44 protein-coding genes (1 of these 44 running past the window's edge) are annotated in these 57551 nt (G+C 70.8%); 20 read left to right on the top strand and 24 right to left on the bottom strand.

What is annotated here, in order from left to right; genetic code table 11:
• The 4 genes in view from D7V80_RS06240 to D7V80_RS43600 are tightly spaced (each overlapping or abutting the next) and all read left to right on the top strand, a layout consistent with a single transcriptional unit that may run on beyond the window.
• On the top strand, nucleotides 1–1053 hold the 3' portion of the coding sequence (locus tag D7V80_RS06240) for an AAA family ATPase (RefSeq protein WP_233585176.1). It extends 63 nt beyond the left edge of the window; only the last 1053 of its 1116 coding nucleotides appear in the window; its start codon lies off the left edge, out of view; its stop codon occupies nucleotides 1051–1053.
• A complete protein-coding gene (locus D7V80_RS06235; protein WP_120587280.1) occupies nucleotides 1053–3365 on the top strand; it encodes a DUF5682 family protein in 2313 nt (770 codons plus the stop codon). Before D7V80_RS06240 ends, D7V80_RS06235 begins: the two co-directional genes overlap by 1 nt.
• Nucleotides 3362–4579 (top strand): VWA domain-containing protein, encoded by a 1218-nt coding sequence (locus D7V80_RS06230; RefSeq protein WP_120587279.1) that lies wholly within the window; start codon nucleotides 3362–3364, stop codon nucleotides 4577–4579. The genes D7V80_RS06235 and D7V80_RS06230 overlap by 4 nt, the downstream gene beginning before the upstream one ends.
• Nucleotides 4572–7448, top strand: coding sequence for a HEAT repeat domain-containing protein (locus D7V80_RS43600; RefSeq protein WP_120587278.1), 2877 nt, complete (start codon nucleotides 4572–4574; stop codon nucleotides 7446–7448). Before D7V80_RS06230 ends, D7V80_RS43600 begins: the two co-directional genes overlap by 8 nt.
• 4 nt (nucleotides 7449–7452) lie before the next feature.
• Here D7V80_RS43600 and D7V80_RS06220 read toward each other — a convergent pair whose 3' ends face one another.
• Nucleotides 7453–8487, bottom strand: a complete 1035-nt coding sequence (locus tag D7V80_RS06220; RefSeq protein ID WP_120587277.1) for a linear amide C-N hydrolase — start codon at nucleotides 8485–8487, stop codon at nucleotides 7453–7455.
• A gap of 247 nt (nucleotides 8488–8734) precedes the next feature.
• Here D7V80_RS06220 and D7V80_RS06215 point away from each other — a divergent pair, with 247 nt between their 5' ends.
• Both D7V80_RS06215 and D7V80_RS06210 read left to right on the top strand, forming a co-directional pair.
• A complete protein-coding gene (locus D7V80_RS06215; protein ID WP_233585175.1) occupies nucleotides 8735–9490 on the top strand; it encodes a class I SAM-dependent methyltransferase in 756 nt (251 codons plus the stop codon).
• A 128-nt stretch (nucleotides 9491–9618) separates the two neighbouring features.
• The gene (locus D7V80_RS06210; RefSeq protein WP_233585174.1) at nucleotides 9619–10152 is read left to right on the top strand and encodes a TetR/AcrR family transcriptional regulator; all 534 of its coding nucleotides are present in this window, start codon (nucleotides 9619–9621) and stop codon (nucleotides 10150–10152) included.
• A 48-nt stretch (nucleotides 10153–10200) separates the two neighbouring features.
• Here D7V80_RS06210 and D7V80_RS06205 read toward each other — a convergent pair whose 3' ends face one another.
• Nucleotides 10201–11595 (bottom strand): M20/M25/M40 family metallo-hydrolase, encoded by a 1395-nt coding sequence (locus D7V80_RS06205; RefSeq protein ID WP_120587275.1) that lies wholly within the window; start codon nucleotides 11593–11595, stop codon nucleotides 10201–10203.
• 96 nt (nucleotides 11596–11691) lie between these two features.
• On the opposite strand from D7V80_RS06205, the gene D7V80_RS06200 reads away from it, so the two are divergent.
• The 4 genes from D7V80_RS06200 (at nucleotide 11692) to D7V80_RS06185 (ending at nucleotide 16319) form a co-directional block, all read left to right on the top strand.
• Complete coding sequence (locus D7V80_RS06200) at nucleotides 11692–12711, top strand: dipeptide epimerase (RefSeq protein WP_120587274.1); 1020 nt, start codon at nucleotides 11692–11694, stop codon at nucleotides 12709–12711.
• Nucleotides 12708–13910 (top strand): DUF819 domain-containing protein, encoded by a 1203-nt coding sequence (locus D7V80_RS06195; protein ID WP_233585173.1) that lies wholly within the window; start codon nucleotides 12708–12710, stop codon nucleotides 13908–13910. The genes D7V80_RS06200 and D7V80_RS06195 overlap by 4 nt, the downstream gene beginning before the upstream one ends.
• Before the next feature lie 12 nt (nucleotides 13911–13922).
• The gene (locus tag D7V80_RS06190) at nucleotides 13923–14867 is read left to right on the top strand and encodes a serine hydrolase (RefSeq protein WP_120587273.1); all 945 of its coding nucleotides are present in this window, start codon (nucleotides 13923–13925) and stop codon (nucleotides 14865–14867) included.
• Nucleotides 14868–15242: 375 nt separating this feature from the next.
• A complete protein-coding gene (locus tag D7V80_RS06185) occupies nucleotides 15243–16319 on the top strand; it encodes a nitronate monooxygenase family protein (RefSeq protein ID WP_120587272.1) in 1077 nt (358 codons plus the stop codon).
• 1 nt (nucleotide 16320) lies between these two features.
• Here D7V80_RS06185 and opgC read toward each other — a convergent pair whose 3' ends face one another.
• Nucleotides 16321–17421: an OpgC domain-containing protein gene (opgC, locus tag D7V80_RS06180; RefSeq protein ID WP_120587271.1), complete on the bottom strand. Its 1101-nt coding sequence runs from the start codon at nucleotides 17419–17421 to the stop codon at nucleotides 16321–16323.
• A gap of 94 nt (nucleotides 17422–17515) precedes the next feature.
• Between opgC and D7V80_RS06175 the strand changes: the two genes are divergently transcribed.
• From D7V80_RS06175 to D7V80_RS06150, 6 genes are all read left to right on the top strand, one after another.
• Nucleotides 17516–18835, top strand: a complete 1320-nt coding sequence (locus D7V80_RS06175) for an AHH domain-containing protein (RefSeq protein WP_120587270.1) — start codon at nucleotides 17516–17518, stop codon at nucleotides 18833–18835.
• Between the two features lie 17 nt (nucleotides 18836–18852).
• Nucleotides 18853–19434, top strand: coding sequence for an imm11 family protein (locus tag D7V80_RS06170; RefSeq protein WP_120587269.1), 582 nt, complete (start codon nucleotides 18853–18855; stop codon nucleotides 19432–19434).
• Between the two features lie 363 nt (nucleotides 19435–19797).
• Complete coding sequence (gene rnk, locus D7V80_RS06165; RefSeq protein WP_120587268.1) at nucleotides 19798–20214, top strand: nucleoside diphosphate kinase regulator; 417 nt, start codon at nucleotides 19798–19800, stop codon at nucleotides 20212–20214.
• Nucleotides 20215–20432: 218 nt separating this feature from the next.
• Nucleotides 20433–22202: an OmpA family protein gene (locus tag D7V80_RS06160; RefSeq protein ID WP_120587267.1), complete on the top strand. Its 1770-nt coding sequence runs from the start codon at nucleotides 20433–20435 to the stop codon at nucleotides 22200–22202.
• Nucleotides 22203–22214: 12 nt separating this feature from the next.
• Nucleotides 22215–25439, top strand: coding sequence for a DUF4215 domain-containing protein (locus tag D7V80_RS06155; protein ID WP_120587266.1), 3225 nt, complete (start codon nucleotides 22215–22217; stop codon nucleotides 25437–25439).
• Nucleotides 25440–25564: 125 nt separating this feature from the next.
• Nucleotides 25565–29113, top strand: a complete 3549-nt coding sequence (locus D7V80_RS06150) for a serine/threonine-protein kinase (protein ID WP_120587296.1) — start codon at nucleotides 25565–25567, stop codon at nucleotides 29111–29113.
• A gap of 281 nt (nucleotides 29114–29394) precedes the next feature.
• On the opposite strand, the gene D7V80_RS06140 is transcribed toward D7V80_RS06150, so the two are convergent.
• From D7V80_RS06140 to D7V80_RS06130, 3 genes are all read right to left on the bottom strand, one after another.
• A complete protein-coding gene (locus D7V80_RS06140) occupies nucleotides 29395–29769 on the bottom strand; it encodes a hypothetical protein (RefSeq protein WP_233585172.1) in 375 nt (124 codons plus the stop codon).
• A gap of 129 nt (nucleotides 29770–29898) precedes the next feature.
• On the bottom strand, nucleotides 29899–30258 hold the full coding sequence (locus D7V80_RS06135) for a hypothetical protein (protein ID WP_120587295.1): 360 nt from the start codon (nucleotides 30256–30258) through the stop codon (nucleotides 29899–29901).
• Between the two features lie 33 nt (nucleotides 30259–30291).
• Entirely contained in the window at nucleotides 30292–31935 is a 1644-nt protein-coding gene (locus D7V80_RS06130) for a sigma 54-interacting transcriptional regulator (protein WP_120587264.1), read from the bottom strand.
• 214 nt (nucleotides 31936–32149) lie between these two features.
• Here D7V80_RS06130 and D7V80_RS06125 point away from each other — a divergent pair, with 214 nt between their 5' ends.
• The gene (locus tag D7V80_RS06125) at nucleotides 32150–32863 is read left to right on the top strand and encodes an HAD family phosphatase (protein WP_120587263.1); all 714 of its coding nucleotides are present in this window, start codon (nucleotides 32150–32152) and stop codon (nucleotides 32861–32863) included.
• Here D7V80_RS06125 and D7V80_RS06120 read toward each other — a convergent pair.
• From D7V80_RS06120 to D7V80_RS06110, 3 genes are all read right to left on the bottom strand, one after another.
• A complete protein-coding gene (locus D7V80_RS06120) occupies nucleotides 32835–33587 on the bottom strand; it encodes a hypothetical protein (RefSeq protein ID WP_233585171.1) in 753 nt (250 codons plus the stop codon). The genes D7V80_RS06125 and D7V80_RS06120 overlap by 29 nt on opposite strands.
• A gap of 40 nt (nucleotides 33588–33627) precedes the next feature.
• Nucleotides 33628–36792 (bottom strand): TonB-dependent receptor domain-containing protein, encoded by a 3165-nt coding sequence (locus D7V80_RS06115; protein ID WP_370452464.1) that lies wholly within the window; start codon nucleotides 36790–36792, stop codon nucleotides 33628–33630.
• Nucleotides 36793–37168: 376 nt separating this feature from the next.
• On the bottom strand, nucleotides 37169–37750 hold the full coding sequence (locus tag D7V80_RS06110) for a hypothetical protein (protein WP_120587260.1): 582 nt from the start codon (nucleotides 37748–37750) through the stop codon (nucleotides 37169–37171).
• A gap of 591 nt (nucleotides 37751–38341) precedes the next feature.
• Here D7V80_RS06110 and D7V80_RS06105 point away from each other — a divergent pair.
• Nucleotides 38342–38851: a hypothetical protein gene (locus D7V80_RS06105; RefSeq protein WP_120587259.1), complete on the top strand. Its 510-nt coding sequence runs from the start codon at nucleotides 38342–38344 to the stop codon at nucleotides 38849–38851.
• On the opposite strand, the gene D7V80_RS06100 is transcribed toward D7V80_RS06105, so the two are convergent.
• From D7V80_RS06100 to D7V80_RS06070, 7 genes are read right to left on the bottom strand one after another with little or no spacing between them, the layout of a single operon-like run.
• A complete protein-coding gene (locus D7V80_RS06100) occupies nucleotides 38848–39585 on the bottom strand; it encodes an SDR family oxidoreductase (protein ID WP_014393716.1) in 738 nt (245 codons plus the stop codon). The two genes, D7V80_RS06105 and D7V80_RS06100, sit on opposite strands and share 4 nt — an antisense overlap.
• Entirely contained in the window at nucleotides 39563–40954 is a 1392-nt protein-coding gene (locus D7V80_RS06095; protein ID WP_120587258.1) for an NAD(P)/FAD-dependent oxidoreductase, read from the bottom strand. Before D7V80_RS06095 ends, D7V80_RS06100 begins: the two co-directional genes overlap by 23 nt.
• Entirely contained in the window at nucleotides 40941–42218 is a 1278-nt protein-coding gene (gene kynU / locus D7V80_RS06090) for a kynureninase (RefSeq protein WP_120587257.1), read from the bottom strand. The genes D7V80_RS06095 and kynU overlap by 14 nt, the downstream gene beginning before the upstream one ends.
• Complete coding sequence (locus D7V80_RS06085; protein ID WP_120587256.1) at nucleotides 42215–43231, bottom strand: amidohydrolase family protein; 1017 nt, start codon at nucleotides 43229–43231, stop codon at nucleotides 42215–42217. The genes kynU and D7V80_RS06085 overlap by 4 nt, the downstream gene beginning before the upstream one ends.
• Nucleotides 43228–43752 (bottom strand): 3-hydroxyanthranilate 3,4-dioxygenase, encoded by a 525-nt coding sequence (gene nbaC / locus D7V80_RS06080; RefSeq protein ID WP_120526285.1) that lies wholly within the window; start codon nucleotides 43750–43752, stop codon nucleotides 43228–43230. The genes D7V80_RS06085 and nbaC overlap by 4 nt, the downstream gene beginning before the upstream one ends.
• Nucleotide 43753: 1 nt before the next feature.
• Entirely contained in the window at nucleotides 43754–44182 is a 429-nt protein-coding gene (locus D7V80_RS06075; RefSeq protein WP_120587255.1) for a RidA family protein, read from the bottom strand.
• Between the two features lie 16 nt (nucleotides 44183–44198).
• A complete protein-coding gene (locus tag D7V80_RS06070) occupies nucleotides 44199–45641 on the bottom strand; it encodes an aldehyde dehydrogenase (protein WP_120587254.1) in 1443 nt (480 codons plus the stop codon).
• Between the two features lie 184 nt (nucleotides 45642–45825).
• Between D7V80_RS06070 and D7V80_RS06065 the strand changes: the two genes are divergently transcribed.
• Nucleotides 45826–46614 carry a 2-keto-4-pentenoate hydratase gene (locus tag D7V80_RS06065; protein WP_120587253.1) on the top strand — a complete coding sequence of 263 codons (789 nt, stop codon included), beginning with the start codon at nucleotides 45826–45828 and terminating at the stop codon, nucleotides 46612–46614.
• 12 nt (nucleotides 46615–46626) lie between these two features.
• On the opposite strand, the gene D7V80_RS06060 is transcribed toward D7V80_RS06065, so the two are convergent.
• The 6 genes from D7V80_RS06060 to D7V80_RS42590 all read right to left on the bottom strand — a co-directional run bounded on the left by D7V80_RS06060 (nucleotide 46627) and on the right by D7V80_RS42590 (nucleotide 54202).
• Nucleotides 46627–47772, bottom strand: coding sequence for a bestrophin family protein (locus tag D7V80_RS06060; protein WP_120587252.1), 1146 nt, complete (start codon nucleotides 47770–47772; stop codon nucleotides 46627–46629).
• A gap of 167 nt (nucleotides 47773–47939) precedes the next feature.
• Complete coding sequence (locus D7V80_RS06055; RefSeq protein ID WP_120587251.1) at nucleotides 47940–50171, bottom strand: hypothetical protein; 2232 nt, start codon at nucleotides 50169–50171, stop codon at nucleotides 47940–47942.
• Nucleotides 50172–50285: 114 nt separating this feature from the next.
• A complete protein-coding gene (locus D7V80_RS06050; RefSeq protein WP_120587250.1) occupies nucleotides 50286–51572 on the bottom strand; it encodes a hypothetical protein in 1287 nt (428 codons plus the stop codon).
• 131 nt (nucleotides 51573–51703) lie between these two features.
• Nucleotides 51704–53197, bottom strand: a complete 1494-nt coding sequence (locus D7V80_RS43595; RefSeq protein WP_120587249.1) for an FAD/NAD(P)-binding protein — start codon at nucleotides 53195–53197, stop codon at nucleotides 51704–51706.
• Between the two features lie 141 nt (nucleotides 53198–53338).
• Nucleotides 53339–53785 (bottom strand): sterol desaturase family protein, encoded by a 447-nt coding sequence (locus tag D7V80_RS42595; RefSeq protein ID WP_233585170.1) that lies wholly within the window; start codon nucleotides 53783–53785, stop codon nucleotides 53339–53341.
• Entirely contained in the window at nucleotides 53786–54202 is a 417-nt protein-coding gene (locus D7V80_RS42590) for a hypothetical protein (RefSeq protein WP_233585169.1), read from the bottom strand. It abuts the gene before it with no gap.
• A 122-nt stretch (nucleotides 54203–54324) separates the two neighbouring features.
• On the opposite strand from D7V80_RS42590, the gene D7V80_RS06035 reads away from it, so the two are divergent.
• On the top strand, nucleotides 54325–55035 hold the full coding sequence (locus D7V80_RS06035) for a TetR/AcrR family transcriptional regulator (RefSeq protein WP_120587248.1): 711 nt from the start codon (nucleotides 54325–54327) through the stop codon (nucleotides 55033–55035).
• On the opposite strand, the gene D7V80_RS06030 is transcribed toward D7V80_RS06035, so the two are convergent.
• Nucleotides 55036–56025 (bottom strand): sensor histidine kinase, encoded by a 990-nt coding sequence (locus D7V80_RS06030; protein WP_120587247.1) that lies wholly within the window; start codon nucleotides 56023–56025, stop codon nucleotides 55036–55038.
• A 315-nt stretch (nucleotides 56026–56340) separates the two neighbouring features.
• Nucleotides 56341–57216, bottom strand: a complete 876-nt coding sequence (locus tag D7V80_RS06025) for a hypothetical protein (RefSeq protein WP_120587294.1) — start codon at nucleotides 57214–57216, stop codon at nucleotides 56341–56343.
• Between the last annotated feature and the right edge of the window lie 335 nt (nucleotides 57217–57551).

Genomic DNA, 57551 nt, shown 5'->3' with positions numbered 1-57551 from the left:
TACAAGAACGAGCTGGACGCCCTCGCCGCGCATGACGACAAGCCCCGCCCACCGGGTTGGGCGCTGTCTCCGCGCGCCGTGGAGACGTACATCCTGGGCAGCCCCAAGCCCGTGGGGGGCGTGGCCATCACGCCCAAGTATGTGGGCGACAAGGGGCTCATCCAGGTGTGCATCGCCACGCTCGCGTCGGACCGCGCGCTGATGCTGGTGGGCGAGCCGGGCACCGCGAAGAGCTGGCTGTCGGAGCACCTCTCCGCGGCCATCAGCGGCACGTCCGCGCTCGTCGTCCAGGGCACGGCGGGGACCAGCGAGGACCACATCAAGTACTCGTGGAACTACGCGCTGCTGCTCGCGCAGGGGCCCACGCCGGAAGCGCTGGTGCCTTCGCCCATCCTGCGTGCCATGCGCACGGGCAAGTTCGCCCGCTTTGAAGAGGTGACGCGCACGTCGCCGGAAATTCAAGACTCGCTCATCTCCATCCTGTCGGAGAAGCAGGTGTCGGTGCCGGAGCTGGGAGAGGTGACGAGCGCGCAGCGCGGCTTCAACCTCATCGCCACCGCGAACACGCGCGACCGCGGCGTCAACGAGATGAGCGCCGCGCTCAAGCGCCGCTTCAACTTCGTCACCGTGCCGGTGGTGGAGGACCTGGAGCAGGAGATTCAAATCGTCACCAAGCGCGAGGCGGAGCTGCGCACGGACTACCAGGTGGGCGTGCCGCCGCCGGAGGAGCTGTCGCGCGTGCTGCTGACGCTCTTCCACGAGCTGCGCAAGGGCGTGACGAAGGACGGCAAGACGAAGGTGCGCACGCCGGGCGCGGTGCTGTCCACTGCGGAGGCCATCAGCGTGCTCTTCAACAGCTCCATCCTCGCGCAGCAGTTCGGCTCCGGGACGGTGACGTCGCAGGAGCTGGCGGCGTCGCTGGTGGGCGCGGTGGTGAAGGAGCAGGAGGACGACGTGAAGGCGCTGCGCGAGTACATGGAGACGGTGGCCAAGAGCCGCACGGGCCCGTGGAAGGAGCTGTACACCGCGAGCAAGAAGCTCTTGAGGGGCTGATGGACCTGGCACTGCTCTCCCGGGTGCAGCACTTCCCGGTCCGTCACCACTCGCCGCGCACCACCGCGGTGCTCTTGAAGTGGCTGGAGCGCGTGAAGCCCTCTGTCGTCCTGGTGGAGGGGCCCTGCGACGCGACGGCGCTGGTGGACGTGCTGTGCGACGCGCAGACCCGGCCGCCCGTGGCCATCCTGGGCTACCGCACGGACGGCACCCCGTCCTCGTCGCTGTGGCCCTTCGCGGCGTACTCGCCGGAGTACCAGGCGCTGAAGTGGGCTCGGGCGAACGGCGCGCGGGCGGAGTTCATCGACATCCCGGTGGGCGTCAGCCTCGCGGTGGACCGCCACGAGCCCGGGATGGGCGTGGAGTCAGAGGCCACGGAAGAGGGCGCGCCCGTCCCCGAGGAGGCGGTGCCGCTCACGGAGGCGTTCGCGCGCTCGCAGGGGTTCCGCTCCTTCGAGGAGTTCTGGGAGGCGTCCTTCGAGGCGCCGGACTGGAGCCCGGAGCAGTTCCGGCCGGTGCTCACCGCCTGGGCGGACGTGGTCAACGCGGGGCCCCGGCTGGCCTATCACCGTCAGCGCGACGCCTTCATGGCGCGCAAGGTGCTGGAGGTGGTGGCGGGCGGCGTGGCGCCGGAGAAGGTGGCGGTGGTGGCGGGCGCGGCGCACACCGCGGCGTTCCTCGCGGGGGACGTGGATCCGAAGGAGGAGGCGAAGCTGCCCGAAGCCGGACCGTGCGCGGTGACGGTGATTCCGTACAGCTTCCCGCGCCTGGCGGAGCAGCTGGGGTACGGCGCGGGCAACCGGGCGCCGCACTTCTACCAGAAGGCCCATGAAGCGAACTGCGACTTCCGGCGGGCCACGCTGGAGGTGCTGCTGGACTTCGCGGCGCACCTGCGGATGCGCGGCTTCTCCGCGTCGCTGTCGGACGTGCTGGAGGCGTACCGGCTGGCGGTGACGCTGTCGGACCTGCGCGAGAAGAGCGCCCCGGGCCTGGATGAGCTGCGCGAGGCCACCGTGGCCACGCTGTGCCGCGGAGACGCGACGCACGTGGACAGCTTCCTGTGGAAGAGCGTCATCGGCCACGAAGTGGGGCAGGTGGCGAGCCGCATCGGGCAGAACTCGCTCCAGGCGGAGTTCTGGCGCGAGGTGGGCGAGCGGCGGCTGCCGCGCACGGACAGCCCGGAGACGTTCAGCTTGCGGCTCAACAACCCGGTGGAGGTGGGCTCCTCCGTGTTCCTCCACCGGCTGCGCGTGGCGGGCATCCCGTACGCGTCGCTGTCCGGGACGGGGTCGTCGCGCAAGCAGGCCGCGGAAGGTGAGGCTGGCGGCTACGCGGCGCTCACCCGCGTGCGCGAGGCCTGGCAGGCGCAGTGGACGCCGTCCACGGACGTGGCGCTGGTGGAGAAGATTGTCCTGGGCGACTCGCTGGAGGGCGTGACGACGCGCGTGCTCCAGGAGCGGCTGACGCAGGCGAAGACGACGGCGGAGGCGGCGGACGTGCTCCTGGAGTCCGTCATCACCGGCTGCTCCCAGACGGTGGCGCAGGCGCTCAAGGCCTGTGACGCGCACGCGGCCACGGACGCGGACCTGCCATCGCTGGCGAGCGCCGCTCGGGCGCTGTCGGGGTTGATGGCCTATGGCACCTCGCGCGCGCACTCGGACGTAGGCGACGAGGCGGTGGCGGCCCTGGGGGAGAAGACCTTCGGCCGGGCGCTCCTGCGCGTGCGCGAGGCCAGCGCCTGCGCTCCGGAAGGAGTGCTCCCGGTGCTGGACGCGCTGCGCACGCTGCATGAAGTGGCGCTGTCCCAGCCGCGCGCGGACAAGGAGGGCTGGCTCGCGGAGGCTCGCGGGTTGATGGAGAGCCACGCGGTTCACCCGGCCACGTCGGGCCTGGCCACGGGTCTGTTGTACCTGGCTCGTGAGCTGCCGGAGGCGGAGGTGGCGCTGGAGGTGGGCCGGCGGCTGTCGGCGGCGGTGGAGCCTTCGGACGCGGCGGCGTACCTGGAGGGCTTCCTCCAGGTGAACGCGCTGGTGCTGGTGAAGAGCCGCGACGTGGTGAAGGCGTTGGATGACTTCCTCACCAGCGTGGAGCCGGAGCGCTTCCGGCAGACGCTGCCGGTGCTGCGCCGGGCGCTGGGCGCGCTGGGGGCCACCGAGCGCCGCTACCTGATGGAGAACGTGATGGGCGTGCGCCAGCTGAAGGACAAGGGCCGCGCGGTGAAGGCGGTGCTGGAGGAGAAGGACAAGGCGACGCTGAAGGACCTGAGCGCGGACCTGGGCAAGGCGCTCGACGACCTGGATGACCTGCTATGAGCGTGGACCCGAAGGACCTGGACCCGAAGGACCGCGACGCGCTCTTGCGCTGGCGGCTGGCGCTGGGCCCGGAGGCGGAGAAGACGGGCTCTTGCCCTTCCCTGGGCGCGTTGGGCGCCAGCGCGGACACGGTGGACCTCAAGGGCGACGACCTGGAGGGCCTGGATGACGCGCTCTCCTTCGTCTACGGCGAGCGCTCCGCGGGGCGCGGCGGCTCCAAGCCGTACCTGCCCAAGTGGCTGGGCGCGCTGCGCGACTTCTTCCAGGACGACGTCATCGCGCTGGTGCAGAAGGACGCCATCGAGCGCAAGGGGCTCACCCAGCTGCTCTTCGAGCCGGAGACGCTGCCCTTCCTGGACAAGAACCTGGAGCTGGTGACGACGCTGGTGAGCGCCCGGGGGCTCATCCCGGAGCAGGCCAAGGACACCGCGCGCGCCATCATCCGTGAGGTGGTGGAGGACCTGCGCAAGAAGCTGGAGTCCCCGCTGCGCACGGCGGTGCTGGGGGCGCTCCGGCGCGACAGGACGAGCCCCATCCCCATCGCGCGCAACATCGACTGGCGGCGCACCATCCGCTCCAACCTGAAGGGCTGGGACGCGGAGCGAAAGCGGCTCATCCCGGAGCGCTTCTACTTCTGGCCCAACCAGCGCCGTCACCACGAGTGGGACGTGACGCTGGTGGTGGACCAGTCCGGCTCCATGGCGGAGAGCGTGGTGTACAGCTCCGTGATGGCGGCCATCTTCGCGTCGCTGGACGTGCTGCGCACCAGCCTGGTGCTGTTCGACACGGAGATCGTCGACATGACGCCCGTGCTGGCGGACCCGGTGGAGGTGCTCTTCTCCGCGCAGCTGGGCGGCGGCACGGACATCAACCGGGCGGTGGCGTACGCGCAGGAGCACTACGTGCGCCGGCCGGAGAAGACGCTCTTCATCCTCATCACCGACCTGTACGAGGGCGGCAACGCCGAGGAGCTGGTGGCCCGCTTGAGGCAGCTGGTGGACTCACGCTCCAAGGTGCTGTGCCTGCTGGCGCTGTCGGACAGCGGGCGGCCTTCGTATGACCACGCGATGGCGGAGCAGCTCACCGCGCTGGGGATTCCGTGCTTCGGGTGTACGCCCCGCAAGCTGGTGGACGTGGTGGAGCGGGTGATGCGCAACCAGGACCTGGCGCCGCTGCTCGCGTCCAACGACAAGAAGGGGGAGCGTCATGGCTGAGGTACGGCCCGTCATCGGGATGGGCGGAATGACGGAGATCATCAGCGACAAGGCGGAGCTGGCCAAGGGCGCGGAGCTGTTCGACGGCAAGCAGCTCAGCAACCTGTCGCGCTACGAGAACCGGCTCTTCGCGGAGGCGGCGGGCTCCGGGGCGACGCCGTACAAGGTGTCGCTGGTGTTCGGCGAGGCGCGCTCGGACGTGAAGGGGCGGTGCTCGTGCATGGCGGCGCGCTCGCGCCCCTTCTGCAAGCACGCGGCGGCGCTGCTGGTGGCGTGGGCCCGGGCCCCGCAGGCCTTCGTGACGGCGGAGTCGGCCCCGGCCGCGCCCGCGGGCTCCGGCGGCGCGAAGAAGAGCGTGAAGAAGGGCAAGGCCGAAACGGGCGACCTGATGAAGGCGGGCGTGGCGCAGGTGTCCACGCTGGTGCGCGAGCTGGGCCTGTCCGGAGTGGCGTCGCTGGGCGCGGAGCGGCCGGAGCAGGTGCGCGCGCTGGGCGAGGCGCTCCGGGCCAATGGCCTGCGGCGGCTGTCCGCGCGGGCGGTGGAGCTGGCGGGCCTGCTGGACGCGGCGGCGGCTCGCACGGGCACCTTCGAGGCGCCGGCGTACACGGACCTGGTGGCGGACATGCTGCTCACCGCGCGCAAGGTGGAGAAGCACCTGGGCGGTGAGGCGCTGGAGCCCCGCCACGTCGAGGAGCTCATTGGCAAGACGTGGACGAAGAAGGACCGCGCGCCCGTCGAGGGGCTCAATCTGGTGGAGTACGCGTTCTCCTCCAAGGTGACGCCGGACCGGTTCATGGTCCGCGAGAGCCGCTTCGTGGACCTGGGGGCGGGCGGGCACTACAGCGAGAAGCAGATCCTCCCCGCGAGCCTCAAGACGGTGGCGCCGAAGAACAGCCACGCGGGCGTCGTGCTCCAGGGGGCGCACGGCGGGCAGTACCCGGGCTTCGCGCCGCACCGGCTGGACCTGGAGTCGTGGAAGGACGCGCCGTCGGTGGACCGGGCGGCGCTGGAGCGGCTGGTGGAGGTGGCGCTGCCGGACGTGGGCGCGGTGATGACGGCCTTCCAGGAGCACCGCAAGGACGTGTTCGCGCCGGACCTGCTGCCGGTGTCCGTGCGGGTGGAGACGCTGCTCGCCAGCGGAGCCCGCTCGCAGTTCGTGGACGGCACGGGGCGCGGCCTCTTCCTGCCCGCGGCCCCGTCGCTGGAGGAGCCGCTGGCGAGCGCCCTGGAGGACGCGAAGCTCCTGGCGGTGCTGGGCGACGTGGGCCTGGAGGCGGCGCTGCCGACGTTGTTCCCCTCGGCCGTCGTGGTGCGGACGCCGGAGGGGTTGGACCTGCGTCCGCTGGCGCGCGCCTCGGACGTGCCCGTGCCGCCCCGGCGGCGCGGCCGGGTCCGGGCCCCCGCGACGCCGAGCGCGCTGCCCCGTAGCGGGTGGGCGGACGCGGCGCGGGCGGCGGGTGCGTCGCGGGCGGCCATCGCGCTGGCGGAGGTGCGCGACGAGCTGGCGGACGCGTTCGCCAGCGGCCTGTCGGCGGTGAGCCCCCGCACGGTGGAGCCGCTGGTGTCCCGGTTGAAGGAGCTGGGGCTGGAGAAGCCGGGCGCGCTGCTGGAGGCGCTGGCGCAGCGGGCGGACCCGGCGGAGCGGCTGGATGACTTCATCAAGGTGTACCAGGTGCTGGGCATCGCGCTGGTGCGGCTGGCGGGCGCGGTGCAGGTGGACATGGCAGGACTGGAGTCCGTGCCCACACACCCCAGCATCCACGTGCACCGCCCGGAAGAGGTGCTGAGCCCGGGCACGGCGATGGTGCGCCGGGCGCTCGGGGAGCTGACGCGCTACGAGGCGGCGGCGCACGCGGCGCGCTACTACGCGGGCCTGGGGCCGGACGCGCTGATGCGGGAGCTCTACCCGGCGTGGAGCGATGGCTCGGCGAGCGCCTTCGTGGCGCGCACGGTGGCGGCGCGCGGAGAGGAGGCGCTGGGGGTCGTGCGGGGCGCGCTGAACGAGCGCCACAGCCGCATGGTGCGCCGCACCGCCATCCGCGTGCTGGGCGCGATGGGCGGGGTGCAGGCGCGGCGGGAGCTGGACGCGTTGACGCGCGCGGGGCACGACATGGGCCTGCGCCTGTTCGCCCGGGAGACGCTGGAGGACGTGCAGGCCCGGGAGACGGGGGAGAAGGCCGTGGCGGAGCTGGCGCGGCGCCGCAAGGACAAGGCGGTGCCGCTGATTCAGGCGGCGCTGTCGGAGACGACGAAGGACGCGCGCGGGGCGGCCGTGGCCATGCTGGCGGACCTGGGCACCGTGGCGATGCCCGTGCTGCGCCAGGTGCTGAACACGGACCCGGCGCGCGAGGTGCGGCGCGAGGCGGCGGAGGCGCTGGCCCGGATGGGGGACGCGGACGTGCTCGACCGTTTCGTCGACATGGTGCAGGGCCGCGGCCACGACGACGTGGAGGCGAAGCACGCCGTGTACGCGCTGGGCATGCTGGGCGACGTGCGTGGCGCGGAGACCCTGCTGCTGGCGTTCGCGGACGGGTGGAAGCCCGGCGTCGTCGCGGAGGCCATGCGCACGCTGGGGCTGGCCCTGCTGCGGCCCGCGCTGGACCTGGCGGAGACGCGTCCGGAGGTGCTGGAGCGGCAGGCGCTGCGCGGCCTCCTCCAGGCCTTCGACCCGCCCATCCTGGCGAAGGAGCTGCTCGCCCGCGTGGTCGGTTCCAGCGTGCACGCGGACCTGCTCACGCGCGCGGAGGCGTACCTCAAGGCCGCGGCCGTGAACCCCGCGGTGGGCAAGGTCGTGGCCGCGCGCCTGATGGAGCTTCCCGCCGTGGCCGGGGACAAGGCCCTGGCCAAGGCGGCGAAGAAGCTCTTGTGACGCCTCAGCTCGCCAGCTTCGAGGTGAGATCGATGCTGGTGGGCGAGGCCGGCACCGGGAAGGGCTTCCCGGCCGCGCCGCTGAAGTCGAGCGTCTTCAGGTTGACCGAGTACACCAGGGGGTTGGCGTAGAAGCGCACGGAGAGGGTGAGCGCGACCAGGTCCTTCACGACGGCCCACTGCGTGTAGTCCAGCTCGTCCTTGCCCAGCCTGCTCACGGAGCGGCTGGTGCCCGCCGGGATGTCCACCGTGTTGAGCAGGTGGAAGGCGAGCGCGGTGGCGTCCGCCGCCGTGATGAGCGGCTGCGAGTACTGCTTGAGGTACGCGGCGCGCACGAAGCGCGCGGGCGGCGTCGAGTCCCCCGGCAGGCCGCGCATGCCGCTGCCGTGGCCGGCGGGTGCGAATGACCCGGAGCCCAGCTCCGTGGGCTTCGCGTCCCAGGGCGTGAGGTTGGCGTACCCGCCCAGGTTCTGCAGCTGCTGGGGGAACGGCGGGTCGTTGGTGCACACGCCCACCGGGTTCTCGTAGACGTTGAGCTGCCCGTTGGTGAACTCCACCACGATGCTGTTGCCCTTGGCGTCGTGGATGGGGAAGTGCAGCGGGAGCAGCTTCGCCAGCAGGTCACCCTCCCAGACCTGCACGTTGCCGCTCGTCAGCGCGGCCTGCACGTCCGCCACGCTCCCGCACGTGCCCAGCGCCCAGCTCACGAAGTCCACCAGCGCCAGGGCCTGCGACGGCTGGCTCACCTTCGGGTAGTTGGAGCCCGGCAGCCACAGCGCGCCCACGGACAGGCCCTGCGTGTTGAGGCCGTCCACGATGACCTTGTCCGTGAGGGCGGTGATGCCGACAAAGCCATACGTCGACGTCCACTTCAGGCCGGGCTTGCCGCTGGGGGCCATGGACTGGAAGGACTCGCCCGCGGCGTGGACCATCAGCTGCGAGTTCAGGTCCAGCCCGAACTCCATGCTGCGGCCATTGACGGCGATGGGCCCGGAGGCGACGCGGGTGTTGTCGCCGGTGATAAGGAAGTCGGTGCACATGGGGCAGTCCTCATGCTGCGTGGAAGCCAATTCCTCCCACGGCGGTGGGCGCGTTCCACGATGACTGGATGCCATTGCACGCCGCGCACCAACACCCGGTGAAAGCAGGAACCCGCCGAATTCCAGGGGATTGCGCGGAGGCCTGTCGCGGTGGGGCCTCCCGCGCGTCCGGATGGGAGGCAGGCGCGTCCCGGTCCGACGCGGAGTCATTGCGTGGCGTCCGGAATCCGGACAGCCTCCGCGGCGCATGACGGATCCCGCGCCTCCTCCCGCGCCCCCACAGCGCCGCGACGACACGATGGGCGAGTTCGACCTGCCGTTCTTCCAGCGGCTGTCGCTCCAACTGCAGGGCATCGTCATCGCGTTCGTGCTGCGCGGCACGGACCTGCTGCTGCTCCTCCTCCGCCCCCGGCTCCTGAAGCCGTACATGGGACTGTGGTGGCAGCGCATCCTGTGGACGCCCTACCGCTGGCGGCGCACCTTCGAGATGACGCGGGCGCTCCAGACCACGGGCCAGTCGTTCCGCGAGCTGATGTACGGCGAGACGCCGCTGGTGACGGCGCTGTGGTTCCTCAAGAAGGCGGGCGTGGGGCGAAACAGCCGGGTGGTGGACCTGGGCGCGGGGCGAGGACGCGTGCTGCTCGCCGCGCGCTGGTGGGGGGCCGGGGCGCATGGCGTGGAGTTGATCGCGGACCACGTGGCGCGCGTGGCGCCGTGGCTTCAGCCCGCGGGCATCACCCTCACCGTGGGTGACATGACCCGTGAGCCCCTGGGAGACGCGACCCACATCTTCTGCAACTGGGTGGCGTTCAGTCCGGAGACGAAGGCCCGGCTCGTCGCGCACCTGCGCACCTGCGCGCCCGGCACGCGCATCATCACCGTCACCCGTCCCATCCAGGCGGAAGGCTTCAGCGGCCACTCCTCCCATTGGATGCTCTTCACCTGGGGCTTCGAGAAGGTCTGGCTCCAGCAATACCTCCCAGGTCCCATCGCATCCCCCTGACACGGGAAGGTCGGATGCGACTCCGAGCCTGTCCGGCATCATTCGTGATTAACTGGGAAATACGGGCGGCGGCGTTCCCGTTGCGAGAGGTGATGGCGATGGACCAGTGGAGGAACAAGGAGCCTGACGTGACTCGCGAGAAGCTTCTTCGGGCGGCCGCGGACCTCATCCTGGCTCAGGGGCTCCAGGCCGTGACGCTCGATGCCATCGCCGGGCGGGCAGGCGTCTCGAAGGGGGACCTCCTGGAGCACTTCCAGACCAAGCCCATCCTGCTCGATGCGCTGTTCGACGACGTGACCCGGCGCTTCGCCGGGGCGGTCGCCGCGGAGATGGCGAAGGACCCGGACGCCAACGGCAGGGGGACCCGCGCGTACCTCCGGGTGACGGTCGCCGCTCCCGCCGATGACGGCGAGGCCCACGTCATGCGCTCGCTCATCGGGCTCATGCTCTTCGACCCGGAGGTCCGGGAACTCTGGAGTTCCATCTGGGACGAGGCGCGGGAGGAGCAGCTCAGCCCCGAGGAGCAGGAGTCGCCGGAGCTCACGCTCTGCCGTCTGGCGATCGACGGGTTGTGGATGTCGGACCTGCTCGAGCACCGCACGGTCTCAAGCCAGACGCGCGCGGCGGTCATCCGCCGAATCGAAGAGCTCACGCGCAAATAGCCTGGGCTGCCCGCGGGGCTCCGTGACGGAGGAGGCGGTGCCGGTGCGTCAGCGCGTCAAGTGCTTCAGGGTGAGGTAGACGAACTCCGCGCCGGGCTGGAGGGACGCCACCGGGACGCGCTCGTTGGGGGCGTGCGCGGTGCGTGCGTCGTCCGGGGTCAGGGCGAAGAGGTCGATGCCGTAGGCGTGGATGCCCGCGCGGCGCAGCGTGGCGGACTCGGTGGTGCCGGTGGACATGCGAGGAATCACCGGCGCCTTCGGCCACACCTTCGCCGCGGCGGCCTTCACCGCGCGGAACATGGCGTTGTCCCCCACGGGGGACATGGGCGAGTCCGGCGGCGACACGTCCATCTCCACCTGGATGTCCTTGTCATTCACCGCGGCGACGATGCGCTCGCGCACGGCTTTCGGGTCCGCGTCCGGCAGCAGGCGGCAGTTCACGGTGGCCTCGGCGGTGGCGGGGATGACGTTGGACTTCGTGCCCGCCTTGAACACCGTGGGCACGCAGGTGGTGCGCAGCACCGCGCCCAGCGCGGGGTCCAACCGGGCCACGGCCGTCACCGCGTCCTCGGGCGGCGCGTCCGGTGAGGCGGCGATGCGGCGCAACGCTTCACCCAGCTCGCCGGGAGCCGCCTGTGCGCGGCCCTGCACGTGGAGCCTGGCGGCGGGCGTCAGGTGCGCGGGGAAGGTGAGGGCGCCCACGCGTGCCACTGCCGCGGCCACCCGCACCAGCGGCCCCGCGTCCACGGGCGGCGCGGAGGAGTGGCCTCCGGGGCCTGCGGCCTTGAGCGTCACGTTGCGGGACACGCGCTCCGCGGCCTGGAGCGCCACGAAGCGCACCTCCTTGCGGTCTGGCGACAGCTCCGTGAGGCCTCCCTCGTTGAGCGCGAACTCCGCCTCCTTCAGCTCTGGGCGGTGCTCCATCATCCAGTCCAGCCCCTGTCCGGAGCCCACCTCTTCATCCGCGCCCAGATACAGCAGGATGTCGCGCGAGCGCGTGCCGCCCTCCTGCTTCAGCCGGCGCAGCGCGAGGATGCTCGCCGCCGCCATGCCCTTGTTGTCCTGCACGCCGCGTCCGTAGAGCAGGCCGTCCTTCTCCGTGAGCGTCCACGGGTCGGTGGCCCACTCGGTCTTCACGGCGGGCACCGTGTCCAGGTGCGCGAGCACGAGCACCGGCCGGCCCTTGCCGCTGCCCTTCAAGCGCACCAGCAGGTTGCCGCGACCGGGCGAGGGCTCGATGAGCTCCGACTCGATGCCGGCCTCGCGCAGCCACTTCGCCGCCACCTGGGCCGCGGCCGTCTCGTTGCCGGGCGGGTTGGAGGTGTCCGCGGCGACGAGCTCCGCGAGCAGCGTCCGCAGCTCATCCTTCGGCGCGGGACGGGATGACGCGGCGTGGCTTGGACCCAGCGCGAACAAGGCGATGACGAGGGGCAGGAGACGCATGGTGGAGAGGCTCGCGCCTTCCGGCCCTGGAAGGCAACGGAAGCGGTGTTTGCAAGGAGTGCCGTGTTAAGGGAAGGGCTCTGGAGGGATTCCGCCATGGCCTCGCCGTTGAGCTTTCGCACCGTGGAACTGCCGCTGCGTCACGCCTGGACCATTGCCCGGGGCACGAGCACGGTGAAGCGCAACGTGTTCGTGGAGGTGCGCTCGGAAGGGCACGTGGGCTACGGAGAGGCCGCGCCCAACGTGCGCTACGGCGAGTCGTGGGAGACGGTGGAGGCGGCGCTCCACAAGTTGGCCCCGGTGCTGGAGGGCCGCGACCTGCGCCACTTCCGCGACGTGTCCGAGGCCGTGGACGCGGCGCTGCCGGACAACCCCGCGGCGAAGGCGGCGGTGGACCTGGCGCTGCATGACTGGGCGGGCAAGGTGATGGGCGTGCCGCTGTACCGGATGCTGGGCGTGGACCCCGCGCGGCAGCCGGTGACGTCCATGTCCATTGGCATCGACGTGCCGGAGACGCTGGCCGTGAAGGTGCGCGAGGCAGCGGACTTCCCGGTGCTGAAGGTGAAGCTGGGCGCGGACCGCGTGCAGGAGGTGTTCGGCACGGTGCGCTCGCTCACGGGGCAGACCATCCGCGTGGACGCGAACGAGGCGTGGAAGCCGGACGAGGCGCTGGCGCACATCCAGTGGTTGTCCACGCAAGGCGTGGAGTTGGTGGAGCAGCCGCTGCCCGCGGCCGACGTGGAGGGCGCGAAGTGGCTGCGCGCGCGCTCGCCGCTGCCGCTGGTGGCGGACGAGTCGCTGACGAAGGCGTCGGACGTGCCGAAGCTGGCGGAGGGCTTCCACGGCATCAACGTGAAGCTCCAGAAGAGCGGTGGCATCCGCGAGGCCTTGCGCATCATCGAGACGGCGCGAGCATGCGGTCTGAAGGTGATGCTGGGCTGCATGGTGGAGACGGGGCTGGGCATCGCGGCGGGCGCGCACCTGGCGCCGCTGGTGGACTGGGTGGACCTGGACGGCAACCTGCTGCTCGCGGAGGACCCGTACCGCGCGCACCCGGTGGTGCAGGGCCGTATCCAGCTGGGAGCGGGCGCGGGCCTGGGCGTGGAGCCCCGGTGACGCCACCGCTCATCCAGGACCCGATGGCGGTGCTCGCCGTGCTGCTCGCGGTGCTGGCGGGGTTGTATGCATTGCAGCGCTACCCGGCGGTGGAGCGGTTCTTCAACGTCGTGCCGCTGCTGGTGTTCGCGTACTTCGTGCCGACGCTGCTGTCGAACACGGGCGTCATCCCCACGCAGTCGGAGCTGTACCGCTTCACGCGCGTGTACCTGCTGCCCGCGAGCCTGGTGTTGCTGGTGCTGTCGGTGGACCTGCCGGCCATCGCGAGGCTGGGACGCAACGCGGTGGGCGTGTTCCTGGCGGGCACGGTGGGCATCATGGTGGGCGGGCCGCTCGCGTATCTGGCGCTGGGGTGGCTGGTGCCGGCGGAGCTGGGGGACCAGGCGTGGAAGGGATTGGCGGCGCTCAGCGGGTCGTGGATTGGCGGCAGCGCGAACTTCGTGGCGATTGGCCAGAGCGTGGGCGCGCTGGACAGCACGTTGAGCATGCTGGTGGTGGTGGACGTGGGCGTGTCCAACGTGTGGACGGCGGTGCTGCTGTCCTTCGCCGGGCGTGAGAAGGCGATGGACGCGAGCCTCGGCGCGGACCGGACCGCGCTGGACCACGTGCGCGAGGAGTCCGCGCGCATCCAGGCGGCGTCCGCCCGGCCCGCGAGCCTGTCTGATTTGTTGTCGATGCTGGCGGTGGCGTTCGGCGTGACGGTGGTGTGCACGGCGCTGGCGAAGCTGCTGCCGGACCTGGGCAACGTGGTGACGGGCTTCACGTGGGTGGTGCTGCTGGTGACGACGGTGGGCGTGGTGCTGTCGTTCACGCCGGTGCGCAGGCTGGAGGGCGCGGGGGCGAGCCGGATGGGCTCGCTGTTCCTGTACCTGCTGGTGGCGACGATTGGCGCGCAGGCGGAGTTCCGGCGGCTGTGGGATGCGCCCGCGCTGGTGGCGGTGGGGGCGCTGTGGATGTGCATCCACGCGGCGGTGACGATGGGCACGCGCCGCTGGCTGAAGGCGCCGGTGTTCTTCGCGGCGGTGGGGTCGCAGGCGAACGTGGGCGGCACGGCCTCCGCGTCCGTGGTGGCGGCGGCCTTCCACCCCGCGCTCGCGCCAGTGGGCGTGCTGCTCGCGGTGCTGGGGTATGTGCTGGGGACGTACTGCGGGCTGGTGACGGCGCTGATGCTGGAGCAGGTGCACCGGCTGATTCATTGAAGGGAGTCGCGGATGCGGACGGTGCTGCTCTGGGCAGGGCTGTTGGCGATGAGTGGTTGCGCGGCGAAGCCGGAGGCGGGTGCTCCTCGTGAGTCCCTGAAGGCGGTGGTGGACTCGCTGGCGGGTGAGGCCACGCGCTTGTCGCCCGGGACGGACCTGTCGCTCGCGGTGATGGACCTGCGCACGGGCGAGACGGCGAGCGCCTCCGGGCTGGAGCCGCATATCTCCGCCAGCTCCGCGAAGGTGTTCTGGGTGGCGGCGGCGCTGGGACAGCGGGACCTGGCGACGGTGGCGCCGCTCGCGGAGAAGGTGTTCCGCACGTCGGACAACGAGGCGTCCGGCGAGGTGATCGACCTGGTGGGCGGCCCGGATGCCATCAATGTCTATCTCCGTGGCCTGGGCCTGGAGCACACGGCGCTGACCAAGTGGAACTACGGCCGGGAGCGCTGGGCGACGAACTCCCCGCGCGTGATGGGGCGGGACAACTACTTCTGCGCGGACGACATGGTGTCGTTCCTGGCGCGGTTGGACCGGCGGGAGTTGTTGGAGCCGGAGCCCACGGCGCGGCTGCTGAAGTGGATGGAGTTGACGCCTCGGGAGGGCTGCGGCGGTTGGCTGGGGACGCGCCTGCCCGCGAGCGCCCGCGCGTCGCTCCAGCACAAGGGCGGGTGGCTGCCGCCGGGATGCTGTGGGGATGACGCGCGCTACAACGTGCTCAACGAGGTGGGACTGGTGACGCTGCCGGACGGAGGCCGGTACGCCGTGGCCATCCTGGCCTCGCGAGGACCGGACTGGCCGAAGCAGGCGTTCTTCGTGGAGCGCGCCTCGTGTGTCCTGTACCGGCACCTGGCGAAGGACGCGGGGCTGGACTGTGGGGAGGACCTGGCCCGCGCGGGCGGTCCGGCGCCCGTCGTGTTGAAGCCCGGGGAACCCGCGCCGAACTACGACTGCGAATGAGAAGGTGAGAATCCCGTCAGGGCTCCCCCGCCGGAGGCGGACCGCGAAAACCTGTCCGACAGTCGGACAGGTTGGGACGGCACGGTGGAAACCTGTCGGACAGTCGGACCAGTTGGGACCGCCGCGTGGAAACCTGTCGGACAGTCGGACAGGTTCGGGCAACGGAAGCCTGTCCGACAGTCGGACAGGTTTGGGACCGACCCGGCCGGGAGGTGGCCGTCATGCTGGAACCCTCTCGGACTGACGCGGGGGACATGGCGCCTCGTGCCTGGCATGGGGCGTGAAAGTAGGACTGATGCCTCCGGAGCGCGCGGCGCTCCCATGTGAAGCCGGGCCGTTAATGCTGTCCGACGTGAATCACGGGGAGGTGTAGCCATGATGGATCCGCAGGCGTGGCGCAGGTTCTCGGAGCGGCTCGGGGTGGCGCATTCGATCATCCAGGCTCCGATGGCAGGGGGCCTGACGCCGCCGGAGCTGGTCGCGGCGGTGTCGGAGGCAGGAGGGCTGGGTTCGCTGGGCGCCGCGTACGTGCAGCCGGAGGACATCGTGCAGCAGGCCCGCGCGGTGCGCTCATTCACCTCACGGCCCTACGCCATCAACCTCTTTGCTCCCCAGCCCGCGGTGGCTCCCGCGGATCCGGGGCCCACGCTCGCCATCCTTGAGCGCTTCCATGCCGCCCTGGGGCTGCCTCCTCCCGTGATTCCCGCGACCGCGATGCCGGACTTCGCGAAGCAGGTGGAGGCCGTACTCGACGCGGCGCCGACGGTGTTCAGCTTCACCTTCGGCATTCCGCCCGCACCGGTCCTGGAGGCGTTCCGGTCGCGCGGCATCCTCATCGTGGGCACGGCGACGAACGTGCGCGAGGCCCAGGCATTGGAGGCCGCAGGCGTGGATGCGATTGTCGCGCAGGGCTCGGAGGCGGGAGGCCACCGGGGCTCCTTCGGCAGTTCGTTCGATGCGGGCATGGTGGGCACGATGGCGCTCGTGCCGCAGATGGTGGACGCCGTGCGGGTGCCGGTCATCGCCAGCGGCGGCATCATGGACGGACGCGGCATCGCGGCGGCCCGGATGCTGGGGGCCGCGGCCGTGCAGCTGGGCACGGCGTTCCTGCGATCCCAGGAGTCCAGCGCTGCGGCGGCCCACAAGGCGCTGTTGCGCGAGGCCCGGGATGAGTCCTCACGCATCACCCGCGCCTTCTCCGGTCGCCCGGCCCGCGCGATTCCCAACGAGCTGACGACCACGCTGGAGGAGGCCGGTGCCATCCTGCCGTTTCCGCAACAGCACGGAGCCACTCGCACGCTGAGGGCCGCGTCGTCGAAGCAGAACGACACGCGCTTCATGGCCCTGTGGGCGGGGCAGGGCATTGGCCTGTCGCGAGAGGGCCCCGCGGCGGACCTGGTGCGCGCCCTGGTGGCGGAGACCGACGCCGCGCTGTCCGCCGTGCGCGGCTGATTCAGGACGTCGAGGGCGGGCCCATGCTCCGGCCCGCGATGCGCTGGCGCAGCGCCACGAAGTACATGCTGCAGAACGTGGCCACGAGGACCGCGACTTCATCCCAGTAGTCCAGCGGGTCCTCGTTCTCGTCCAGCAGCGACAGGCTGAGCAGGCACAGCACCACGTGCACGGCGAACACGGGCAGCGATGCCTGTCCCAGCGCCTCCAGCACCTTGGGACGCAGCCACCGGAACAGGCGGGGCGCGAACCAGCTCGCCAACAGGGCCACGGCCAGGAAGTTCACGAGCCGCAGCGGCGCGAGCGACCATTTGTCGAACAGCACCCCCGCGGCGCCCAGGTCCACGTCGAGGTGGCGCACGACGAAGAACCCCAGGCTGACGACGATGGCGCCCGTGAGGAGCCGGCGGGACACGGGCTCGCGCTGCTCTGGCGCGGTGGCGCGGGCCACGCCCATCCACACCCCGAGCACCCAGAGGAACTGCCACGCGAACAGGTCGAACGCGCCCGACAGGTCGATGCTCAACGGCGGCCACGGCAGCACGGGGATGGCGACGAGCAGGTCATACAGGGCGCGCTTGAGGCCCACCTGTGCCCAGACCCAGATGAGGGCGCTCAGCCCCAGCACCCGGGACCAGCCCTCCTTGCGCGCACCTAGCAGCACGGCGGGGGTGAGCAACAGCAGCACGACATAGAGCGGAAGGATGTCGAGCAGCGGGGGACAGTAGAGGAGGAACAGGCTGCTCCACAGGGCGGTGAACGGGTCCTGATGGAAGAAGCCAATCAGGTTGTGGATGGCGGGCCTGCGCGCGGCGACGCCCAGCGCGGCGATGATGGTGAACGCGAAGAAGAGCAGGGCGACGTGGTAGCCGTACACCTTGAGGGCGCGGCTCCAGAGGCTCTTGAACATCGCGGCAGTGCCCGCCTTCTTCGCGTGCACCACGCCCACGAGGAACGCGGAGAGGAACACGAAGCCCTCGGCCGCGGACACGAAGCCGAACGGCTGGTTGCCAAAGACACTCAGCCGGGTGGGCAGGTGCGTCAGCGTCATCAGGACGAGCAGCACTCCGCGCAGGCTGTCGAACTCAGGGCGGCGTTTCATGGCGGGTAGACTCTCTTCACCCATGCCACAGCCCCGCGTCCCGGGTAAACCGCCCCGGTCGGTCGGATCCAGTGTCACTGTCCGGATGACGCACATGGCCGTCATCGTGTGGATGCTGCTCGTGGGAACCGGCTGTGCGGCGTCCCGAAACGTGCGGCTCGATACGAGCCGAGGCCCAACCCGTGTCCACACGCCGCAACGGGACCTCCAGCCCGTGGAGCTGGACGAAGACGTCTTCGCGGCCACGGTCGCGGGACTCGCACGCACCGCGCCTGTCTCCTCGCACTCCATGGAGGCGGCCCGCCGGCTGCTGGCGGCCTCGCTTCCGTCACGCCCCTACGCCCACGTGCGTGGACACCTGGGGCTCGTCTCCGTGCAGGAGCCCGGGCGTGGGCACCTCCGGCTCGGTGATGCTCCGGAGGTGGAGCTGGCGGAGGCGTATGGCCGATGGTGCAAGCGCAAGGCGCTCACAGGCGATTGTCTCCACCTGCTGGAGCGAGGGCCCACGCTGGACGAGGACGGCAAGCGCACGCTGGCCTTCTCCATCGCGTTGGACTCGGTATGGGACGAAACGGAGGACGCGCTGCGGGGCATGACGGATCGCGAGGCCGTGCTCTCGATGATCGTCACGACGAGTGCCCTGTATCTGGGCCTGTGGCTGCTGCCGGAGCCGGTGTCCAAGGGCATCGCGGCGACGATGACGGCGGTGCTCATCGCCTACCTGGGCATCGACACCGTGTGGAGCCTCATCCACGGATGGATGCGGCTCGCGGAAGCGGTGGCGGAGGCCACGACCTTCGATGAGCTCCGGGACGCGGGAGCGCAGTACGGCGAGGTGATGGGCCAGAACGCCGCGCGGGCCTTCGTGATGCTGGCCACGGCGGCGCTGGGCAGTACGGCGGAGACGCTGGCCGCGAAGGTGCCCACGCTGCCCGGTTCAGCGCAGGCGTCACTCGTGGCTGCGGCGGAGGGCGGCTTCCGGCTGGGGGCGGTCGCGCAGGTGGAGTCCGTCGCGGTGTCCACGACGGGTGACATCCTGCTCACCCTGGCGCCGGGCGCGGTGGCGGCCGGCGGGCCCGTGGAGGTGCCGGGACCGAAGCACCACATCGCCTCCGACAAGTTCAGCACGTCCACCGCGAATGGAGGTCCGTGGACGCCGCGCTATGAAGAAATCTTCGAGCGAGCAGGCATGTCGCTGAACGATCCTGAGAATCAGGTTCATGTTCCCGGTCATCAGGGACCGCATCCCCGCGAGTATCATGTCAGGGTCTACAATGAGCTCAACCTGGCGGCTTCGAACTGCACGACCATCGCGCATTGTCGGGACTCGCTGACGCGGATGTTGCGAAGCCTGGCGAAAGAACTTGTCCGGGAGGGGAGCCCCCTCAACAGACTGGTGACCCGTAGGGAATGAGTCCAGGAACGCGAACCGTGCCGCAGCGCTACTTCGACCTCACCGATGACGTGTATCTGGAGGGACGCTGGGAGCTGGGGCATCCACAGGACACGCAAGGAGTGAAGCTCGTCAATCCATGGCAGTTCCGGACGGGCAAGCCAAGCGCCTGGACCGAGAGGGTGCGCATCCCGGTCAAGATCCCCGGCACCGCCATGGACTACTCCCACGCGGCGTTCGGCATCCCGGTGGTCGCCTCGCGGGTGGCCACTCTCTTCGAACGGCTGGCACCGAATGACGTTCAGCTCTTCCCTGTGGACATCCAGGGACAGCCCGACGACTTCTTCATCCTGAATGCCATCCGTCGCGTGAATTGCATCGACGATGACGCCTCGGAAGAGGCGCGTTACTGGACCCCCGAGGATGGGTGGGCGGAGAAGGTCGGTATGTACCGGTCCGTCTGGGGCATGCGCATCGACGCCACACGGCTCGGCAGCGCGCGGGTCTTCCGGCCTCTGCACTGGGAAGTGGCCCTCGTCATTCCCGAGGACATCAAGCTCGCGCTGGAAGAAATCGGCGCCACGGGGGTTCAGTTCCAGGAAGTGTCCCCGCTCCGCTGATTTCCGCGCCTCCGTGCGTCACGGCGTCTGTCCGCCAGGCTGCTTGTTCCCGGGCCCCCCGGTTGCAATCAGGGTGGGCCCGGCTACATTCAGCACTTCACCGCAGCCGCAACCCCCGGGTCCCTCGTCAGATGACGGTTTCGCTCACAGCCTGCCTGCAGCGTGCTCCGCGCCGGATTTCCGTGCGCCGGACGCTGCCCGCGCACGGCCGAGCCACCGCCTGGCTTGTCACCCACGCCGCCCGTCTCGCGTAGCTCACGACGGACGGCGTCCGCTCCACCCCCACTGAACCTTCGCGCCACGCACGCCCACCTTTCCAGGTGTGTGTCGTCCCCATCCCCCTTCCCACCGGAGGCAATCGCCATGACCCACGACCACCCCCTCATCGTCACCGACACCGACCTCCAGCGCCTGGAGCGCGTCGTCGAACAGTACGGCAACGCCCGCAACGCCGAGCTCGTGGAGCAGCTGGAGTCCGAGCTGGCCCGCGCCGTCGTCACGTCCTCCGCCTCCATTCCCCCCGACGTCGTCACCATGAACAGCACCGTCGTCTATGAAGACGGGGAGGCCGGCGAGACGCGCGAAGTCACGCTCGTCTATCCCAAGGACGCCAACAGCGACGCCGGCCGCATCTCCATCCTCGCCCCCGTGGGCAGCGCCCTCCTGGGCCTGTCCGTGGGCCAGACCGTGGAGTGGCCCCTCCCCCAAGGCCGCACCCGCCGCCTGCGCATCGTCGCCGTGCCCTACCAGCCGGAGGCCGCGGGCCACTTCCACCTGTAGGCCCCGCGTCCTCCCATGACGCGTCAGCGCCGTGTCCGCGTTCCTCGCTGACGCGTCATGCCCGCCCGGGGAATGCCGGCCCCGCCGCATCCCCGCGCGATTGTTGGAAGTTGTTTTCCTGACACCTCCTGGCCCCTGGCGTGCAATCGCCTGCGTACCCCTCGCCTGGCGAAGGGCCGCGGGCCCTCTCACGCCTGCGTGTGCATGTGGAGGAACGCTTGTTCGCACGAAGGCATCACCTGCGGCTCGGAGGGCTGGCTGTCCTCTGCGCCTTCAGCGCCCAGGCCCAGAGCACCATTCCGGGCATCGAACTGGAGCGCCTGCAGCTCAACCCCGCCATGCGCGACAGCCTCGTGCTGTCCACCGCTGACCTGCTCCCCGCGGGCCAGTTCCGCATCGGGTTGACGGCGCATTACGAGAACCGGCCCCTCGTCCTGGTGGAGAACGGCGAGCGGCAGGCCGACATCATCTCCAGCCGCGTGACGGCGCATGTCAGCGCGGCGTACTCCCTCACGAACTGGCTGGAATTGGGCGCGCAGGTGCCCATCGTCGCCCAGTGGAGCCCGGAGACCGCGTCGAATGGCGTGTCCCGTCCCACCACCAGCGCGCTCGGCACGCCGTGGGTCCAGGCCCGCGTGGGCTTCCTCTCCGAGAGCCGGGGCGGACCGCTGGACCTGGGGCTGCACCTGGGCGCGGCCCTGCCCCTGGGCAACAAGGCCGCCCTCACCCGCGACGAGGGCTTCACCTTCTCCCCGCGCCTGGGCGCCGGCAAGCAGCTGGGCGGCACCTTCCGCGTGGGCGCGGACGTCGGCGCGCTCGTGCGCACGAAGACGTACGCGCTGACGCCGCAGACGCAGCCTTATCTCGACGAGATGGGCGTGGAGCTCAACGGCGGCGTCAACCTGTCCGCTGCCCTCTGGGGCCTGCGCGAAGAGGTCATCCTGCGCGGCACCGTCCCCACCCAGGACTCGCCCAGCTCGCTGGAAGCGCTCCTGGGCCTGCGCGTCCCCACCGGTGACGGCACCGAGGTGTACGTCATGGGTGGCCCGGGTTTTGGCCAGACGCCGGGCACGCCGCGTTTCCGCGTGCTCGCCGGTGTGTCCTTCGGCACGCCGCCCGCGCCCAAGGGCCCCGTCTGTATCGCGGGCCAGCCCCACGTGGCCGCCGAGTGTCCCGATCTGGATGCCGACGGCGACGGCGTGAAGAACAGCGACGACCAGTGCCCGACGACGGCCGGCCTGGCGCAGCTCCAGGGCTGCCCGGACAAGGACGACGACCAGGACGGCATCCCCAACCTGGCGGACAAGTGCCCCACGCAGGCGGAGAACAAGAACGGCTTCGAGGACGAGGACGGCTGCCCGGACGACCCTGACTCCGACGGGGACGGCATCGTGGACTCCAAGGACCAGTGCCCCAAGGAGCCGGAGACGTTCAACCGCTACAAGGACAAGGACGGCTGCCCGGACGTGGAGCCCGACCGCGACGGCGACGGCATCGTGGACCGCCTGGACAACTGCCCTGATGACCCGGGCACCGAGGCCAACGGCGGCTGCAAGGAGGCGCCTGTCGCGCGCATCGACTCCGGCAGCATCCGCATCATGGAGGCCGTGTTCTTCGAGAACAACCAGGCCGTCATCCAGAAGCGCAGCAACGCGGTGCTCGACAAGGTCGCGGCCATCCTCGTGTCCCACCCGGACATCGAGAAGGTGCGCGTGGAGGGCCACACCGACGACACCGGCAAGGCCGACTACAACATGGACCTGTCCCAGCGGCGCGCCGAGGCGGTGGTGGAGTACCTCGTGAGCAAGGGCGTGCAGCGCGAGCGGTTGGAGGCGAAGGGCTACGGGCCCACGCAGCCCATCGCGGACAACGCGAAGGCGGACGGCCGCGCGAAGAACCGCCGCGTCGAGTTCAAGATCGTCGGAGAGGCAGATGGCGTGCAGACGGCGCCGGCCTCCTCCTCTTCCCCCGACACCCTTCGGAAGTAAGGCAGACCGTTCATGCTCAAGACCCTGATGCATTCCCTCCGGGGAGATTCACCCCGCATGGCCCTGCGCACGGGCCTGCACATGCTGGCCCTGTGTTCGCTGTTCCTCCTCGCCGGCTGCGAGTCGGCGACCTCCACCTCCGAACCCGTCCTCACGAGCCAGTCCTCCGAGCTCGTGGGTGACGGCCGGCTCCAGCCCGGCGAGCAGTGCGACGACGGCAACACGGTGAGCGGGGACGGCTGTTCGTCCACCGGCACCGTGGAGGCGGGCTACCTGTGCAACGTGCCCGGCAGCGCGTGTTCGCTGGCCAGCCTGTGCGGCAACAACGTGGTGAACACCGGCGAGCTGTGCGACGACGGCGACACCACCAGCGGAAGCAACGGCTGTTCGGCGACGTGTGATTTGTCGCTGTGTGGCAACGGCGTGTTCGACAACCGGCCGTACCCGTCCTACGCGCAGGAGGTCTGCGACGACGGCAACCGCTTCGAAGGCGACGGCTGCAGCCGCCAGTGCGAGGTGGAGCCCGGCTTCGCCTGCGCGGGCAGCCCCAGCCGCTGCGTGAAGGCGGGCGTGGCGGTGTTCAACACCGGCGTGGACGCGCAGAACCGCCGCCTGCCCACGGGCGCGGTGGATCCGCACTGGTTCTACGCCGGCACCACCACCGGCGCGACCACCGGCATCCGCGACGCGAACGACTGGCCGCTGGAGATGCAGACCGCGCGCTTCATGGCGGCCCAGGGCGCGCGGACGTGCGTGTACCAGGACTTCCTCATCCCCTCGACGACCAACATCGCGCAGTTCCGCCTGCGCCTGGCCACCTTCAATGACAACGAGTTCGACGGCGCGAGGGTGAACGGCGTGGCCATCACGCCCGTCATCGTGAACAACCCGGCCGGCCAGGCCTGGCAGAAGAACATCTTCCGCGAGTTCGGCACCAGCGCGGCCTGGCGCCCGGGCCTCAACCGCATCGAGCTGTGCAACGAGAACGACGGCAACGAGCCGAATGCCTTCCGCTACCTCTTCGTGGACGCCTACGACGACCGCTGCGGTGACGGCGCCATCTCCCCGCGCGAGGAGTGCGACGACGGCAACACCACCAACAACGACGGCTGCAACTCCACCTGCGGCATCGAGCCCGGCTACGGCTGCGCCGGCGCGCCCAGCACCTGCGCGAAGACGTGCGGCAACGGCAACCTGAACCCCGGCGAGCAGTGCGACGACGGCAACACCGCCGCCAACGACGGCTGCAACGCCAGCTGCCGCGTGGAGGACGGCTACGCCTGCCCCGCGCCGGGTCAGGCCTGCGTGGCCTCCTGCGGCAACGGCGTCATCAACGAGGGTGAGCAGTGCGACGACAGCAACGTGTTCAGCTCCGACGGCTGCTCCGCGGCGTGCCGCATCGAGACGGGCTACTCCTGCAACGGCGCCCCGTCCGTCTGCGCCCCGCTGTGCGGCAACGGCGTCATCAACGCCGGTGAGCTGTGCGACGACGGCAACACGAACCTGAACGACGGCTGCTCCAACGCCTGCACCCTGGAGCTGGGCTACGCGTGCGCCACGCCGGGCCAGCCCTGCGCGAAGACGTGCGGCAACGGCAACGTGGACCCGGGCGAGCAGTGCGACGACGGCAACCTGGCCTCCGGTGACGGCTGCGCCACCGAGTGCCGCGTGGAGGACGGCTACGCCTGCTCCACGCCGTCCAACGGCCCCTCCGTGTGCGCCCAGACGTGCGGCAACGGCGCCGTGGATCCGAACGAGACCTGCGATGACGCGGACGAGGACTCCGGCGACGGCTGCTCCAGTGGCTGCCGCGTGGAGACGGGCTGGAGCTGCTCGGGCCAGCCCAGCACCTGCGCCACCATTTGCGGCGACGGCATCCGCGCGGGCGCCGAGGCGTGCGACGACGGCAATACGGTGGCGGGCGACGGCTGCAACGCCACCTGCACCGTGGAGCCGGGCTACAGCTGCCCCGTCCCTGGCACCGCGTGCCTCAACACCTGCGGCAACGGCACGCGGGAGGCCGGTGAGCAGTGTGACGACGGCAACGCCGCCAGCGGCGACGGCTGCAGCGCCACCTGCGCCGAGGAGCCGGGCTACAGCTGCAACGGCGCGCCCAGCGTCTGCGGCACCACGTGCGGCGACGGCGTCCGCGCGGGCACAGAGGTGTGCGACGACGGCAACCTGGTGGGCGGCGACACCTGCTCGCCGCGCTGCCTGCTGGAGGTGGGCCAGACGTGCAACGCGTCCAACGTCTGCGAGGCGTACTGCGACCCGGTCTCCCAGAAGTGCGTGGCGGAGGAGCCCGGGCCCGTGACGCCGGCCCCGGTCATCACCGGCCCCGCGGCGAACAGCACGGTGACCACCGGCACGCCCCCCATCTCCGGCACCGGTGAGCCCGGCGCGACGGTGACGGTGCGTGAGGGCACCACCGTGGTCTGCACGGCCACCGTCGACGCGAGCCGCAACTGGACCTGCACGCCCACGACGCCCCTGGTGGACGGCCCGCACACCGTGACGGCCACGGCCCAGACGCCCACGAGCAGCCCCAGCTTCCCGTCCACCGCCGTCCCCTTCATCGTGGACACCGAGGTCTCGGCCCCGGTCATCACCGGCCCCGAGGCGAACAGCACGGTGACCACCGGCACGCCCGCCATCACCGGCACCGGCGAGCCCGGCGCGACGGTGACGGTGCGCGAGGGCACCACCGTCCTCTGCACCGCCACCGTGGACGCGGCCGGCAACTGGAGCTGCATCCCCACGGCGCCCCTGACGGACGGCCCGCACACGGTGACGGCCACGGCCCAATCGCCCGCGGGCGTCACCAGCCCTCCGTCCACCGCGGTTCCCTTCGTGGTGGACAGCGTGGTTGCGGACAACCAGGCCCCGGACACCTCCATCGTGAAGGGCCCGGAGCCGACCACCTCCAACCGCACGGCGGATTTCGAGTACGCCTCCACGGAAGAGGGCTCCACGTTCGAGTGCAGCCTCGACGGTGGCGCCTGGGGCCCGTGCCGCGACAGCTACACCGTCGGCAGCGGGGACCATGTCCTGCGCGTCCGCGCGGTGGATGGCAGCGGCAACGCGGATGAGACCCCCGCGGAGTACACCTGGACGGTGGTGAGCACGCGCGCCTTCGCGGGCGGCGGGTGCAGCACCGCGCCGGATGCCTCCTGGCTGGCCCTGCTGGGCCTGATGGGAGTGCCGGGGCTGCGCCGCCGTCAGCGCCGCGCCGCATAGCAGCCTCGCGGAGCCCGCCGGAGGGGCCGGCCTTCCCCCTTCCTGGGAGCGCCCCCTCGCTCCCCTTCTTGGCGCCCTTCCGGCGGCGCTCCCGCGTCCCCCGGCCTTCCCCGTATGCTTCGTCCGTGCCCGGGGCAGGTCCGCAACAGTCTTACGAGGAGGAGGTCCTGCTCGCGCTGGACGAGGGGCTGCTGTCCTCCGAGGAGGCGGCCACCCTGCGCGAGGAGGCCCTCCGCCTGCACCGCGGGCCCCTGGAACTGCTGATGGAACGGGGCCGGCTGACGGAGGACACCCTGGACCTCTTGCGGCAGGACCTGGCTCGCGGCTGCACGGACCGGGGGGAAGTCCCCGTCCAGGAGGCCGCCACGCTGGGCACGGCGGTTCCGTCCTCGCTGGCCGTGGAGGGCGTGCCCTCCTTTCCGGTGCCCGGCTGGGACCGCTACGAGCCCGTGCGCTTCCTGGGGCAGGGCGGCATGGGGCAGGTGTTCCTGGCCTATGACCCGCTGTTGCGCCGCAACGTGGCCCTCAAGTTCGTGCGCGACGGGGACCCGGAGCTGGCCCGCCGCTTCCTGTCGGAGGCCCGCGCCCAGGCCCGCGTGCGCCACGAGCGCGTGTGCGAGGTCTACGAGGTGGGCGAGGTGCGCGGGCACGCCTTCATCGCCATGCGCTACGTGGAGGGCCCGTCGCTGGGGCAGCTCTCCAACTCGCTCACGCTGGAGCAGCGCGTCTGGGTGCTGTGCCAGGCCGCGGAGGGCGTGCACGCCGCGCACCGCGTGGGGCTGGTCCACCGCGACCTGAAGCCCGGCAACATCCTGGTGGAGCGCACGGAGGACGGAGGCTTCAACCCGTTCGTGATGGACTTCGGCCTGGCGCGGGACTGGCGTGAGGACAGCACCACCCCGAACGCGGTGCTGGGCACGCCGCACTACATGCCGCCCGAGCAGGCCCGCGGCGAGGGCCACCGCCTGGACCGCCGCGCGGACGTCTACGCGCTGGGCGCGACATTGTATGCGCTGCTCACCGGGCAGCCTCCCTTCACCGGCGGCACGGAGAAGGAGGTGCTCGCGAAGCTCCAGGCGGAGCCGCCGCCGCGTCCGCGCGCGCTGGAGCCGGACATCCCGGAGGACCTGGAGGCGGTGGTCCTCAAGTGCCTGGAGAAGGAGCGGCCGCTCCGCTACGACTCCGTGCGCTCCTTCACGGACGACCTGGAGCGCTTCCTGGCCGGCGAGCCGGTGCGGGCCCGCCACGGCGCGCGCTACTGGCTGGGCAAGAAGGTCCGCAAGCACCGCGCGGCGCTGGCGCTGGGCGGCACGGTGGTGGCGGTGGTGGCCGGCGCGCTCACGCAGGCGCAGCTCGCGCGCGGCGAGGTGGCCGAGCGCGAGCGGCTGGCCCGCTCCTTCACCGAGCGCGTGGAGCGCATCGAGTCCTCGGCGCGCTACTCCGCCCTGTCGCGCCTGCACGACACGCGCAAGGACCGCGAGGCGCTGCGCGCGAGCATGGCCGCGCTGGAGCAGGAGATTTCCCGCGCGGGTGCGCAGGCGGTGGGCCCCGGCGAGTACGCGCTGGGCCGCGCCCTGTTCGCGCTGGACGACCTGGACGGCGCGCGCGGGAAGCTGGAGTCCGCGTGGGCCCACGGCTACCGCGAGCCCCGCGTGGCCTGGGCGCTGGCGCAGACGCTGGGCCACCTGTACCGCGAGCAGCTGCTGCTGGACGTGGAGCGCCGCGCCCCCGCGCAGCGCGAGGCCCGGCTCAAGGAACTCAACGGGCGCTACCGCGACCCGGCGCTCGCCTACCTGCGCCAGGCGGAAGGGCCGGATGTCCCCGCGCCGCCGTCGTTCGTGAAGGCCCTGTTCGCCTTCTACGAGGACCGGCCGGAGGACGCGCTGGCGCTGCTGGACACGCCGGGCACGCAGTCGCCGTGGTTCTACGAGGCGCCGCTCTTGCGCGGCGACATCCTGCTCGCGCGGGCCACGCGGCGCTGGAGCGGTGGGGACCGCGCGGGTTCGCAGGCGGACCTGGCGCTGAGCCGCGAGGCGTACACCGCCGCCGTCGCCACGGCGGAGAGCCAGCCCGTGGTGCACTCGGTGCTGGGGCGGCTGGAGCTGGCCGCGCTGGTGATGGAGCTGTACGGCGAGGGCAACGTGCTGCCCCACTACGAGCGAGGCCTGGAGGCGCTGTCGCACGCGCTCGCCGCGGCGCCGGACCATGCCCGCTCGCTGGTGCTGGTGGCGCGCTTCCACCGGCGGCTCGCGCAGCAGCGGATGAACCAGGGCGGCGAGGGCGTGACTCCGCTGCTGGAGAAGTCCCTGGCCGCGCTGCGCACCGCGGAGGCCGTGGCCACGCCGAGCGACCGCATCCCGCTGGAGCGGGCCCTGACGCATCGCCAGTGGGCGCGCTACCAGCAGCTGCGCGGGGAGGACCCGAGCGGACAGCTGAAGCTCGCGATTGACTCCTTCGAACAGCTGCGCCCGGAGGACCGCGACTTCGCGTTCCACGACAACCTGGGCCTGACCTGGCAGGGGCAGGCGGACGCGGAGGCCGCACGCGGCGGAGATCCGCTGCCGCTGCTGGACAAGGCCATCGCCGAGTACCAGGCGGCGCTCCAGCTGAGCGAGCAGCAGCCGTTGTCGTGGATCAACCTGGGCGTCGCGTACCGCAAGCGGGCGGGCGCCCAGGGTGCGCCGGATGCGACGGGCGACCTGCGCCGCGCGAACAGCGCGCTCACGCGGGCCCTGTCCCTCAACCCGGACAACTTCGTCGCGTGCTTCAACGGCGCGGAGGTGGCGGAGCAGCTCGCGCGAGCCCGCTACCTGAAGGGCGAGGACGTCAGCGTGGACCTGGAGCGCGCCCTGACGCTGTACCGGCAGGGGCTGGCGCTCAACGCGAAGCCGCCCGCGCTCCACAACGCGCTGGGCTCCGCGGTGTTCTGGCAGGCGGAGCTGCGGGCAGAGGAGGGCGGCGACACGAAGGCGCTGCTCGACGAAGCGAAGGCGTCGTTCGAGAAGGCCCGCACCCTGGCGCCCACGCAAGGCTTCGCCTTCAACAACCTGGGCGAGTGGGAGGTCTTCCGCGCGGAGCTCCAACTCGCGAAGGGCGAGGACCCGAGCGCCGCGCTGCGCGCCGCGGTGGAGGACTACACGGAGGCGCTGAAGCGGCTGCCGGACGACGCGGACCTGCTGGCGAACCTGGGCAAGGCCTGGGTGCGCCACGCGACGTGGACGCTGTCACAGGCGAGAGACCCGGCGGCGGACCTGACGAAGGCGGAGGCGGCGCTGAACCGGGCCCGCGAGCAGAACCCGCGCCTGGGCAATGCCTGGCGCTATCTCGCGGAGGTTTCCGGCATCCGGGCGCGCTGGATGGCGCGGGGGCACGGCGCGGCGGACGGCGAGTTCACGCGCGCGGCGGAGGCCTTCGAGGAGGCGATGAAGCTCGACCCCAGGCTGGAGTACCGGCTCGCGGCGGCGGAGCTCCACGACGCGTGGGCGCGGTGGCGCATCCGTGAAGGGCAGGACGCGGCGGCCGGGCTGACGCGGGGACTGGCGCTGGCCGACGCGGTGGTGGCGGCCCGCCCCCGGTGGAGCCGGGCGCGCGAGGTGAGGGACGGCCTGGTGGCGCTGCGCACCGGACCGCGTGTCCCGAACCCGGAGAGCGTGGTGGATGCACCCACGCCCTGAGGACGTCAGCGGCGGACCTCCACCGGCGGGTCGCTGTTCACGTCGATGCCGCCGTTCTTCCGGTCCGCCTGCCTCCCGGTGAAGCAGTCGTCGTGGTGGAGCGACCGGTCGCGGTGGTGCCCGCCGCGTAGCCGGTCATCACGAAGACCACCAGGTCGCCGTGCTTCACCTCCGGCGAGGGGGCATGGGGGACCGCTGGGATGTTGCACGGCCGCGACACGGGACAGGGGGCCCGGACACGCCAAGGGCATGTCAGGGTCCGGGGCTGACGTGTCCGTCGGTCAGATGGTCTCCGGCGGGTCGTTGTTCACGTCGATGCCGCCGTTCTTCCGGTCCAACTCGAGCGGACCGACCTTGTCCTCGCTCCGGGTGCTCGACCCATCGTCGATGGTCGCGTTGAACTCGTAGACCCGCTTCGGCGCCGTCATGGAGACGGTCAGCGGAGAGGTCGCCAGCGAGTGGGTCCCTCCGAGCTCGTACGGGTACGGGGTCGTGGCGGAGACGGTGAGGCAGTTCCCGTCGGGGAACGTGATGGTTGCGGTGTAGGAGGCAGGGTAGCTGCCCATCGAGAACACCACCGTGTCACCGTGTTTCACTTCCGGGCCGGGGTTGTAGCTGATGGGAACCGTGGAGAGGTCGACTGTGATGGTGGCCATAGGTCCGCATAGCATTGCAGCCCCTGTACCAACATGCATGTCTTGAAGACGCGCCCGGATGTTTCACTGCCGCGCATTTCCGGACGCGTCAATGACACGTCCGGGGCCGGGAGCTGACGTGTCCGGCGCCTACCGGAGCAGCTCCTTCGGCGGGTCGTTGTTCACGTCGATGCCGCCGTTCTTCCGGTCCCACTCGTGGCCCTTGCGGGCCAGGGACTCCTGCCCGCTGTTGAAGTCCACGTCGAAGGCATAGACCCCGCGCGCCGCCGTCAGGGAGACGGTCAGCGGCGCGGTCGCCATCGTGGGACCCCCGAGCGTGTACGGGCCAGACGTGGTGAGGCAGGTGCCGTTGGGGAACGTCACGGTGGCGGTGGCGCTGAGCGCGTTGCCCAACGTGAAGACCACCTTGTCGCCTTGCTTCACATCGGGGCTGGGGTTGTAGGTGACAGGGGTCGTGGAGACGTCGATGGTGATGGTGTTGGGGGGCATGGTGCCCTCCGCCATTGCAGACGCCATACCAGCTCAGCTCGCGTCCAATCCCAGCTCACGCACGCGGCGATGGAGCGCGCGGCGGGAGACCTCCAGCTTCTGCACCATGCGGTCCAGGTCACCCTCGCACTCGTGGAAGCAGCGGGTGATCTCCTCCGGGCTCAGGTCGCGCGCGGTCCGCAGGAGCGAACTCTTGTCGATGAGCACGTACACGGAGGAGCGCGGGATGCCCAGCCAGTCCGCCGTGGCCTTCAGGTCCCACGCGCAGGCGCGCAGGGCCTCCAGCACCTCCTGCTCGCTCACCTCCGACGGCTTGCGCCGCGCGGGTGCGCGCGTCTGCGAAGGCGCGGGGGTGTCCTCCGAGGCAGGGGAGGGCGCGTGCTCGCTCAGCGGTCGTCCGGGGATGGGCAGCGCGTCGGCGTCCAGCGACTGCTCCAGCCGCGCATCCACGCGCAGCCCCGGGAGCCCCCGGCTTCCAATCACGAGCTGCCGCGCGACGTTGCGAAGCTGGCGCACGTTGCCGGGCCACGCGGAGCGCACCAGCCGCGCGGCAAGCGACGCGGGCAGCCACGGCTCCGCTCTCGCGTCCGAGGAGCTCAGCCGCCCCGCCTCGCCCGTGGACTCCAGCTCCTGGCGCGCGAAGTGGAGGAACAGCGGAGCGATGTCCTCGCGGCGCTCGCGCAGCGGGGGCACGGTGATTTCGAAGCCCGCCAGCCGGTGCAGCAGCGGGGCCTTGAAGTGGCCGTCGTGGATGCGCGCCTCCAGGTCCGCGTCCGTGGCGGTGACGAGCCGCACGTCCACGCGCACCGGGGTCTGCGCGCCCACGGGATAGACCTCCTGGGTCTCCAGCACGCGCAGGAGCGCCGCCTGGACCTCCGGAGGCGCCTCCGCCACTTCATCCAGGAAGAGCGTGCCGCCGTGGGCGGCGCGGAAGAAGCCCTCGCGGTCGCGCGCCGCGCCGGTGAACGCGCCCCGCACCACGCCGAACAGCTCCGCGGCGATGAGGTCCTTCGACAGGGCGCCCAGGTTGACGCTGACGAAGGGGCCCGCGCGGCGCGGGCTCCGCGCGTGGAGCGCTCTCGCCACCAGCTCCTTGCCCGTGCCCGTCTCGCCCCGCACCAGCACGGGGACCTGGAGGTCGGCCACGCGCAGCACGTCCTCGCGCACGCGGACGATGCCCTCGCTGTCGCCCACCATGCCCAGCGCCGCCAGCTCCGCCTGGGCACCCGCGCCGCGCACGGTGGCCTGGTGCAGCAGCAGCGCCACGCGCCCGGCGAGCACCAGCGGCACGCCCGCCGCCAGCGCCTCCGCGGGAAACTCCCGCCCGCCGCGCACCGGCTCGCTGCCCACCCACACCGGCGTCCCGCCCTCCGGCACCCGCAGCCGCACGCTCCCGTCCGTCCCCGCCTCGAAGCGCACCGGCGTGCGGCTGAGGAACGGGTCCCCCAGGGGCAGCGCCAGCACCGCGCCTGGACGGCTGAAGTCCGGCGCGTTGCGGGACAGCGCCACCGCGCGCTCTCCGGACAGCAACCCGTCCAGCAGCAGCCGCTCCCCGATGCGCTGGGGCTGGGCATGGCCAATGAGCGTCAACGCCGGCATCACCTGGGCGCCCTGCGAGGGCGCGCCCTGCGTGCGGACGGCGGTCGTGGAGAAATCCGTGGGGTTCTTGGGCAGCATGGACCTCCCAGGCAGCCTACAACGGGCTGGCTGCCCCGGGGCCCGGCAGGCGGCGTTCCTTCTCGCACGCCTTCTGGCAACAGCCAGAAGCCGTCCCCTCGGCTGCTCGCAAGGTGGGCATTGGCGGTAGGGGCGGAATCCACGCCCGCGCCCCATCCGATGAATAGGTTTGTGACGCGTCCCGTGTGGATTTTCGAGAGAGCGCGCGACCTCCATGACTCCATCGACCTCGAACATCACCGTCTTCGACGCCGTCCTCTTCGACCTGGATGGCGTCGTCATCGACACGACCGAGCTGCACTACCGCGTGTGGGACGAGTTCGCCCGCGAGCGGGGCTACGTGCCCACGCGCGAGCAGCTGCTCGCCACCAACGGCCGGCGGGCCGGGGAGACGCTGCGCGCCTGGTTTGGCTCGCAATTGAACGACGAGCAGGTGGCCGCGCTCACCGACGACCGGGAGCGGGCCTTCCACCGGCTGCTCGACCACGAGCCGGTATCTCCCGTCCCCGGCGTGGGTGCCTACCTGATGTCCCTCAAGCAGGCGGGCGTGCCCTGGGCCCTGGGCACGAGCGCCCTGGCGGAGAACGCGGAGCGGGCCCTGGAGCGCGTGGGGCTGGAGCACCTGTTCCCCGTGCGGGTGACGTCCACGGACGTGTCGCGGGGCAAGCCGGATCCGGAGGTGTACCTCAAGGCCTCCGCCGCGCTGGGCGTCGCGCCGCACGCGTGCGTGGTGTTCGAGGACGCGGTGGCGGGGCTGCGGGCCGCGCGGGCCGCGGGCGCGGCGTGTGTCGCCGTCGCCACGTCGTTCCCGCGCGAGGTCCTAGTGCGCGAGCGGCCGGACTGGCTGGTGAAGGACTTCCGGGACCTGCCGCAGGCGCTGCGTCCCGGAAGCCACGGCCTCACGGCGCCGACGGCACCTCACCCGTGAGTACGCAGATGAGCGCGTCCGGGTCACACTTCACGGGGAACAGCGGGTTGATGCCGGAGCCGCGCAGCCGTCCCGCGTCGTAGTCCGCGTACGGGTCGCACAGCGTGTCGTCCGGCAGCTTCGTCTTGCTGTTCTGGCACTTCACCACCGGCCAGATGCCCTTCACGGTGTACTCGGCGTTGCAGCCGTTCTCCGCGTAGACGAGGTCCGCGGTGAACTGCGTGCCCGGAATCTCCGGCGTGTTGTAGATGCGCAGGTTGCTCCACGAGTAGGCGAAGTCCTGCTCGGGCAGCAGGCCGCCGTCGGGCGCCGCGGACGCGGGCACCTCCAGCCGCGTCTGCGTGAGCTCCGGCACCGAGCAGAAGTGGTCCGCCCCCGGCGTCGCGGAAGCGAAGGCGCCCACCGCGGTGGCGGACGCCTTCGAGTCCTCCGTCAGCCGGGACGCGAAGTCCTCCATCAGCTTGCCCAGCCGCGCGCTGCGCACGCCCACGGTGTCGGGGCCGGCCGGGTCCGGGTTGAAGAACTTCTGCAGCCCCAGCGGCTCCGGCTTGAGCCGCGCGCAGACGGTGTCCGGGTTCTGGCCGGGCTTGAGCTGGTACGACGCGGCGAACGAGCCGGTGGAGCCGTCCGACACGGCGCGAGCCACGACGCACTCGGGCTCCGGTTCACTGCCGCAAGCACCCACGGCGACGGCCGCCGCCGCGAGCCCTGCACTCACTGCCATCCAACGAAGCTTCATCGCGGGAGTCCTCATGGGCTTGGGCCTAGAAGCTGAGCTTCGCGCCCAGGCGGATGGAGCGCGGGGCCTGGTAGGCGGTGGGCCGCTTGAAGTTGGGGTTGATGTCCTGCACGCCGATGGGCAGTCCCGTGGCGGTGGAGATGACCTTGCAGTTGGGGTTGTTCTCGCGGAGGCAGGCGGTGAGGTCGTCCGGCTTGCCGCCCTGCTCGATGGGGTACACGCGCGTGGTGGCGAAGGTCTGGTCCACGTCCGTGTACTGCTGGAAGTTGAAGAGGTTGAACACGTCCAGGGACACCGTGAGGACGTAGTCCTTCACCAGCCGCTGGTTGAGGCCCACGTGCCCGTCCACGCCGTGCACCCAGGGCAGCCGGCCCGCGCTGCCGCGCGGCAGGATGAACGTCTCCGAGCCGCTGCGGCGCGGGTGCAGGCCCAGGTAGTTGAGCGGCGTGCCGGAGCGCGCCCGGTAGTTGCCGCCCACGTTGATGCTGGTGGACGGCCCCAGCACCAGCTCCTTCGCGGCGAACACCTTGAAGGAATGCGTGCGGTCCCCGGGCAGCTGTCCCTCGCGGTTGACGGTGAGGGACACCAGGTCGAAGTCGCGCGTGAGGTTGGGGGACAGCTGGCCGGTGTCCGCGCGGAACAGGCCGGAGTAGTTCCCGCGCAGGTTGGACCAGGTGTAGCTGGCCTGGGCCAGCCACCCGTTGGTGAAGGCGCGCTGGAAGTAGAGGTTCACCGCGTCGTACTCGCGCTTCGCCAGCGGGAAGTCCGTGGAGTAGCCCTTGCCCGGGTTGCCCAGGAAGAAGGTGCTGCCGTCGTCGCGGCTCATGTCCTCGATGACGTCGTTGAGGTAGCGCCGGGTGTACGTGGCGCCCAGGCGGCTCGCGGTGAAGAGCTCGTACTCGCCGCCCACCACGAACTCGTCCGCGGACTGGGCGCGAATCTGGGGGTCCGCCGGCACGCGGTCGCCGCCCTGCGCGTCCCACAGCTGGTTGGGGCTCTCGCGGTTGCCAATGGGCTGGCGGTTGGCGTTCTGGGTGCAGTCCCCGAGCAGCGAATCCTCACGGGAGGGGTGGCACGGGGGCGAGTCGTAGGTGGCGGAGAGCAGCTGCTGCTGCGGGAAGGACAGGTCCGCCATGTCCAGGGGGACGTTCTCGAAGAAGCGCGCGAAGTTGGCGAAGAGCTTGGCGCGGCCACTCTGCGTCGGGTCGTAGATGACGCCCAGGCGCGGGGACCACTGGTTGGGCAGGTGCAGGCCCACCTCGCCGTCCAGGCCGTAGATGGTCTGCACGTCGTAGCGCAGGCCCACGTTGACGGTGACCTTGTCCATGACGGACCAGCTGTCCTGGAGGAAGCCGCCCACGGTGGTGGACGTGGAGGTGCCTTCCTTGTTGGGCAGGAACACCGGCAGGTCCGGGGCCGCCAGGTAGCCGTACTGGTTGAGGGTGAAGAAGCAGTCGCCGCCGGTGCACTCCTGCCAGTGCGTGAAGCCGGTGCGCGCGCGGTTGTTGTAGAAGCTCATCCGCTCGATGTCCGCGCCGGCCTTGAGGATGTGGTGGCCCAGGGCCTCCAGCAGGTACGTGCCCATCACCTTGCCCTGCACGCGGTCCAGCCGCTGGACGCTGATGGTGCCGGGGCCGCCGGTGGAATAGCCCGTCACGGGGCAGCGCAGCCGCTGCTCCTCGGGCGTGGTGCCACAGGCGTCCGCGGAGGGAAGCGACTCGAACTCGTTGATGGTGTGGTAGCCGGGGTTCCGGTTGCGGGTCCACGAGATGCGGGGCTTCGCGTCCAGGCCCACGCCGGAGCCCAGGTCCGAGCCGTCCGACGGGAGGATGGAGTCCGCCTGGTGGTGCCAGCCGAGCGTCGCGTCCACGAGCAGCTTCTTGTCGAAGAAGGACGACGCCTGCTTCGCCACGATGTCCATGGCGCTGTTGCTGCGCCGGGTGGCGATGGATTCATACGAGCCCTGCACGAAGCTGGTGCACGACAGGCTGGTGCACACCTCCGGCTCGCCGTCGTCGCTGAAGGAGTACTTGCCGCTGCCGCCGGAAGAGCGGGGCGTGCCGAACACGGACACGGACAGGCTGTGGTCCGGGTTGAAGTTGTAGGTGAGCTTGCCCAGGTACTGCACGCTGCGCTCGTCGGCGAAGCGGCTGGTGCGGCTGCCTTCGATGGGGCTCACCTGGGAGAAGCCGGTGGTGGGGTCCTTGCGGCGCGCGCCCACGGCGGTGCAGCCGTTGGCGGGGTCCACCTCCGAGCACAGCTCGTAGCTGCTGAGCTGGCGGTTCACCTGGATGCGGTTGAAGGACGGCGCGACGCCCACGTAGAACCAGAGCTTGTCCTTGAGGAGGGGGCCGCCCAGGTCGAAGCCGAAGTCGCCCAGGTTGTGGGCGCTGCCCTGCGCGGAGATGACGCTGCCCTCGCGGAGGATCTCCTTGCCGGACGTCTGGAACGCGCCGGGCGCGTAGTTGGCGAACACCGAGCCGTGGAACTCATTGGAGCCGGACTTGGTGACGACGTTGAGCACGCCGCCGGTGGAGCGGCCGTACTCCGGCATGTAGCCGCCGGTGATGATGTTGACCTCCTTCACGAACTCCACGGACAGGGGCGTGCCCAGCGTGCCCACGCCGGGGTCGTTCACGGACAGGCCGTCCACGACGTACTGGCTCTCAGGGGACGAGCTGCCGCTGATGCTCACGCCGTAGCGGTCCTCGCTGGCGCCGGGGGCGAGCTCCGCCAGGCCTTCAAAGGAGCGGGACGCGGAGCCCTTGGTGCCGGGCCGGATGACGGCGATGTTGCGGATGAAGTCCTGGTCCACGGTGACGCCCGCGGCGCTGGAGCCCACGTCCAGGGTGGGCGGAGAGCCGACGACCTCGACGTCGGAACTCAGGTTGTCCGGCGCCAGCTCCGCGTTGAAGCGGATGGTGCGGTCGATCCTCAGCAGGATGCCGTCGCGGGCATAGGGCTGGTAGCCCTGGGCCTCGAAGCGCAGCGTGTACGTGCCCGGCGGAAGCTGGGGGATGCGGTACAGGCCGCTCTTGTCGGTGAGGACCGTGCGCTCGCCCTGCAACTGGGCCGAGGTGGCGGTGACCACGACGTCCACCAGGGGCTTCTTGTCGAGCGCGTTCGTCAGGGTCCCGGTGATGACCGAGTTGCCCTGGGCCCAGGCCCCGGCTCCCCACAACACGACCATGAGCCACAGCCCACGGATGAAACGGATTCGTCTGGACACGTCTGCGCCCCTCCCGGCGAAGGGGGCGAACTTTGTCGCAAAACGTGAGAAATCCACCAGCCCAAATCAAAAAGACTTTGCCGTCAGAGCGGAAAACGGCTGGCTCGCTGCGTCAGCAGACTGTGTCCGCGCGGAGTGAGGGGGAGGCGCACGGGCAGTTCGATAGCCTGCGGGACGGACGCGGCTTCCATCCCCTGCGCCATCGGCCCGGGTGAACTCACGACCTTCTCCACGCCGGAGCATTGCGGCAAGGGCGCTGGTGGCCGTGCAGGGCGTGCTCGCGGGCACGGCGGCCTTCGGCTTCGTGCTCTTCCTGATGCTGGGCGCATGGAAGCGCTCAGGGGATGTTCCAGGGCTCCGAAGTGAAGAGCGCGTGGAAGAGCGTGGTCTCCGGCGGCTTCATGAAGTTGACGTAGAGCGGAACGGGCGTCTGGGCGACTTCGAGGGGGAGCGCCGTGGCGCCGTAGTTCGCCTCGATGCGCTGCGCGACGACCTCCGCGATGCTTCGCAGTTCCAAGGGAATGGGCCCCAGGAACACCTTGGAGTCCAGACAGCGCTTCCCCACGTATTGATGCCGAACGCAGTGCACCGTGTAGACCGGGGCCAGGATGCTGAGATAGCCGGCGACGGTCCAGATGAACTGAGGCCGGCTCATGATGCGCTCGTAGGGGGGATAGACGAGAGCGCCAAAGCTGGGGTTCGCCAGGGGCGGCGTGTAGTCCCTGGCATCGCAGCCGGGAAGTGCTTCTCGAAGCGTCTTCACAAACGCCCCCCAGCGGGGTCTTTCCGAATTCTTCACCTCCCAGAGGGCCTCGTAGCGAAGATCCTCGGAACTGGGCTCCTGACGGAAGACATAGGACAGCTCGGCCCCCCAGTAGCGCCGAGCAACCGCGAGCAGGTCTTCCGCGGAAGGTGTCATGGCTTCCGGCCTCCGGCCCCCATGGAACTGGTGGCCTCGTGACACGTCGGAGCAACCCGTGAGCCCCGGACCGCACCACCGAGTGCCAGGGTGAAGGTGTCCCTGAACTGATTGCAGGCAAGCCCTAGTGCTGTGACAGGCGTGGTCGAACTGAACACAGTCTGGGCCGCCAGGTTCGCGCAGTCCGCTGAGATGCGCTGGGCTAGTTCCCGCGGAAGGGGTCCCAACGCTTTTGTCTCCAGGGGCATCCCGATGCCCAGCGTACACTTGAAGATTTCTCCCGTGTCACGCCGTAGCGGAACATGGACACAGGCCTCTCTCCAGCCTCCTGGCCCTGGCTCTGTCTGTTCAACGACCGTGACGAACCGGAAGTGCCGGGGCTGGAGGCTCCCCTCCACCACGGTCCCAGTCCCTGTCGCGCAGCCCGTGAGCAGCCACGCCATTCCCAGACATGCCGCCTGTCTCGTCGCGTCCATGGCCTTCCCCCCGGAAGACCGCCGACGTCACTTCGGAATCCTCTCAAGGCTCCATCGGCTCAGGGGGCAGGCTGTCCGCTGAGCGACGCGGCTGAATCGGCATATAAACGCCCGGATGACCTCACGCCTCGCGCTCTTCGCGGCCCTGTGCCTCGGCTCCTTTCTCTTCGGTCTGTCGATGCTGGCAACGGCGTTCCGTGGCGTCGCCGCGCTCCCAGTGGCGTTGGGTCTGGGACTGGGCCTGCTGGCCCTCGTCATCGTCACCTTGCGCCGGGCGCCACGCTGGCGGAATGAGGGCGCCTTCACGCTCTCCGGAAGCGCCTGGCGGTGGCTGTCGTTGGCGGGGGCGCTGCTCTCGGGGCTCGGCGCGACGGCCGTCGTCCTCGACAAACTCGCACTGCCACTGCCGTTCGGCGAGTGCTTGGGCTCGAGCTGCGAGGTGTCGTACGCGCTCACGCCGCTCGTGTTCGTGTCCAGCTTCCTCGGCGGATGGCTCGTGTCCGCGGCGCTGTTGGGCGCCTACGGACTGCTGCGAGCCATCTCTTCAGCCGCGGTGTGGGCCGTGGGCGTGTCCGTGGGGACCGGCGCGGGCCTGCTCTACCTGATTGTGCACATGGGACCCTAGAAGCCCCGCAGCGCTCCACCGTCGCAGGCGATGGACTGGCCGCTGATGTACGCGGCCGGCTCCGACGCCAGGAACGTCACCAGCGCCGCGAACTCCTCCGGCCTCCCCAGCCGCCGCGCGGGGATGTTCGGCGCCACCTTCTCGTCGGACAGGCCCAGGTCCTTCATCCGGTCCGTCGCGTGGTAGCCCGGCAGCGCCGCGTTCACCGTGATGCCATACGGCGCCACTTCATTGCTCAGGCTCTTCACCAGCCCCAGCAAGCCCGCACGCAGGCCGTTGGACACCGTGAGGTTGTTCATCGCCTCGCGCGCCGCAGTGGACGTCACCAGCACGATGCGGCCCCAGCCCTGTGCCTTCATGCCCGGCAGCGCTTCTTGAATCGCATCCACCGTGGCCAGCCACAGGCTCTGGAACCCTGTCTGCCATTGCTCCACCGTGATGGCCTCGAAGCCTCCGGACGGCGGGCCTCCCGCGTTCACCACCAGCACGTCCAGGCCGCCCAGCTTCTGCGTCACCTCGCGCACCAGCCCGCGCGCGGCCCCGGCTTGAGTCAAATCACACGGCACCGCCAGCGCCGCGCCCAGCTCCTTCGCCGCCTTCTGGAGCTTCTCCCCGCCTCGCGAGGACACCGCCACCGTCGCGCGCTCCTTCACCAGCGTGTCCGCGATGGCGCGCCCCAGCCCCGACGACGCGCCCGTCACCAGCGCCCGCCTACCCTTCAAGCCGAAATCCATCCGCGTGCTCCTCCATGAAAGGGGTCAGCCGGCCGCGAATCAGCTTCGCCGCCCGGTCCAGGTCCACGTCGTCCGGCCGCTTCAAGTCCTTCGCCAGCTCCGACACGATGCCGCCCGCGATGGAGCCCACGCCGTAAGCCAACCGGTAGGGCACCCGGCTGAAGCTCACCAGCGTGTAGCGGCTGACGAACTCGCCCGGGAACGCGTTGAGCAGCACCTTCTCCACGCCCTTCTCCAACAGGAAGCGCGGATCCGCGGTGCTGTCGCGCATCTCGATGAAGTTCTCCACCGCCATGTCCGCGATGGCGTCCGCGTTCGTCTTGCGCAGCCGCTCGAACTCACGGAACGCCGCCGCCCAGTCCGTCTGCTTCGACAAGAGCGCGTCCAGCACCACGCAGTCCTCGAAGCCGCAGTTCATTCCCTGTCCGTAGAACGGCACGATGGCGTGCGCCGCGTCTCCCAGCAGCAGCGTGCTTCCTCCCGCGTGCCACGGCGCGCACTTCACCGTCACCATCTGCCCGGTGGGCCGGGAGAAGAACTCCTCCACCAGCCCCGGAATCAGCGCCTTCGCGTCCGGGAACTGCTCCTGGAAGAACGCCTCCAGCGCGGCGGGCGTCTGGAGCGACGCGAAGCTCACCGGCCCCTCCCACGGCAGGAACAGGGTGCACGTGAAGCTGCCGTCTTCATTCGGCAGCGCGATGAGCATGTACGTGCCGCGCGGCCAGATGTGCAGCGCGTGCTTCTCCATCTGGAAGCGCCCGCCCTCGCCCGGCGGAATCGTCAGCTCCTTGTAGCCATGTCCCAGCGTCTGCGAGTCCGCCTGGGAACCCGTCTGCGATTGCAGCGCCTGCCGCACCGCTGAACCGGAGCCGTCCGTGCCGAACACCACCGCGTCGCGCACCTCGCGCGTCGCGCCCGTGGCTTCGTCCAGCACCGTGAGCGCCCCCGCCGCCGGGTCGGCCTGCGTCACCCGCTGACGGAAGCGGATGGACACGCGGCCCGTCCCTTCCGCCTGTGTCATCAGGAACTTGTTCAGCCAGCCGCGCGAAATGGAATTGATGTGCTGCGAGTCATCCTTCCCATACGGCTGGAAGGCCAGCTCGCCCTTCACCGGGTGGATGACGCGCCCGCGCATGGGGATGGCGTGCTTCAGCGCCTCCTCCTCCAGGCCCACCTGCCGCAGGGCGTGCAGGCCGCGCGTGGAGATGGCCAGGTTGATGGAGCGCCCCGCGTCCAGCGTCTCGCGGCGCATGTCCGCCCGGCGCTCCAGCACCTCCACCGTGTGACCCCGGCGGGCCAGGTACAGCGAGAGCAGCGACCCCACCAGGCCCGCTCCCACCACCGTCAGCTTCGACTCATTCGAGGGCATGGGCCTCCAGCGCCTTCACGAAGCGGAAGACGTCCAGGTACGTGTTGTAGAGGGGCGTGGGCGCGGCGCGGATGATGTCCGGCTCGCGGAAGTCGCAGATGATGCCGGCCGCGGCCAGCCGCTGGAGCAGCCGCTTCGGCTCGCCCTTGAAGCGCAGGGACAGCTGCGCCCCGCGCTGCTTCAGGTCTCGCGGCGTGGTGATGGAGACGTAGCCCGCGGGCAGCCGGTCCAGCAGGAACTCCAGGTAGCCCGTCAGTTGGTCGCTCTTGGTGCGCAAGGCCGCCATCGTCGCCCTGTCGAACAGCTCCAGCGACGAGCGCAGCGCCGCCAGCTGGAAGATGGGCGGGTTGGACAGCTGCCACCCCTCCGCGCCCGGCAGCGGGTCGAAGGTGGGGCCCATCTCGAAGCGCGTGGCCTTGTTGTGCCCCCACCAGCCCTCGAAGCGCGGCAGCTGGGGCGAATGCGCGTGGCGCTCGTGCACGAACACGCCGCCCAGGCTGCCCGGTCCGCCGTTGAGGTACTTGTACGAACACCACACCGCGAAGTCCGGCCCGTCGTCGTGCAGCGACAGCTTCAGGTTGCCCGCCGCGTGCGCCAGGTCGAAGCCCACCTTGCAGCCCTGCGCGTGCGCCACGCGCGTAATCTCGCGCAGGTCGAACGCCTGTCCGGTGAGGTAGTTCACGCTGCCCAGCATCACCAGCGCGAGCTCCTTCCCGTGCCGCTCGATGGCCTCCAGGATGTCCTCGGAGCGCAGCGTGTCCTCGCCCTCGCGGGGCATCAGCCGGACGATGGCCTCCTTCGGGTCGTAGCCGTGGAAGCGCGCCTGCGACGCCACCGCGTACTGGTCCGACGGGAAGGCGCCGCCTTCAATCAGGATTTTGAAGCGCTCACGCGTGGGCCGGTAGAACGACACCATCATCAGGTGCAGGTTCACCGACAGGGTGTTCATCACCACGACTTCAATGGGCTGCGCGCCCACCACCCGCGCCACCATGTCGGTGAGCTGCTCGTGGTAGGGCAGCCACGGGTGGCGGCCGTGCACGTGGCCCTCCACGCCCAGCCGCTCCCAGTCCTCCATCTCCATCTGCACGTACTTGCGCGCCTTGCGCGGCTGCAGCCCCAGCGAATTGCCCGCCAGGTAGATGGCCGGCGCGCCGGAGGGGGCGGGGGGGAAGAGGAACTCGTCGCGCAGGGGCCTCAGCGGATCCGCTGCGTCCAGACCGTAGGCGAACACATCCGTGTTCTCGTAGACAGGGGCCGTCATGGTGCGAAGTCCTCGTGCGAGCGCCCCAGCCACTCCAGGGCATTGCGGGAGAGCAGCCGCTCGCGCACGGAAGGCGCCAGGTCCGTCAGCGACTCGATGAGCGTGCCGGGCCGCTCCTCGCCCAGCGGGAAGGGGTAGTCACTGCCCAGCGCCACCTTGTCCGCGCCGAACAGCTTCACGATGGAGCGCAGCGTCTCCGCGTCGTGCACCAGCGAGTCCACCCAGAACCTTCCCAGGTAGTCGCGCGGCGCGACCTTGTTGTCCACCGCCACCAGGTCCGGGCGCACTTCGAAGCCGTGCTGGATGCGGCCCAGCGTGCCGGGGAACGCGCCGCCGCCGTGCGCGAACGCGAGCCGCAGCTTCGGCAGCCGCTCCATCACCCCGCCGAAGATGAGCGAGCAGATGGCCAGCGACACCTCCGCCGGCATCCCCACCAGCCACGGCAGCCAGTACTTCGTCATCTTCGCCTCACCCATCATGTCCCACGGGTGCACGAAGACGGCCGCGCCCAGGTCGCTCGCCGCCTGGAAGAAGGGGAAGAGGGCCGGGTCGGACAGGTTCAGGTCATTGACGTGGCTGCCAATCTGCACGCCCGCGAACCCGAGCGTGCGCACGCAGCGCTCCAGTTCCTTGACCGCCAGGTCGGTGGATTGGAGCGGCACCGTGCCCAGGCCCACGAAGCGCTTGGGCGCCGTCGCCACCGCGCCGGCCAGGTGGTCGTTGAGGAAGCGCGCCACCTCCAGGCCGTCCTGCGGCTTCGCCCAGTAGCTGAACAGCACCGGCACCGTGGACAGCACCTGCACCTGGACGCCGTGCGCGTCGCACTCGGTGACGCGCTGCTTGGGGTCCCAGCAGTTGCTCTCAATCTCGCGGAAGAACTTCCCGTCGTCCCGCAGCATCCGCGCGCGGCAGGGCGCGTGGTGGTCCAGCGTGATGAAGCCGCCGTAGCCGAAGCGCTCGGCGAAGCGGGGAAACTCCGGGGGGAGGAGGTGCGTGTGGATGTCGACCTTCACTGGGGCGCACCACCCCGCGTCACCTTCGTGCCGCACTTCTTGCACGTGCAGTTGTCAGGGTTGCCGTAGAAGTGCTCGAACACCGGTGGCAGCTGCGTCACCAGGTTGGTGACGTGCAGCGACTCCTCATAGAGCTTCTCGCCGCACTTCGGGCACAGCCACAGGAACGAATCCAGTTCCTGCGGCTGGCGGCGGCGCTCCAGCACCAGCCCGATGGTGCCCGCGGGCCGCTGCGGCGAGTGCGGCACCTTGGGGGGCAAGAGGAAGATCTCGCCCTCGCGGATGGGGACGTCCTGCACCTGCCCCTCGTCGATGACGCGCAGGGTGATGTCGCCCTCCAGCTGGTAGAAGAACTCCTCGCCCTCGTTGACGTGGAAGTCCGTGCGCGAGTTGGGCCCGCCCACCACCGTGACCATGAAGTCCCGGTCCGCCCACACCTGCTGGTTGCCCACGGGCGGCTTGAGCAGGGGGCGGTGCTCGTCGATCCACTTCTTGAAGTTGATGGGGGTCAGTCGGCCCATGTCACTCGTCTCCAATGGTGGCGATGCACTTGAGTTCAATCGCGATGGGCGTGGGCAGCGCGTTGATTTCCAGCGTGGTGCGGCACGGCGGGTTGTCCTTGAAGTACTCCGCCCACAGCCGGTTGTACGTGGGGAAGTCCCGCTTCATGTCCGTGAGGTACACCGTCACGTCCACCAGCCGCTCCCACGACGAGCCCGCGTCCTCCAGGATGGAGCGCACGTTGCGGAACACGGAGTGGCACTGCGTCTCGATGTCGTACGAGACGATGTTCCCCGCCGCGTCCAGCTCCACGCCCGGAATGGCCTTGCTGCCGCGCTCGCGCGGGCCCACGCCGGAGAGGAACAAGAGATTTCCCACACGGCGCGCGTGGGGATAGAGCCCCACCGGCTCCGGGGCCTTCTTCGAATCGATCCGCTCGCCAGCGCTCACGTGTCGCTCTCCAGGCTCAAAGCTTGATGCAGACGTTCTTGGGCTCGGTGAAGAAGCGCAGCGCGTCCCAGCCGCCCTCGCGGCCCACGCCGGACTCCTTCACCCCGCCAAACGGCGTGCGCAGGTCGCGCAGCATCCAGGTGTTCACCCAGACGATGCCGCTGTGCAGCCGGGACGCGAACCGGTGCGCGCGCGCCAGGTCCTTCGTCCACACGCTGCCAGCCAGGCCGTAGCGCGTGGAGTTGGCCCACGACAGCACCTCCTCCTCGTCGTCGAAGGGCATGATGGTCGCCACCGGGCCGAAAATCTCCTCCTGGTTCGTGCGGCACGTGGGCGCCAGGCCCTCCACCAGCGTGGGCTCGATGAACCAGCCGTTCGCGCAGCGGCCGGGCACGCTCGCGCGCTGACCGCCGGTGAGGATGTTGCCGCCCTCCTGCTTCGCGAGCGCGATGTAGCCCATCACCTTCTCGAAGTGCTCGCGCGACACCAGCGCGCCCTGGTCCGTGCCGTCCACCAGCGGGTCGCCCACCTTGAGGGCCTTCGTGCGCGCGACCAGCGCCTCCTTGAAGCGCGGATAGAGCGAGCGCTGCACGAAGATGCGCGGGCCGCACAGGCAGATCTGCCCCTGGTTGGCGAAGGACGAGCGCAGCGTGGTGGCCAGCGCGTCGTCGAAGTCGCAGTCCGCGAAGATGACGTTGGGGTTCTTCCCGCCCATCTCCAGCGACAGCTTCTTGAACGCGGGCGCGGCCACGCGGGCGATCTCCGCGCCCGTGCGCGTGCTGCCGGTGAAGGAGATGGCGCTGACCTCCGGGTGGCGCGTGAGCGGCCCACCGACGTGAGGCCCCAGGCCGTGCACCAGGTTGAGCACGCCCGGCGGAATCCCCGCGTCGCGGCACACCTGCGACAGGAGGAAGGCCGTCATCGGCGTCACCTCCGACGGCTTGGCCACCACGCAGTTACCGGCCGCCAGCGCGGGGGCGATCTTCCACGTGAGCAGGTACAGCGGCAGGTTCCACGGCGAGATGCAGCCCACCACGCCCAGCGGCGAGCGCAGCGTGTAGTTGAGCGCCACGCCGTCCATGGGGTGCGCTTCGCTGGAGAACTGCGTCGCCGCGTCCGCGAAGAACTCGAAGTTGAGCACGCTGCGCGGGATGTCCACCGTGCGGGCCACCGACAGCGGCTTGCCCGTGTCGATGGACTCCGCCCGCGCGAAGGCGTCCAGGCGTTCGTGGATGAGCCCCGCGATGCGGCGCAGGTACCGCGAGCGCTCCATCGCCGGCAGGGCGGACCACGCGGGGAAGGCCCGGCCCGCGGCCTCCACGGCGGACTGCACGTCCGCCTCGCGCGAGTCCGGCACGTGCGCGTAGAGCTGGCCCGTCGCGGGCTCCGGCTTGTCCAGCCACTGGCCGCCCGCCGCGGGCACCAGCTCACCGCCGATGTAGTTGAGGACCTTTTCCAAGGCGCGCCCTCCTCAGGGAGACGCGGCAATGTATGTCGCGGCCGTCCGCCGCCTCCAGGATTCCGAACAGTCGGCGTCGGATGGCGCTCGCTTGCGCGGCCGTCTGGCTCCCAGCGTCTCCGGGACCCGCTCCACAGGTGAATCCTTGGTGGAATTGCGGGCCGGGCATGGAAAAGATTCGCGCATGACCTCGACTGTGGATGTAGCAGCCCTGGCTGGAATCCTGGACGCGGCGCGGCGCGAGCGGCGAGAGGTGCCGCCCCTGTCGCACGCGCACCCGACCCTGACCGTGCCGGATGGCTACGCGGTGCAGGCGGAGGGCATCCGGCTGCGCGAGGCCCAGGGCGAGCGGGTGGTGGGCCTGAAGATGGGCTTCACGTCGGAGGCGAAGCGCCAGCAGATGAACCTGGGCTCGCCCATCTTCGGCGTGCTCACGGACCGGATGCGCGTGCAGCCGGGCGGCGTGGTCAGCGTGGGCGCGGGCATCCACCCGCGCATCGAGCCCGAAATCGCCTTCCGCACGTCGAAGGAGCTCAAGGGCACCGTGACGCGGGATGAGGTGCTGGACGCGTGTGACGCCGTCTTCGCGGCCATGGAGGTCCTGGACTCGCGCTTCGTGGGCTTCAAGTACTTCAGCCTGCCGGACGTGGTGGCGGACAACGCGTCGTCGTCGCTGTTCGTGCCGGGCACCCTGGAGCGCGCCCCGCGCGAGCTGGACCTGACGAAGCTCCAGATGCGCATGGAGGTGAACGGCAAGGTGGAGGGCGAGGCGCGCTCGGACGCCATCTCCGGCGACCCGGTGGTGTCCCTCATCCAGCTGTGCGCGCTGCTCGCGGAGCGCGGCCAGGTGCTGCCCGCGGGAAGCCTGGTGCTGTCCGGCGCGGCCACCGCCGCGTACCTGATGAAGCCCGGCGACCACGTGCGCCTGTCCGTGGACGGGCTGGGCACCGTGGAGGTGACGGCGGCGCCATAGTCCGGCGACGCCTCAGTACAGCAGGCCGTCCTTCGGCTGGACGGGCGGAGGCAGCTCGGCTTCGCCCAGCATCTGCCGCAGGTTGATCTCGATGGTGCGGCACAGCGCCGTCATGGGCGTGTCGCTGACGGCGTCCTCGAAGGGGGTCTCCACGTCGCGGCCCACCGCGTCCAGGGCGATGAAGAGGAACGCGATGATGGCGGTGACCAGCGGCGTGAGCACGCCCAGGTCCGCGACGACGCCCAGGGGCAGCATGGCCAGGTAGGCGCGCACCATGGCGTGCGGGAGGATGTCGTACTGGCGGGGCAGGGGCGTGTTCTTGATGCGCTCGCACGCGCCCAGGTGGTTGGTGAGCTCCGTGAGCGTCTCGTCCATCGACACGCGCATGTAGACCTTCTCCGGGTGCTCGATGTCGCTGTAGATGCGGCGCATGCGCGTGCCCATCCACAAGAGGATGGCGGCGGGCACGTTCTGCTCCACGCGCAGCGCCTCCAGCACGGACGGGCGGAAGAACGGGGTGATTTCCGGGAAGGGGTCCTGCCGCCGCAGGTGGCAGCGCAGCGCGTTCACGAAACCGATCTGCGCGTAGACGAGCTCGCGCGCGTCCTCGGTGATGCCCTCGAACATGCTGGTGATGCCCCGGGGTGTCTCCACGCCCGGGTGGAGGAACGTGGCCAGGTTCGCGCGGGGCGCGCCCGGGCCGCGCAGGTCGCGCGCGTGGCCGAACTGGTCGCGCACCGCGCCGTCGCCCACCTTGGACCAGGCGGGCGCCAGCGCGGGCCCCTCCGGCTGCACGGCCACCTGGACCAGTCGGGACGCGGCGGAGGGCGTCTCCGGGGTGCCGTCGCTGCGCTGGGCGCGGGGCGCGGGCAGGAAGGTCAGCACCTGCCGGGCGAGCGTGCGCGACGCGTTCACCAGCCCGCCCCAGATGGTGCGCGCCTCCCACCAGCGCTCGTAGGCGGAGTTGTTGCGGAAGCCGAGCAGCACGCCCAGCGCCGCGGCCAGCAGCGTCACCGGCAGCGCCGGCACCGACAGCCACCTGGCGCCCAGCGCCTCGTAGCCCAGGGAGATGGCCAGCGCGAGGGCGATGTGGACGACGACGGGGCGCCCCGTGTAGCGAAGGATGATCCGCCAGGACAGCATCCGACCGACGATCATCTCGCGGGGCTCCTCTGCGGCGCGGGTGCTGCGTGAGGAGCTGGATGTAGTGCTGCCCCGGAGGCGCGGCAATGCGCCGCGTCACCTTCGCGCCTTCCTCCGGGCCGGAAGTCCCCTCCGCACGCCCGGGGAGCGTGCGGAAGCGGACGGAAGGACGCGTGCGCCCGTCAGGCCCGCGACTTGGTGAAGACGATGCTCGCGCCCGTCGCCGGCACCGTCACGGTGAAGGTGCGCTCCACGGTGGCCAGGCCGTTGCCGCCGCGCGACGCCAGCTCCAGGAAGAACGCGCCCGTGGTCTTCAGGTGGAACGACTGCGCCCACGACTCGGACAGCGCCTTGAACGCGCCCTTGAAGACGGCGGGCGAGCGCTGCTCGCTGTTGCGCAGGTCCAGCAGGCCCGCGCGCAGGTCGTGCCACTTGGACACGGTGCCGGGGTTCTTCTGGATGACCTCCGCGAACGTCAGCATGCCGTTGCCCAGCAGCCCTTCGACGTACGCGAAGTGCCCGACGAGCGGATTCTTCTTCAGGGTCGCGGCGGCCATGTTCGCGGCCATGGCGGCGGGCCAGTCATGCTCCAGGTACGCCTTCCACAGGGGCGCGTAGACGGACTCACGCACCGCGGGCCGGTCGCGGCACGGCACGCCGTACCAGGGCAGGGCCCGGGCCAGCGCGCGAGCGAACGCGGAGTGGGCGTCCGGGTCCGCCGCGTGGGTGATGACGTCGCGCAGCGTCCGGTTGTCCAGCTTCAGCTCCACCCGCGTCTCAATCTCCTTGCCGCCGGAGGCGTCGCGGATGCGCTTGAGGACGTCCTCCTCCTCGGCGTCATCCAGCGCGCCCCAGACGATGGCCTCGTCCACGGCCTGGCGCAGGTCGTGGTCCGACAGCTTGCGAGCGTCATGGGCCAGGAGCAGGTACAGGCCCAGGTCGAGGTCCGCCACGGTGGGCGACTTGCGGAACTCCGCCATGTCCGCCTTGAAGTCCGCGGTCCAGTGCATGTACGGCGTGAGCAGCGTGCCCTTGTAGCTGCGCACGCCCAGGAACGAGACGCGCTGGGGCGACTCCTTCTCCAGGCTGTTGCGCTGCACCACCTGGGTGAGCTCGCGCGTGTCGCTGCCGCCCAGCGCCCACTTGCCCAGCTTCAGGGCGAAGCCCCAGGCCTTGGACTCCTTGTTGACCTCCTTCAGCAGGCACTGCTCCAGCGCCATGCCTTCGGCCTGCACGCGCTGCATCGCGCTGTCCATCCGTCCGGACACCAGCAGCGGGTGCAGCACGCGGGCCTGGGCGTCGGTGCACACGGTGGACAGGAGCGTGGTCTGCTCGCGCAGGCGCAGGTATTCGTAGCGGAAGCCCGCCTCGAACTTGGACTCGGCCAGGGCCTGGACGCGCGTGCGCACGTCCGTGCGGAGCTTCTCCCACTGCGTGCGCAGCGCCGTGGTGTTGGCCTCCAGCTCCCCGAAGCCCAGCCGGTCCAGGATGATGCGCAGGACCTTCGTCTCGTTCTCCGACAGCTTGCGCGCTTCCAGCTTCGTCATCAGGGAGTCGAACTCGGACAGCGGCACCGACAGGAGCCCTTCGAGCACGTGCTCCACCTGGGAGACGACGGCGGCCGGGTCGGTGAGGCTCGCCTCCACGTGCAGGCTGGCCGTCACGCCCGCCTCGCGCGCCACCACCTTCTTCACCTGCACGCGCACCTGACCGGCCGCGGGGCGGGAGAAGACGACGGCGTAGTCGTCCACCACCTTCACCCTGGCGGACACGGTGGCGCCCGCCTTGGCCTCGAAGGCGACCATCGTGCTGGCGGACAGGAGCTTCGTCAGCGTCTGGAGGTTGGACGTGTAGACGTCCGTCCAGTCCAGCGTCGCGGTGACGGACAGCTCGCCGCGCGCCTGGAAGGCGATGGCGTCACCCACGCCCAGCCTGTCCAGCGACGACGTGAGCAGGGGCAGCCGCAGCTCCGGCGCGTTCTTCTTCAGCGCGTCGCGCGCCTTCGTGTCCTGCGTGTGCCGGTGGTAGTCCGCGAGCAGCACGCGCACGTCGCCGTTGGCCGCGAGCGCCACATAGGGCAGCGGGAAGCCGACGTCCGCCTTCACGCGCGCCTCCACGCCGTACTTGAGCCACGCCTGGTCGCCGCCGTAGACGAGCGCCGGTGCCAGCTGCGTCGTCGCGTCGCCGGGGGCCTCGCCCACCACGCCCGCCGCGTCCACGTCCGCCGGGGCGTCATAGCCTTCAATGAAGCCGCGAGCGGACACGTCGAACGCGAACGTCAGGGGGCCCAGCTTCTCTCCCGCGGGCAGCGCGTAGCTGGCGGTCGGCAATTCCACGCGGATGTCCGAACCCTTGAGCGGCGCATCCGGCAGCACCTTCGACACTTCGTCCAGCAGCACCAGCTTCCACGACATGACGGCTCCCTCCCCGACGTCCACGGAAAGGCCGCATCCTACATCGCCGGTCCGACGTGGGAGGCCGGACGTGAAGCGGGCGCGAGCGACCCACCAGGGAGTCGCGCCACCGGTTCAGGGCACGTCGTGGACCTGATGGAGCGCGGGCGCGCCGTCCGCCTTCACCACCAGCGGCTCGGGCATCAGTCCCTGGATGCACGAGCGGATGCTGACCCGGGTTTCATCCACGGGCTCCAGCACCAGCGACGTCGTCCGCGTGGGGAGCGCGCGCGGCCACTGGCCCTTCTCCGCGTGGACCACGTCGACCTCGGCCAGGGCGATGAGGGCCTCGGAGCGCAGCGTGCGCAGCTCGATGGCTTCCAGGTCCTCGGACGACAGGCGCACCGATGGGGCCTCCGCCTGACGGAAGTACTCCCCGGCCTTCCAGGCCTCCAGGGCCGCCAGCGAGCGGCGGCGCTCCTCTGTAGGTTGATCCGCCACGGCAATGAGGCGGTCCGCGTCCTCCACCCACTGACGCCACTGGAGCCGGCGCGACAGGGCCGAGGGCTGTTCGGGCGCGTCGAACCACGTGGGAGGCAGCGCGGCGCGGCCTTCGTCGGTGAGCAGGTCGCGGAAGGCATGGAGCTGCGCGGCGACGGACTCCTCGTGCAGCGTCAGGGACACCGGCGGGAAGCCTTCATGCAGCCGGGTGAGCTGCGAGATGGCCTGGCGCTTGCGGGACAGGGAGGCCGCGTCGATGGCGTCCGCGCAGGCCCGCCACGCGCGCGCATGGCCGGCCGCGGACAGCCGCTGTCCCACGAGCCCGCCGCCCAGGGCCAGCTCCCGGCTGAGCGCGAGCGTGTCCAGGCACGTGTCCACCGCTGGATCCGCTTCCCCCCGCGAGACGAGCCGCCGCGTCTCCAGCGCCGCGTCCTCCATCACGTGGCGAAGCGCGTGGATCAGCGCGTCCCGCCGCGACACCTCCGGACCGGCCAGGGGACGCAGGTCCTCCGGAAGGCCACCGGACTCCGCGTGGGTGGCGGCGAGCACCTGCCGCAAGAGAGGCAGGCCCTGCTCCAGGGCTTCAAGGCGGGAGGCGGGAAGGTCCGTCACCGGAGCGCGTCCCTCCGTCACGGCCTCCAGGGTCGCGGCCTCCGCCGCGCTGGGAGCTGGCGTCGCGCGGGCCTGCTGGAGCAGCGCGGGCAGGAGCGGAACCATCGCGTCCCCGAAGGTGCCGGGCCGCGTGGCGGTGATGTGCGCCGGACGCGGGTGCTCCGCGTGCGTCAGCGTGTTCACCTCACGCAGCAGCCGTGCCTCCAGCGCCTCGGTGCGCAGGTGCTGATGCGCCAGCGCCCCGAGGCTCACGAGGACGGACAGGGACACGCCTCCCATGAGGGCGGGGAGGGGGCGCTTCAAGGCCATCGGGGACGGACTCCAGGAGGGGGACCTGGAATCTCGCACGAAACGCCGGAACCCCAACAGCCTCCCACGGAGCGCGCCGTTGGCTGGCGGGCAGGAGGCCCACCTTCAGGTCATGGCGCCTGTCAGGTCCTCTACCGGGCAGCCGCACCCGACCGGCGCAGCAGGAGATCCGCCAGCTCGCGCGCCTGCGAACGGATTTCCGGCACGGCCGTGGTCTCCCACAAGTCCCCCCGCCGCGTCGGACCCAGCGTGAAGAGGTGGGCGGAGGGCTGTCCGCGTGCGTCCAGCACCGCGCCGTCGGGCGCCGTCGCCAGCCCCATGCCCAGCGAGTCCGCGCGGGCCTGTCCCGACTCCAGCAGGCCACGCAGGACAGGCTGGCCGTGAGAGGCCGGATTCGACTCAGGCCCGGTGCAGTTGATGACGTGCTGCACGCGCAGCACCTGGGGCTCGCGCTCACCCCGGGGACGCAGGTGGACCGCCACCGCGTCCGGCTCCAGCTCGAAGCGGAGCACGCGGCCCGAGTGGAGCACCAGCCGTCCATCGCGCCGCCACGCGTCCATCACGTCGTGGATCTCCGGGGCCATGCGGTGGCGGTGCACCTCCCAGTACGCCCGCAGGTGGCGCAGGAACCGCCGCCGCTCCGGCTCCGACAGCCGCTGCCACAAGGGCGTCGTCACCGGCCGCAGCGAGTCCACCGCCGCGCGCCAGTCCGCGCCCGCCGCCGCCTGCGCGTCGACCTCCTGGCGCATCGTGCGCAGCACGTCGCGGACGCGCAGCGTGCTGAACGGCACCACGCTCTCCGCGGAAGGGGACGCGGCCTGCGTGGCGGTCTCCGCGTCGCGACAGCGGTCCATCTCCCGGCGCACCGAGCGCAACAGCTCGCGGATGCGCAGGGGCTCCGCCGCCGCGGGCGTCTTCGCGCCGTGCGCGCGGTGCGGGTGCGGCAGCAGGCCATGGCGCGACAGCGCGTGCACGGGGGCCTGATGCTCGCGCTCGCCCAGCGACAGCACCGTGTCCACCATGGTGAGCGCCGTGCCGATGAGCAGCACCGACTCACCGGCGCCGATGCCCTCCAGCGCCCCGGGCACCCACGGCGAGCGGTGGTAGCGCGCGCTCGCGTACAGCCCGCCGTCCGGCACGCGCAGGTCCGCGGGCATCGCGTTGCCCAGCGCCAGCACCGCGCACCTCGCCTCCAGGCTCTGGCCGCTCGCGAGCGACACCTTCACGCCGTCCCCGGTGTCCACCACCGCGGTCACTTCGTCGCGCGGCGTCTCCAGCTGGACGCCCGGCGCGGCCTTGGCGGCGGTGTCCTTCAGCACGAACTCCAGGTACTGGCCATAGCGGCGGCGCTCGGCGAACGCGGACGGCGGCGTGTCCGGTGCCTCCAGGCGCAGCCAGCGCAGGAAGTGCTCCGGGTCGTCCATCCAGGCGCTCATGCGGCCCGCCGGCACATTGAGCAGGTGCCGCGCGCTGGGGGTGGAGTACGCGACCCCCCGTCCCAGGCGCTCCCCCCGCTCCACGAGGGCCACGCGCAGGGGCGAACGGGCGCCCCGCAAGAGACAGGCCGCCAGCAGTGTTCCGCTGGCGCCCGCGCCGATGATGATCACGTCCTGCCGGGAGTTCACCGCGCGATTCTAGGGCCGGCCCCCCCGGATGCCATCCCTCCCGAGCGTCATCATCCGCTCGGATTGTCCGTCGGCCCACGGCCCCTGGCCCTCCGGGCCCACCGCCGCAACCCACCGTGGGACGGCGGGGCCCGGCGGACCTCAAACCGCCTGGCGTGCCCCGGGCTCCACGGGGAGGGAAGGGGCAGGGGGCGCGACCGCCAGCCGCTCCCCGATGCGGGTCAGTCCCTCGCCATCACGGGCGCGCGCATGCACCCGCGGATAGTCGGCGAACGCGGTGCCCAGCCACCGGTCCAGCACCACGGTGAACAGCCCGTAGTGCCCCTGATAGCGGGCGTGGTGCAGCGCGTGGAACGTGGGGGTGAAGAGGACGCGGCCCACCCAGGACGTCACGAAGCGCTTCGGCAGCCACTCCGTGTTGCCATGCCCGAACGCGTTGAGGACGTAGTTGGTCAGCATGTAGGCCAGGACGCCGGCCTGCGAGCCCGGCATCAGGTGCGTGGCCGCGAAGTGCATGCTGAGCCCGCCGCCCAGCAGCACCACCCGCTCCATCACGGAGAACGACAGCGCGGTGAGCGGCTCCGTCACCTACGCCACGTGGTGCTGCGCGTGGAAGCGGTAGAAGCGCGGCAGGTGCAGCAGCCGGTGCGTCACGTAGAACCACACCTCGAAGCCCACGAACATCCACGCGTACGACCACAGCGCCGTGGACAGGCTGGCCGGCGCCGTCAGCGGCCCGGTGAAGGACCGGAAGGTCCAGATGAGCACCGCGTCCGTCAGCACCACGCCCGCCGCCGCCAGCGCCTCGCTGCGCAGCTGCCCCTTCGACAGCTCCCGCCGGTACACCCGGAAGCGCTCCGCCAGCCGCGTACGCCACACCAGCCAGCCGCCCGCCACCGTCAGCAGCTTGAGGGTCCCGGAGATGAGCAGGACGAGCAGGAACAGCATCGGCAGCGACGGATTGTCGGGCAGCAGCAGCAGCATCACGGACCTCGCGAAGGCCAACACACCCCCCGGGCCAGCCTGCCCGGACACCCCATGGATAATGCCCGTTCCTGGTTATTGTCAAATCTGACAATAAGGCATCCGCGTTGAACGGAGGGGCCCGGTGGCTAGGATGGGCCGCGATGGCATCCAAGCGTCCCCAGGGCCGCGCTCCGGCCCGGCGCACCTCCGCTCCCCGTCGTCCCGCGAAGCCCGCCGCGCCCCGGAAGCGGCGCACCCCGGAGGAGGCGCGCGAGGCCATCCTCCAGGCCGCCGAGCCGCTGCTCGTGGAGCAGGGGCCGGACCGGGTGGGGCTGCAGGCGGTGGCGAAGGCGGCGGGGGTGAGCCACGCGCTCGTCACGCACTACTTCGGCACCTACGAGGCCCTGGTGCGCGAGGTGCTCCTGCGCCGCAACGAGCTTCTGGCCGCGTCCTTCCGGGAGCACCTGCTCTCGGGGGACACGCCGCCCGACGCCGGAGCGCTGCTCGAGCGCTTCTTCACCGTGGTCCAAGAGGGGCAGCACAGCCGGCTGATGGCGTGGGCGCTGCTCACCGGCCGCGCCGAGCACATGCCGTTCGTGCGCGCGCAGGGCCTGCGGCTGTTGGCGGACGCGCTGGAGTTCCAGGCAGGCCGCGTGGCGCAGGCGCAGGGCACGCCGCCGCCCTCGCGCGACACGGTGGACATGACGCTGCTGGTGGCGCTGTGCGCGTCGCAGTGGTTCCTGCTCGCGCGCGAGGTGCTGCTGCCCGTGATGGGCCGCCCGGCGGACGCCACGTCGGACGCGCGGTTCCGCGAGGTGCTCGGCGGGATGCTGGAGCGGTCGCTCGGGGTGAAGCCGCCCGGCGGAGGCTGATCAGGTCCAGTCGGCCTGCGAGCGCTGCGCCTGCACGAAGGCGCCCGCCACCGGCAGGGTCACGCGGAAGACGCTGCCCCGGCCGGGCGCGCTCTCCATCGTCAGCGTGCCGCCCAGCGACGTGACGATGCCATGGCACACCGCGAGCCCCAGCCCCGTGCCCACGCCCAGCGGCTTGGTGGTGAAGAAGGGGTCGAAGATGCGCTCGCGGTGCTCGGGCGCGATGCCGCAGCCGGTGTCGCGCACCTCCACCAGCACGTGGCCGGGCTCTCCGGGGCGCGCCACCACGCGCACCTCGTTGCCCTCCGCGTTCCCAGGGGGGATGGACTGCGCCGCGTTGAGCAGCAGGTTCAAGAACACCTGCCCCAGCCGCGAGCCGTTGCCCTGCACCGGCGGCACGCCGTCGCACTCCACCACCAGCCGCGCGCGGTGCCGCAGCTCGTGCATGGCCATCTTCGCCGCCGTGCGCACCACCGCGGCCAGCTCCGCGGGCCCGCTGCCCACGTCCTCCGCGCGCGACAGCGTCTGCAGGTCGCGCACGATGAGCCGGATGCGCTCCGCGCCGTCGCGCGTCTCCGCCAGCGCTTCCAATATCTCCTGCCGGTCCTGCTCCGACAGGCGCTCCTTCTGCTGCAGCTCCTGGTGGATGTACTCCAGGTTGCTCAGGATGAAGGCCAGCGGGTTGTTGATTTCATGACCCACGCCCGCCGCGATGCGCCCCAGCGCGATGAGCCGGTCCGCGAAGAGCAGCTGGGTCTGCGTCGCGTGCAGCTGCTCCAGGCTGCTGGACAGCTTCGCGTTGGCGGCCTCCAGCGCCGCGGTGCGCTCGTGCACCGTCTCTTCCAACAGCCGGTTGTCCGCGCAGGGCGTCTCCACGGCGCACCGGACCTTGGCGCCGGGGCCGGGGCCCAGGCGCTCGAAGGCCTGGCGGAGCGTGCCCCGCCGCCGCGTCATCACCGCCAACCGCCCGACCTTCGCTCGTAACGTCATCGCGGCCCGCTCCACCCACGTCCATCCCCGGCCGTCACCGCTCCTCGGGGCGGGGGTCCCTGCTTTCGGGCACGGCCTGTGGACGACCATCCAACACTGCCGCCCCGTGCCCGGCAAGGTGTGCGCGAGTACGTGATGCTGTCGAGCGGACACCGCTTGGGTTTCACGTCCCGACTGTCATTTTCCACTGGGGATTCGGGCGCGCGGGAGTTGAACACCGCACGCCCGGAGGCATCTGGACACACGGCCGGGGTGGGGCCGAGGTCGTCCATGCCAGCGCGTTTCACCACTGGTTCAACACAGGTGCGTTTCGCTTCAGGCGCCGCAGTCCGCGCGGCAGCTGTCCGCCGTGGTGCCGGAGCCCGCGTGCTCGGTGAACTGGCACACGCCGTCGCCGCAGCGGAACAGCTCCGTGGGCTTCACGCGCGTGGTGATGGCCGGGTACGTCTTCCCGTTGTACGTGCAGTGCGTGTAGTAGGGCTGGCTGGGGTCCGCCTTGGTGCAGAACTGCGCGCAGCTGCCAATGTTGGTGATGGGCGCGCAGGAGTCCGCCTTCAGCGACAGGCCGCACGCGCGCGTGGAGCTCTCCGCCGCGCTGAAGTCGCGGTCGCGCGCCGCGAACAGGCCGTCGTTGGTGAAGAGGTTGCCGAAGAAGCACGCCTCCCTCGCGTTGAACTGCGACAGCTCCTCGGCGGAGTAGGGAATCGCCGCGCCCTCCGCCGTGCGGCCCAGCACGGACAGCGCGATGTGCAGGCCGTACTTGTTCGCGTGCGCCGCCAGGCACGCGCTCACCGCCTGCTGCTCCGTCACCGTCGCGGCCTTGCCCGCCGCCCAGCCCGGCGCCAGGCCCAGGTTGCCCGGCCACGTGTACTTCTCCCCGGTGGCCGTGGACTGGAAGGTGCGCGTCTGCCCTTCCGGCACCGCGCACTTCACGATGTACGCCATCACCATCGGCGCCGTGTCCGCGTTCTGGCTGAACCACTCGTTGAAGCCCTGCGTGGACAGGCCGTTGACGGTGAGCCCGTTGACGGTGAGCCCGTTGACGGTGAGTCCGTTGACGGTGAGCCCGTTGACCGTCAGCCCGTTGTCCACCTGCTGCGCCTGCTCCGCCGACGCGGGATCAGCCCCCAGCACGGCATCCTCCGGCATCGCGCCACCGCAACCCGCGAGGGCGAACAGCGCCCCCGTCATCAACACCGCCTTGAGGGGTTGGCGTGAGGCAACTCGGTTCCACCACTCGCTGCATCCACTTCCAGGCCGAAAAGCAGGGGTGAGGCGCATGTAGGGGCTCCCGCTCGAGGGAAGTCGGAGGTCCGACTTCCAGAATGTCAGGCAGTCCAGGCTTTCAGCTAGAAAGGTGCTGAAACTGTCAGACAGGGGAATCGTGACGGATTCAGGATCTAAAATAAATACGTCTTCGTCAAAAAATTATGGTGTGGGTCCAATTCTCACGGGGTCAGACGTGTGCCGGTGAAGGGCATGGGACCACAGGCGACAAGTGGGATACGGCGGGGGGAGGAGGAGTG

The sequence above is a fragment of the Corallococcus sp. CA054B genome (genome assembly GCF_003611625.1).
In the GTDB taxonomy this organism is placed as follows: Bacteria; Myxococcota; Myxococcia; order Myxococcales; family Myxococcaceae; genus Corallococcus; species Corallococcus coralloides.
The sequence above is the reverse complement of the archived record's forward strand: the minus strand, read 5'-3'. Positions and strand labels throughout refer to the sequence as shown.

Excerpts from the sequence above, each read along its gene's own strand:
- D7V80_RS06235 (WP_120587280.1), top strand. The coding sequence starts at position 1,053 with ATGGACCTGGCACTGCTCTCCCGGGTGCAGCACTTCCCGGTCCGTCAC.
- D7V80_RS06230 (WP_120587279.1), top strand. The coding sequence starts at position 3,362 with ATGAGCGTGGACCCGAAGGACCTGGACCCGAAGGACCGCGACGCGCTC.
- D7V80_RS43600 (WP_120587278.1), top strand. The coding sequence starts at position 4,572 with ATGGCTGAGGTACGGCCCGTCATCGGGATGGGCGGAATGACGGAGATC.
- D7V80_RS06220 (WP_120587277.1), bottom strand. The coding sequence starts at position 8,487 with ATGTGCACCGACTTCCTTATCACCGGCGACAACACCCGCGTCGCCTCC.
- D7V80_RS06215 (WP_233585175.1), top strand. The coding sequence starts at position 8,735 with ATGACGGATCCCGCGCCTCCTCCCGCGCCCCCACAGCGCCGCGACGAC.
- D7V80_RS06205 (WP_120587275.1), bottom strand. The coding sequence starts at position 11,595 with ATGCGTCTCCTGCCCCTCGTCATCGCCTTGTTCGCGCTGGGTCCAAGC.
- D7V80_RS06200 (WP_120587274.1), top strand. The coding sequence starts at position 11,692 with ATGGCCTCGCCGTTGAGCTTTCGCACCGTGGAACTGCCGCTGCGTCAC.
- D7V80_RS06190 (WP_120587273.1), top strand. The coding sequence starts at position 13,923 with ATGCGGACGGTGCTGCTCTGGGCAGGGCTGTTGGCGATGAGTGGTTGC.
- D7V80_RS06185 (WP_120587272.1), top strand. The coding sequence starts at position 15,243 with ATGATGGATCCGCAGGCGTGGCGCAGGTTCTCGGAGCGGCTCGGGGTG.
- opgC (WP_120587271.1), bottom strand. The coding sequence starts at position 17,421 with ATGAAACGCCGCCCTGAGTTCGACAGCCTGCGCGGAGTGCTGCTCGTC.
- D7V80_RS06175 (WP_120587270.1), top strand. The coding sequence starts at position 17,516 with ATGGCCGTCATCGTGTGGATGCTGCTCGTGGGAACCGGCTGTGCGGCG.
- rnk (WP_120587268.1), top strand. The coding sequence starts at position 19,798 with ATGACCCACGACCACCCCCTCATCGTCACCGACACCGACCTCCAGCGC.
- D7V80_RS06155 (WP_120587266.1), top strand. The coding sequence starts at position 22,215 with ATGCTCAAGACCCTGATGCATTCCCTCCGGGGAGATTCACCCCGCATG.
- D7V80_RS06140 (WP_233585172.1), bottom strand. The coding sequence starts at position 29,769 with ATGGCCACCATCACAGTCGACCTCTCCACGGTTCCCATCAGCTACAAC.
- D7V80_RS06135 (WP_120587295.1), bottom strand. The coding sequence starts at position 30,258 with ATGCCCCCCAACACCATCACCATCGACGTCTCCACGACCCCTGTCACC.
- D7V80_RS06130 (WP_120587264.1), bottom strand. The coding sequence starts at position 31,935 with ATGCTGCCCAAGAACCCCACGGATTTCTCCACGACCGCCGTCCGCACG.
- D7V80_RS06125 (WP_120587263.1), top strand. The coding sequence starts at position 32,150 with ATGACTCCATCGACCTCGAACATCACCGTCTTCGACGCCGTCCTCTTC.
- D7V80_RS06120 (WP_233585171.1), bottom strand. The coding sequence starts at position 33,587 with ATGGCAGTGAGTGCAGGGCTCGCGGCGGCGGCCGTCGCCGTGGGTGCT.
- D7V80_RS06115 (WP_370452464.1), bottom strand. The coding sequence starts at position 36,792 with ATGGTCGTGTTGTGGGGAGCCGGGGCCTGGGCCCAGGGCAACTCGGTC.
- D7V80_RS06110 (WP_120587260.1), bottom strand. The coding sequence starts at position 37,750 with ATGACACCTTCCGCGGAAGACCTGCTCGCGGTTGCTCGGCGCTACTGG.
- D7V80_RS06105 (WP_120587259.1), top strand. The coding sequence starts at position 38,342 with ATGACCTCACGCCTCGCGCTCTTCGCGGCCCTGTGCCTCGGCTCCTTT.
- D7V80_RS06100 (WP_014393716.1), bottom strand. The coding sequence starts at position 39,585 with ATGGATTTCGGCTTGAAGGGTAGGCGGGCGCTGGTGACGGGCGCGTCG.
- D7V80_RS06095 (WP_120587258.1), bottom strand. The coding sequence starts at position 40,954 with ATGCCCTCGAATGAGTCGAAGCTGACGGTGGTGGGAGCGGGCCTGGTG.
- kynU (WP_120587257.1), bottom strand. The coding sequence starts at position 42,218 with ATGACGGCCCCTGTCTACGAGAACACGGATGTGTTCGCCTACGGTCTG.
- nbaC (WP_120526285.1), bottom strand. The coding sequence starts at position 43,752 with ATGGGCCGACTGACCCCCATCAACTTCAAGAAGTGGATCGACGAGCAC.
- D7V80_RS06065 (WP_120587253.1), top strand. The coding sequence starts at position 45,826 with ATGACCTCGACTGTGGATGTAGCAGCCCTGGCTGGAATCCTGGACGCG.
- D7V80_RS06060 (WP_120587252.1), bottom strand. The coding sequence starts at position 47,772 with ATGATCGTCGGTCGGATGCTGTCCTGGCGGATCATCCTTCGCTACACG.
- D7V80_RS06055 (WP_120587251.1), bottom strand. The coding sequence starts at position 50,171 with ATGTCGTGGAAGCTGGTGCTGCTGGACGAAGTGTCGAAGGTGCTGCCG.
- D7V80_RS06050 (WP_120587250.1), bottom strand. The coding sequence starts at position 51,572 with ATGGCCTTGAAGCGCCCCCTCCCCGCCCTCATGGGAGGCGTGTCCCTG.
- D7V80_RS06035 (WP_120587248.1), top strand. The coding sequence starts at position 54,325 with ATGGCATCCAAGCGTCCCCAGGGCCGCGCTCCGGCCCGGCGCACCTCC.
- D7V80_RS06030 (WP_120587247.1), bottom strand. The coding sequence starts at position 56,025 with ATGACGTTACGAGCGAAGGTCGGGCGGTTGGCGGTGATGACGCGGCGG.
- D7V80_RS06025 (WP_120587294.1), bottom strand. The coding sequence starts at position 57,216 with ATGACGGGGGCGCTGTTCGCCCTCGCGGGTTGCGGTGGCGCGATGCCG.